64 protein-coding genes (2 of these 64 running past the window's edge) are annotated in these 56,654 nt (G+C 50.9%); 12 read left to right on the top strand and 52 right to left on the bottom strand.

Annotated features, from left to right (window positions below; translation table 11 throughout):
* Window positions 1–719, bottom strand: partial view of an alanine dehydrogenase gene (gene ald / locus I8J30_RS16920; RefSeq protein ID WP_091220509.1) — the 5' portion only. It extends 424 nt beyond the left edge of the window; 719 of the gene's 1,143 nt are visible here — the first part of the coding sequence; it begins with the start codon at window positions 717–719; its stop codon lies beyond the left edge, outside the window.
* A 207-nt stretch (window positions 720–926) separates the two neighbouring features.
* On the opposite strand from ald, the gene I8J30_RS16915 reads away from it, so the two are divergent.
* Window positions 927–2,219 carry a S8 family peptidase gene (locus tag I8J30_RS16915; RefSeq protein WP_210659682.1) on the top strand — a complete coding sequence of 431 codons (1,293 nt, stop codon included), beginning with the start codon at window positions 927–929 and terminating at the stop codon, window positions 2,217–2,219.
* Window positions 2,220–2,314: 95 nt separating this feature from the next.
* Here I8J30_RS16915 and fur read toward each other — a convergent pair whose 3' ends face one another.
* The 4 genes from fur to I8J30_RS16895 all read right to left on the bottom strand — a co-directional run bounded on the left by fur (window position 2,315) and on the right by I8J30_RS16895 (window position 5,382).
* Window positions 2,315–2,779 carry a ferric iron uptake transcriptional regulator gene (fur, locus tag I8J30_RS16910; protein WP_090976842.1) on the bottom strand — a complete coding sequence of 155 codons (465 nt, stop codon included), beginning with the start codon at window positions 2,777–2,779 and terminating at the stop codon, window positions 2,315–2,317.
* 99 nt (window positions 2,780–2,878) lie between these two features.
* Window positions 2,879–3,523, bottom strand: coding sequence for a stage II sporulation protein M (gene spoIIM, locus I8J30_RS16905; RefSeq protein ID WP_210659680.1), 645 nt, complete (start codon window positions 3,521–3,523; stop codon window positions 2,879–2,881).
* Between the two features lie 72 nt (window positions 3,524–3,595).
* The gene (locus I8J30_RS16900) at window positions 3,596–4,822 is read right to left on the bottom strand and encodes an endonuclease Q family protein (protein WP_338044878.1); all 1,227 of its coding nucleotides are present in this window, start codon (window positions 4,820–4,822) and stop codon (window positions 3,596–3,598) included.
* A gap of 2 nt (window positions 4,823–4,824) precedes the next feature.
* On the bottom strand, window positions 4,825–5,382 hold the full coding sequence (locus I8J30_RS16895; RefSeq protein ID WP_210659668.1) for an NUDIX hydrolase: 558 nt from the start codon (window positions 5,380–5,382) through the stop codon (window positions 4,825–4,827).
* A 102-nt stretch (window positions 5,383–5,484) separates the two neighbouring features.
* Between I8J30_RS16895 and mciZ the strand changes: the two genes are divergently transcribed.
* Entirely contained in the window at window positions 5,485–5,649 is a 165-nt protein-coding gene (gene mciZ / locus I8J30_RS34235; protein WP_091219173.1) for a Z-ring formation inhibitor MciZ, read from the top strand.
* Window positions 5,650–5,740: 91 nt separating this feature from the next.
* Here the strand turns inward: mciZ and I8J30_RS16885 are convergent, their stop codons facing one another.
* The 6 genes from I8J30_RS16885 to lpdA form a co-directional block, all read right to left on the bottom strand.
* Window positions 5,741–6,874 carry a M20/M25/M40 family metallo-hydrolase gene (locus I8J30_RS16885; RefSeq protein WP_210659666.1) on the bottom strand — a complete coding sequence of 378 codons (1,134 nt, stop codon included), beginning with the start codon at window positions 6,872–6,874 and terminating at the stop codon, window positions 5,741–5,743.
* 143 nt (window positions 6,875–7,017) lie between these two features.
* Entirely contained in the window at window positions 7,018–7,740 is a 723-nt protein-coding gene (gene lipB / locus I8J30_RS16880) for a lipoyl(octanoyl) transferase LipB (protein WP_210659658.1), read from the bottom strand.
* 17 nt (window positions 7,741–7,757) lie between these two features.
* A complete protein-coding gene (locus I8J30_RS16875) occupies window positions 7,758–9,146 on the bottom strand; it encodes a dihydrolipoamide acetyltransferase family protein (protein ID WP_210659656.1) in 1,389 nt (462 codons plus the stop codon).
* Between the two features lie 39 nt (window positions 9,147–9,185).
* Complete coding sequence (locus tag I8J30_RS16870) at window positions 9,186–10,169, bottom strand: alpha-ketoacid dehydrogenase subunit beta (RefSeq protein WP_210659654.1); 984 nt, start codon at window positions 10,167–10,169, stop codon at window positions 9,186–9,188.
* A 1-nt stretch (window position 10,170) separates the two neighbouring features.
* The gene (locus I8J30_RS16865) at window positions 10,171–11,205 is read right to left on the bottom strand and encodes a thiamine pyrophosphate-dependent dehydrogenase E1 component subunit alpha (protein ID WP_210659652.1); all 1,035 of its coding nucleotides are present in this window, start codon (window positions 11,203–11,205) and stop codon (window positions 10,171–10,173) included.
* Between the two features lie 145 nt (window positions 11,206–11,350).
* Complete coding sequence (lpdA, locus tag I8J30_RS16860; protein ID WP_210659650.1) at window positions 11,351–12,778, bottom strand: dihydrolipoyl dehydrogenase; 1,428 nt, start codon at window positions 12,776–12,778, stop codon at window positions 11,351–11,353.
* A 161-nt stretch (window positions 12,779–12,939) separates the two neighbouring features.
* Between lpdA and I8J30_RS16855 the strand changes: the two genes are divergently transcribed.
* Window positions 12,940–13,233, top strand: a complete 294-nt coding sequence (locus tag I8J30_RS16855) for a DUF2627 domain-containing protein (RefSeq protein WP_210659648.1) — start codon at window positions 12,940–12,942, stop codon at window positions 13,231–13,233.
* 72 nt (window positions 13,234–13,305) lie between these two features.
* Here the strand turns inward: I8J30_RS16855 and clpP are convergent, their stop codons facing one another.
* The 29 genes from clpP to I8J30_RS16710 all read right to left on the bottom strand — a co-directional run bounded on the left by clpP (window position 13,306) and on the right by I8J30_RS16710 (window position 38,044).
* Entirely contained in the window at window positions 13,306–13,878 is a 573-nt protein-coding gene (gene clpP, locus I8J30_RS16850; RefSeq protein ID WP_210659646.1) for an ATP-dependent Clp endopeptidase proteolytic subunit ClpP, read from the bottom strand.
* A gap of 27 nt (window positions 13,879–13,905) precedes the next feature.
* Window positions 13,906–14,586, bottom strand: coding sequence for an RNA polymerase sigma factor (locus tag I8J30_RS16845; RefSeq protein ID WP_210659642.1), 681 nt, complete (start codon window positions 14,584–14,586; stop codon window positions 13,906–13,908).
* Between the two features lie 81 nt (window positions 14,587–14,667).
* Complete coding sequence (locus tag I8J30_RS16840; RefSeq protein WP_240548128.1) at window positions 14,668–15,855, bottom strand: MFS transporter; 1,188 nt, start codon at window positions 15,853–15,855, stop codon at window positions 14,668–14,670.
* A 127-nt stretch (window positions 15,856–15,982) separates the two neighbouring features.
* Window positions 15,983–16,804, bottom strand: coding sequence for a sporulation transcription factor Spo0A (gene spo0A, locus I8J30_RS16835; protein ID WP_210659634.1), 822 nt, complete (start codon window positions 16,802–16,804; stop codon window positions 15,983–15,985).
* A 230-nt stretch (window positions 16,805–17,034) separates the two neighbouring features.
* On the bottom strand, window positions 17,035–18,360 hold the full coding sequence (gene spoIVB / locus I8J30_RS16830) for a SpoIVB peptidase (RefSeq protein ID WP_177245834.1): 1,326 nt from the start codon (window positions 18,358–18,360) through the stop codon (window positions 17,035–17,037).
* A gap of 123 nt (window positions 18,361–18,483) precedes the next feature.
* Window positions 18,484–20,184, bottom strand: a complete 1,701-nt coding sequence (gene recN / locus I8J30_RS16825) for a DNA repair protein RecN (protein WP_210659632.1) — start codon at window positions 20,182–20,184, stop codon at window positions 18,484–18,486.
* A 62-nt stretch (window positions 20,185–20,246) separates the two neighbouring features.
* Window positions 20,247–20,696: a transcriptional regulator AhrC/ArgR gene (gene ahrC / locus I8J30_RS16820; protein ID WP_240548127.1), complete on the bottom strand. Its 450-nt coding sequence runs from the start codon at window positions 20,694–20,696 to the stop codon at window positions 20,247–20,249.
* 61 nt (window positions 20,697–20,757) lie between these two features.
* Window positions 20,758–21,219, bottom strand: coding sequence for a hypothetical protein (locus I8J30_RS16815; RefSeq protein WP_091219210.1), 462 nt, complete (start codon window positions 21,217–21,219; stop codon window positions 20,758–20,760).
* 229 nt (window positions 21,220–21,448) lie between these two features.
* Window positions 21,449–22,282 (bottom strand): TlyA family RNA methyltransferase, encoded by an 834-nt coding sequence (locus tag I8J30_RS16810; RefSeq protein ID WP_210659630.1) that lies wholly within the window; start codon window positions 22,280–22,282, stop codon window positions 21,449–21,451.
* A gap of 17 nt (window positions 22,283–22,299) precedes the next feature.
* Entirely contained in the window at window positions 22,300–24,201 is a 1,902-nt protein-coding gene (gene dxs / locus I8J30_RS16805; RefSeq protein ID WP_210659628.1) for a 1-deoxy-D-xylulose-5-phosphate synthase, read from the bottom strand.
* Between the two features lie 104 nt (window positions 24,202–24,305).
* Window positions 24,306–25,217, bottom strand: a complete 912-nt coding sequence (locus I8J30_RS16800) for a polyprenyl synthetase family protein (protein ID WP_420831232.1) — start codon at window positions 25,215–25,217, stop codon at window positions 24,306–24,308.
* A 2-nt stretch (window positions 25,218–25,219) separates the two neighbouring features.
* Window positions 25,220–25,477 (bottom strand): exodeoxyribonuclease VII small subunit, encoded by a 258-nt coding sequence (gene xseB / locus I8J30_RS16795; protein ID WP_210659620.1) that lies wholly within the window; start codon window positions 25,475–25,477, stop codon window positions 25,220–25,222.
* 3 nt (window positions 25,478–25,480) lie between these two features.
* Entirely contained in the window at window positions 25,481–26,833 is a 1,353-nt protein-coding gene (gene xseA / locus I8J30_RS16790; RefSeq protein ID WP_210659618.1) for an exodeoxyribonuclease VII large subunit, read from the bottom strand.
* An 11-nt stretch (window positions 26,834–26,844) separates the two neighbouring features.
* Window positions 26,845–27,705 (bottom strand): bifunctional methylenetetrahydrofolate dehydrogenase/methenyltetrahydrofolate cyclohydrolase FolD, encoded by an 861-nt coding sequence (gene folD / locus I8J30_RS16785; RefSeq protein WP_210659616.1) that lies wholly within the window; start codon window positions 27,703–27,705, stop codon window positions 26,845–26,847.
* A 127-nt stretch (window positions 27,706–27,832) separates the two neighbouring features.
* Window positions 27,833–28,285, bottom strand: a complete 453-nt coding sequence (gene nusB / locus I8J30_RS16780; protein ID WP_091219227.1) for a transcription antitermination factor NusB — start codon at window positions 28,283–28,285, stop codon at window positions 27,833–27,835.
* Between the two features lie 106 nt (window positions 28,286–28,391).
* Window positions 28,392–28,622, bottom strand: a complete 231-nt coding sequence (locus tag I8J30_RS16775) for a DUF2273 domain-containing protein (protein WP_420831231.1) — start codon at window positions 28,620–28,622, stop codon at window positions 28,392–28,394.
* Window positions 28,623–28,633: 11 nt separating this feature from the next.
* Window positions 28,634–29,197 carry an alkaline shock response membrane anchor protein AmaP gene (gene amaP / locus I8J30_RS16770; RefSeq protein WP_210659613.1) on the bottom strand — a complete coding sequence of 188 codons (564 nt, stop codon included), beginning with the start codon at window positions 29,195–29,197 and terminating at the stop codon, window positions 28,634–28,636.
* A 100-nt stretch (window positions 29,198–29,297) separates the two neighbouring features.
* A complete protein-coding gene (locus tag I8J30_RS16765) occupies window positions 29,298–29,705 on the bottom strand; it encodes an Asp23/Gls24 family envelope stress response protein (RefSeq protein ID WP_091219235.1) in 408 nt (135 codons plus the stop codon).
* A 138-nt stretch (window positions 29,706–29,843) separates the two neighbouring features.
* Window positions 29,844–31,202, bottom strand: coding sequence for an acetyl-CoA carboxylase biotin carboxylase subunit (gene accC / locus I8J30_RS16760; protein WP_210659611.1), 1,359 nt, complete (start codon window positions 31,200–31,202; stop codon window positions 29,844–29,846).
* A 55-nt stretch (window positions 31,203–31,257) separates the two neighbouring features.
* The gene (gene accB, locus I8J30_RS16755; protein ID WP_210659608.1) at window positions 31,258–31,755 is read right to left on the bottom strand and encodes an acetyl-CoA carboxylase biotin carboxyl carrier protein; all 498 of its coding nucleotides are present in this window, start codon (window positions 31,753–31,755) and stop codon (window positions 31,258–31,260) included.
* Window positions 31,756–32,031: 276 nt separating this feature from the next.
* Entirely contained in the window at window positions 32,032–32,739 is a 708-nt protein-coding gene (locus I8J30_RS16750; protein ID WP_210659606.1) for a SpoIIIAH-like family protein, read from the bottom strand.
* A gap of 36 nt (window positions 32,740–32,775) precedes the next feature.
* Window positions 32,776–33,411, bottom strand: a complete 636-nt coding sequence (gene spoIIIAG / locus I8J30_RS16745) for a stage III sporulation protein AG (RefSeq protein WP_091219244.1) — start codon at window positions 33,409–33,411, stop codon at window positions 32,776–32,778.
* A gap of 18 nt (window positions 33,412–33,429) precedes the next feature.
* On the bottom strand, window positions 33,430–34,152 hold the full coding sequence (gene spoIIIAF / locus I8J30_RS16740; protein ID WP_210659604.1) for a stage III sporulation protein AF: 723 nt from the start codon (window positions 34,150–34,152) through the stop codon (window positions 33,430–33,432).
* Window positions 34,153–34,175: 23 nt separating this feature from the next.
* Window positions 34,176–35,456 carry a stage III sporulation protein AE gene (gene spoIIIAE, locus I8J30_RS16735; protein WP_210659601.1) on the bottom strand — a complete coding sequence of 427 codons (1,281 nt, stop codon included), beginning with the start codon at window positions 35,454–35,456 and terminating at the stop codon, window positions 34,176–34,178.
* A gap of 6 nt (window positions 35,457–35,462) precedes the next feature.
* Window positions 35,463–35,858: a stage III sporulation protein AD gene (gene spoIIIAD / locus I8J30_RS16730; RefSeq protein WP_091219247.1), complete on the bottom strand. Its 396-nt coding sequence runs from the start codon at window positions 35,856–35,858 to the stop codon at window positions 35,463–35,465.
* Window positions 35,859–35,888: 30 nt separating this feature from the next.
* Window positions 35,889–36,092 carry a stage III sporulation protein AC gene (gene spoIIIAC / locus I8J30_RS16725; RefSeq protein ID WP_090976915.1) on the bottom strand — a complete coding sequence of 68 codons (204 nt, stop codon included), beginning with the start codon at window positions 36,090–36,092 and terminating at the stop codon, window positions 35,889–35,891.
* Between the two features lie 15 nt (window positions 36,093–36,107).
* Window positions 36,108–36,626: a stage III sporulation protein SpoIIIAB gene (spoIIIAB, locus tag I8J30_RS16720; RefSeq protein ID WP_210659600.1), complete on the bottom strand. Its 519-nt coding sequence runs from the start codon at window positions 36,624–36,626 to the stop codon at window positions 36,108–36,110.
* A complete protein-coding gene (gene spoIIIAA / locus I8J30_RS16715) occupies window positions 36,619–37,629 on the bottom strand; it encodes a stage III sporulation protein AA (RefSeq protein WP_210659597.1) in 1,011 nt (336 codons plus the stop codon). The genes spoIIIAB and spoIIIAA overlap by 8 nt, the downstream gene beginning before the upstream one ends.
* A 148-nt stretch (window positions 37,630–37,777) precedes the next feature.
* The gene (locus I8J30_RS16710; RefSeq protein ID WP_210659596.1) at window positions 37,778–38,044 is read right to left on the bottom strand and encodes a YqhV family protein; all 267 of its coding nucleotides are present in this window, start codon (window positions 38,042–38,044) and stop codon (window positions 37,778–37,780) included.
* A 204-nt stretch (window positions 38,045–38,248) separates the two neighbouring features.
* Between I8J30_RS16710 and comA the strand changes: the two genes are divergently transcribed.
* The 3 genes from comA to I8J30_RS16695 all read left to right on the top strand — a co-directional run bounded on the left by comA (window position 38,249) and on the right by I8J30_RS16695 (window position 40,398).
* Window positions 38,249–39,088 (top strand): phosphosulfolactate synthase, encoded by an 840-nt coding sequence (comA, locus tag I8J30_RS16705; RefSeq protein ID WP_210659594.1) that lies wholly within the window; start codon window positions 38,249–38,251, stop codon window positions 39,086–39,088.
* Between the two features lie 29 nt (window positions 39,089–39,117).
* Entirely contained in the window at window positions 39,118–39,828 is a 711-nt protein-coding gene (locus tag I8J30_RS16700; protein ID WP_210659591.1) for a 2-phosphosulfolactate phosphatase, read from the top strand.
* 108 nt (window positions 39,829–39,936) lie between these two features.
* Window positions 39,937–40,398: a DUF441 domain-containing protein gene (locus tag I8J30_RS16695; RefSeq protein ID WP_091219260.1), complete on the top strand. Its 462-nt coding sequence runs from the start codon at window positions 39,937–39,939 to the stop codon at window positions 40,396–40,398.
* 79 nt (window positions 40,399–40,477) lie between these two features.
* Here I8J30_RS16695 and I8J30_RS16690 read toward each other — a convergent pair whose 3' ends face one another.
* The 5 genes from I8J30_RS16690 to I8J30_RS16670 all read right to left on the bottom strand — a co-directional run bounded on the left by I8J30_RS16690 (window position 40,478) and on the right by I8J30_RS16670 (window position 44,675).
* The gene (locus tag I8J30_RS16690) at window positions 40,478–41,731 is read right to left on the bottom strand and encodes an aspartate kinase (RefSeq protein WP_210659589.1); all 1,254 of its coding nucleotides are present in this window, start codon (window positions 41,729–41,731) and stop codon (window positions 40,478–40,480) included.
* Window positions 41,732–41,869: 138 nt separating this feature from the next.
* Window positions 41,870–42,436, bottom strand: coding sequence for an elongation factor P (efp, locus tag I8J30_RS16685; RefSeq protein WP_090976934.1), 567 nt, complete (start codon window positions 42,434–42,436; stop codon window positions 41,870–41,872).
* A gap of 95 nt (window positions 42,437–42,531) precedes the next feature.
* Window positions 42,532–43,608 (bottom strand): M24 family metallopeptidase, encoded by a 1,077-nt coding sequence (locus I8J30_RS16680; RefSeq protein ID WP_210659588.1) that lies wholly within the window; start codon window positions 43,606–43,608, stop codon window positions 42,532–42,534.
* A 4-nt stretch (window positions 43,609–43,612) separates the two neighbouring features.
* Window positions 43,613–44,065 (bottom strand): type II 3-dehydroquinate dehydratase, encoded by a 453-nt coding sequence (gene aroQ / locus I8J30_RS16675; protein ID WP_091219267.1) that lies wholly within the window; start codon window positions 44,063–44,065, stop codon window positions 43,613–43,615.
* 85 nt (window positions 44,066–44,150) lie between these two features.
* Window positions 44,151–44,675, bottom strand: a complete 525-nt coding sequence (locus I8J30_RS16670) for a YqhR family membrane protein (protein WP_210659586.1) — start codon at window positions 44,673–44,675, stop codon at window positions 44,151–44,153.
* A gap of 202 nt (window positions 44,676–44,877) precedes the next feature.
* On the opposite strand from I8J30_RS16670, the gene I8J30_RS16665 reads away from it, so the two are divergent.
* Complete coding sequence (locus tag I8J30_RS16665) at window positions 44,878–45,831, top strand: DUF1385 domain-containing protein (RefSeq protein ID WP_091219272.1); 954 nt, start codon at window positions 44,878–44,880, stop codon at window positions 45,829–45,831.
* A 32-nt stretch (window positions 45,832–45,863) separates the two neighbouring features.
* On the top strand, window positions 45,864–46,163 hold the full coding sequence (locus I8J30_RS16660; RefSeq protein ID WP_091219275.1) for a hypothetical protein: 300 nt from the start codon (window positions 45,864–45,866) through the stop codon (window positions 46,161–46,163).
* Window positions 46,164–46,235: 72 nt separating this feature from the next.
* On the opposite strand, the gene mntR is transcribed toward I8J30_RS16660, so the two are convergent.
* The gene (gene mntR / locus I8J30_RS16655; protein WP_091219278.1) at window positions 46,236–46,658 is read right to left on the bottom strand and encodes a transcriptional regulator MntR; all 423 of its coding nucleotides are present in this window, start codon (window positions 46,656–46,658) and stop codon (window positions 46,236–46,238) included.
* Between the two features lie 183 nt (window positions 46,659–46,841).
* Here mntR and splB point away from each other — a divergent pair, with 183 nt between their 5' ends.
* Window positions 46,842–47,915, top strand: coding sequence for a spore photoproduct lyase (gene splB, locus I8J30_RS16650; protein WP_210659584.1), 1,074 nt, complete (start codon window positions 46,842–46,844; stop codon window positions 47,913–47,915).
* 175 nt (window positions 47,916–48,090) lie between these two features.
* On the opposite strand, the gene I8J30_RS16645 is transcribed toward splB, so the two are convergent.
* The 6 genes from I8J30_RS16645 to yidD form a co-directional block, all read right to left on the bottom strand.
* Window positions 48,091–48,804: a cytochrome c biogenesis CcdA family protein gene (locus I8J30_RS16645; RefSeq protein WP_210659582.1), complete on the bottom strand. Its 714-nt coding sequence runs from the start codon at window positions 48,802–48,804 to the stop codon at window positions 48,091–48,093.
* Between the two features lie 19 nt (window positions 48,805–48,823).
* Window positions 48,824–49,630, bottom strand: a complete 807-nt coding sequence (locus tag I8J30_RS16640) for a metal ABC transporter permease (RefSeq protein WP_091219284.1) — start codon at window positions 49,628–49,630, stop codon at window positions 48,824–48,826.
* Entirely contained in the window at window positions 49,631–50,431 is an 801-nt protein-coding gene (locus I8J30_RS16635; RefSeq protein WP_210659580.1) for a metal ABC transporter ATP-binding protein, read from the bottom strand.
* Between the two features lie 16 nt (window positions 50,432–50,447).
* Window positions 50,448–51,404, bottom strand: a complete 957-nt coding sequence (locus I8J30_RS16630; RefSeq protein WP_210659570.1) for a metal ABC transporter solute-binding protein, Zn/Mn family — start codon at window positions 51,402–51,404, stop codon at window positions 50,448–50,450.
* A 122-nt stretch (window positions 51,405–51,526) separates the two neighbouring features.
* Window positions 51,527–53,533, bottom strand: coding sequence for a methionine--tRNA ligase (gene metG / locus I8J30_RS16625; RefSeq protein ID WP_210659568.1), 2,007 nt, complete (start codon window positions 53,531–53,533; stop codon window positions 51,527–51,529).
* Between the two features lie 376 nt (window positions 53,534–53,909).
* A complete protein-coding gene (yidD, locus tag I8J30_RS16620; RefSeq protein ID WP_210659565.1) occupies window positions 53,910–54,185 on the bottom strand; it encodes a membrane protein insertion efficiency factor YidD in 276 nt (91 codons plus the stop codon).
* A gap of 241 nt (window positions 54,186–54,426) precedes the next feature.
* Between yidD and I8J30_RS16615 the strand changes: the two genes are divergently transcribed.
* The 3 genes in view from I8J30_RS16615 to I8J30_RS16605 are tightly spaced (at most 30 nt apart) and all read left to right on the top strand, a layout consistent with a single transcriptional unit that may run on beyond the window.
* A complete protein-coding gene (locus tag I8J30_RS16615; protein WP_091219297.1) occupies window positions 54,427–55,422 on the top strand; it encodes a Gfo/Idh/MocA family protein in 996 nt (331 codons plus the stop codon).
* Between the two features lie 30 nt (window positions 55,423–55,452).
* On the top strand, window positions 55,453–56,430 hold the full coding sequence (locus I8J30_RS16610) for an AraC family transcriptional regulator (protein WP_240548126.1): 978 nt from the start codon (window positions 55,453–55,455) through the stop codon (window positions 56,428–56,430).
* Window positions 56,427–56,654, top strand: partial view of a Gfo/Idh/MocA family protein gene (locus I8J30_RS16605; protein WP_210659564.1) — the 5' portion only. Its footprint extends 861 nt past the window's final position; 228 of the gene's 1,089 nt are visible here — the first part of the coding sequence; it begins with the start codon at window positions 56,427–56,429; its stop codon lies beyond the right edge, outside the window. Before I8J30_RS16610 ends, I8J30_RS16605 begins: the two co-directional genes overlap by 4 nt.

The following is a 56,654-nucleotide window of genomic DNA, read 5'->3' as shown; positions in this document are numbered from 1 at the left end:
AGCACGGCTCCGATCAAGAGGTCTGCTTTCTTCACTGCGCTCGCAATGTTGTAGGGATTCGACATTAATGTGCGAATGCGGCCTTCGAACACCTCGTCGATATAACGCATCCGATCGGCGCTCCGCTCCAGGATAACGACACTGGCCCCCATTCCAAGGGCAATCCGAGCAGCATTCGTACCGACAATGCCGCCACCGAGGATGATTACTTCGGCAGGCGGAACGCCGGGTACGCCGCCAAGCAATATGCCGCGTCCGCCGTAGAAGGCTTCCAGAAATTGCGAGCCGACTTGCACCGCCATTCTGCCAGCTACCTCGCTCATCGGTGTGAGCAGCGGCAAGCTGCCATTTGGCATTTGAATCGTTTCATAAGCAACCCCTGAGACATCCTTCTCAATCAGCGCTTTGGTCAGATCGGGCGCTGCGGCTAAATGAAGATACGTGAACAGCAGCAGCCCTTCGCGGAAATAACCGAATTCCTCCGGCAACGGCTCTTTCACCTTCATAATCATTTCCGCTTTAGCCCATACATCCTTGGCCGTCGGCAAGATGGCCGCGCCTTCCGCTACATAGGCTTCATCCGTAAAGCTGCTTCCTTCACCGGCACCGCTTTCGACCACGACCTCATGTCCGGCAGCCTTCAACATTCCCGCTCCTGCAGGGGTTAGCGCAACTCGATACTCGCTTGCTTTGATTTCTTTCGGCACGCCGATAATCATATGCATCTCCCTCTCCGTCTCCTTGATTCTTCATATGCAGGCAGAGGACGGGTTGACAGTCCTCCCTGATACTTTCTCTCGCGGAACGGAAAATATGTACCAGCGTATCAGCATCTACCCATGCCCTTGTACGAATGTCTCCATACACTGGAGTATTGGTTCCTGCACCGATTGGAAGTTCAGTCTATCGTTAAAGGAGGAGCATCTTTGCCAAATGTTGAACGGCTGCTGCTCAGCTGCTCAAAAGGCAGATCATCAGGTCATACTACGCGTAAATTAATCGGATTCAAATCGCAATCGCAATATACGCAATGTCTCAAAGAGCTTGCCAAATACGGCATCCGACCGGTTAAGAGCATTCGCCGCAACCGCGTTATCTGCTGTCATGTCGACAGCCGCCGTACCCAGCAGCTGCAATCGCTTGCCCAGCATCCGAATGTCAGCTACGTCGAGCCCGATTTCAAGCTCCATGCACATGGTTTTCAGGTGCATCCCAAGGCGAAGAACGCGAAGGTTCGCATCCATGCAAAAGCTTCTCTCTACTCGAGAAAAAACTTGCGAACGCGCGGTGCAGGCAAAGGAAAGCTGCACTCGGATTCGTCCTCAAGCAGTGTAGGCTGGAATCTCTCGCAAATTGAAGCGAATAAAGTATGGTCAGCCACGAAAGGCAAAGGCGCAGGAATCGCCATTATCGATACAGGTATTGCCAAGCATTCCGACCTTCGCATATGCGGAGGCGTCAATACGATGGGGGGTTCATCCTACATTGACGATAATGGCCATGGTACGCATGTGGCAGGCATCGCGGCGGCAGTCGGCGCCAATGGCATGCTGCAGGGCGTAGCTCCTCGTGCCAGGTTATACGCCGTCAAGGCATTGGATGCAAACGGCGCCGGTTATGTATCCGATATTATCAAAGGCATCGACTGGTGCATCTCCAAGAAGATCCCCATCATCAATATGAGTCTCGGACTGGAAGGCGAAACAAGCAGCGCGCTCAAGGAAGCGGTACAGCGGGCAAGACAGAGCGGCATAATTGTCGTCGCCTCGGCAGGAAACAGCGGAACAAGCACCGGCCGTATCGATCAGCCTGCCCGGTATTCAACGGCAATTGCGGTTGCCGCTTCAACACGTAAAGGGAAGGTCGCGAATTATAGCAGCCGCGGCTACGGCATCGATGTCACCGCCCCGGGCAGCTATATTAAATCGACGTCACTCGGCGGCGGCTACCAAGTGTTATCCGGCACGAGCATGTCCAGTCCTCATGTGGCAGGCGGCGTTGCGCTATTGAAGTCGCTTGATCCTTCGCTTGGTCCTACGGCGATCACGAAGCGGCTTCGTGCTTCAGCCAAACGAATTTCGAACTACTCCTATAAAGCACAAGGTTATGGGATTATGCAGCTTGGAGGGGCAACCTCTTCTTCCTCCTCCGAGCAATCGACTGAGGCGGCATCGCGCAAATCCAAATCCGGTCATAAGTCCAGTAGGAAGAGATCCTAATAGAGCCGACAAAGTAACCATAGAAACGCGCACAAAAAACTCCCTTTAACAGTGTTGCTCAGCACGAGCGCTGAGAACACTGCAGAAGGGAGTGTTTAGTTTTCGACCTTAAGTGCATCGTTCTTCGCTTTGCAATTGACGCATATTCCTTGAAAATCAAGGCGATGGTCCAGAACCGTAAAACCATATTCCCGCTCAAGTCGCTCTTCGAGCGGCCCAAGCCAATCTTCCAATATTTCACTCATGGTTCCGCATTGCACGCAGATGAGGTGATGATGATGATGTTTGTTGTTGTCTGCCCGCAAGTCGTACCGCGCAACGCCATCCCCAAAATTCATCTTCTCCACGACATGCAGCTCGCTCAGCAGCTCCAATGTCCGATATACGGTTGCTAATCCAATCTCCGGCGCGATGTCCTTGACGAGCATGAACACGTCCTCCGCGCTAAGATGATCCTCTTCATTCTCCAGAAGCACGCGAACTGTAGCTTCTCGCTGCGGGGTCAGCTTGTACCCCTGCGACTGCAGTTGCTGCTTAATCTTATCAATCCGGGATTCCATGGCTTCCCCCCTCATACCTGACTTGTGCCATAATCACGGAATCGGTTTGCTCTTATTATAGGTGCACATATCGAACAAAGTCAATTTTTTTTAGAATCATTACAATCCAGCGCTGACTCCTACGATCAGCGGAGCGGCCCATTTCAGCAGCAGCGGAGTCACATAACACTCGATCGCAGCAGCACCGAGAATGATGACCAACATCATGGCAGCGCTTGATGTGAAGGCTGCCAGTGGCTGGCTTAGAGTTCCGAAACGGCCCAAGAGACGGTTCTTAACTACATAGAGGCCGAAGGAAATAGCCGACACGCTTATGATAAGAAATGCCGGAACTGCCAATAAGTTTGGCGGTGCAACAGAAGCAAGCGAGAAGATCAGCCCCTTCCACGCAAATTGCCTCACCAACGTGCCGATCGCGAAACCGACCAACACGCCTTTCAGAAAATCAAGCGCCAGCACGAGCGGCATCCCCACGACTGTGAGGCCGAGCACCCAGATAAGCAGCAGCCATTTGGCATGAAACCAGGCACGGTCCCAGAACGTATCTCCGCCGCTCTGTAAGACCCCTTCTTGGATATGATGGATGAATTGCTCTACATCCCCGGCCAAATTTTGCTGCTGATCCAGTGTCAGCGCATTAACGAGCAGCGCGCCGAACACGACCCCTACGACAAATAAAACAGACACGAATACATAAAGCGTCAGCTGATCCTTCATATTCGGCTGGAGCGCAGTTGTTCGCATGGCATATCCCCCTAAACCCAGATGGTTCAGTGTATGTCCAAGCCGCCGCTGCTATGACGGTCTGCAGGCAGCTTACGACTTTCGGCTCACAGCAACTTTGCCGTAGTTGCCACCGCCGCCGGCTTGCAGCTTTAGTGAGCCGGTGCGAGCGTCTGCGATAACAGCAGCCGCCGATTCGCCCGCAATCTCAGCAATTGCCTCCGTTGGTGCGTCATGAAGAATGTTCATTTCCGTGCCAAACTGATCCAGCAGCTTGGTCAATGTCTTCGGACCGATTCCCGGGATAAATTCCAGCGGTACTTGATAGATGTACCGCGGGCGATCTCGCGGCACAACAGGCTCACTTCGACCCGCTTTGGCCCCGAGCTCCATAATGCGGTCCAATACCCCGCGGACTTGCTTGAGGCTCCCGCATTGCAAGCAGCGCTCGGCATCCTGCGTATCCCCGGCGAGCGAACCGCAATTCACGCAGTACGTGCGATGGTACTTGCCGAGTACCGGATTTAATCCGTAATTGGCTGTAATTGCCCGCCCTCCAGCTCCTTCAAGCGCAAGCTTCAGCTCCTGAAAGGATGACTCTTGAAGGGATAGCTCATTATATTCGCGGCCGATCTTCGATAAGGAATGCGCGTCTGAATTCGTCAGGAATGGGAGGGTATCGAGCTCGGGTATGAACCCTGCCATCTCGCTGTCTGAGCTTAATCCGAGCTCGACGGCATCGACAAGGTTCGGAACGAGCGTATCTTGAAGCTGATCGGAGCAGCTGCCGAACAAGCTCTTATGCGGCGTGAATATATGGGCCGGGATGAACAGTCCGCCTCGTCCCTTCACTTCCGCTTGCAGCTCGCGGGATGGCACATATAAGCGCTGCGAGCTGAGCTGGACATTGCGCATCGAGCGGGACATCCACTTCGTGAACGACTGCATTTCCGCAAAGTCCGGCAGATAGATCAGATGATGGGCCGTGCCGAAGCCGGCATCGCGAACCTCGATTTCTGCTCCAAGCAGAATGGTCGTATCTCTGTAGCGAATACCGCCGCCGCTGATTTGGTTCATCTCCCCGGAATCAAGCAAGGACTCGATATCGCGCTGTACGCCGGGCGAATGGCAGTCGATCACTCCGAGCAAACCGATGCCTTTGCGAACCGCGGCCTCATACGCAATGTTGCGGAAGGTTAGATCCTTACTCCCGCTGATCTTAACCGGCTCGCCACGCTCCGTCCGCCCAATATGCAGATGAAGATCGGCAAACACGCGGCCCGTTTTCCCTTGTACGGCCGTCGCTTCCACGGTCGTCACTTTCAGATCTCTCCCGTAAGTCTGTAGATATGCCATGCATAAACGGCCAGAATCGTCTTCGCGTCGCTGATTCGCTCTTCTTTCATATACTGCTGCGCTTGCTCGAACGTAATCGCTTCTACCGCGAGAAACTCATCCTCATCCGGCGCGCTTTCGCCTTTGACAAGATCCTCTGCGAGATAGACATACAGCTTCTCGTCGGCGAATCCAGGTGAAGTATAGAACGCGCTTAGCGGGCGAAGCTTCCCGGCGCGATACCCGGTTTCTTCTTCAAGCTCACGTGCTGCCGCAACCATCGGATCTTCGCCGGCATCCAGCTTGCCTGCCGGAATTTCGATTTGGAATTTCTCCATGGGCTTGCGATACTGCTCAACAACGAGCATTTTATCATCGATCAGAGCCAATACGGCTGCCGCACCCGGATGTCTGACAATTTCGCGCGTGGCTGTTTTGCCATCGGGCAGCTCTATCGTATCAACCTGCAGCGAAATGATTTTTCCATCGAAAATCGGTTCGGTCTTGACTGTTTTCTCGCGGAATTGATCGGTTTTCTCTAACATCCCTCATCGGCTCCTTTAAATGGCGATTCCCTAATTCGGTAGGCATATGTTCTCTAACTCTCTCATATCTATCTATCAGTATAGCAAAAGGGGAGATCGTTCATGAAACAATACACGGTAAAAAGTTCAATGACGCTTGTCGGCAAAGCCTGGGAAATCCGTCATCAGTTGAAGCTGCTTGCCAAAGCGAGCACGAAAACAAGCCCGCTTAGCGGCAGCGGCAAATCCGGCCGCACACTTGGAGAGTATTTGCAATCGACTCGTTGATAATCGACAACCTTGCATGTTCAAACAATAGAAAGGGTTGCCGCCGTAGATCCATCTACAGCGGCAACCCTTATTCGTATAGGCAAAGCTGTTATTCCGTCAGCTCTGCAGCCTGTTCGATAATCGCAACAACCAGCTCCGCTGTTTTCACTAAATCCTCTGCCTTGATTTGCTCGTTCGTCGTATGGATATGCTCATAGCCGATCGCCAAGTTCACGGTTGGAACGCCATGTCCGTTGAACACATTCGCATCGCTTCCGCCGCCGGAGTGAAACAGCTTCGGCGTTCTGCCGATTTTCTCAATCGCAGCCTTCGCCAGCTCCACGACCGGATCTCCATCGGTGAAATTGAAGGCCGGATAAATGAGCTTGCTTTCAAACTCCGCTTTTGCACCGAACTCGGCCGCAACCGCCAGAACGGTTTCGCGCATCGATTCAACCTGCTTGTCGAGTTTGTCCTGTACAATGCTGCGCGCTTCCGCGTCCAGCTTCACGAAATCACAGACGATATTCGTTGCGCCGCCGCCTTCGAAACGTCCGATGTTCGCCGTTGTTTCGTGATCGATTCTACCCAGCGACATGCGGGAAATCGCTTTACCCGCCACTTGAATGGCACTGATGCCATCCTCCGGATTAACGCCGGCATGTGCCGATTTACCGTGAATTTTGATCGTGATCTTCGCTTGCGACGGAGCAGCAACGGCAATATCGCCGATCGGCCCGTTGGAATCCAGCGCGTAACCGAATTTCGCTTTCAGCCTTTTGCTGTCGATCGCTGATGCACCTACAAGGCCGCTTTCTTCTCCAACCGTGATAACCAGCTGAATCGGACCATGAGGACGATTCTGTTCCTTAATGACACGGATCGCTTCGAACATCGCTGCAAGTCCGGCCTTATCGTCTGCTCCGAGAATCGTCGTTCCGTCACTTCTTATGTAGCCGTCTGCGTCAAGATGCGGTTTGATTCCTTTACCCGGCACGACCGTATCCATATGGGAGGTAAAGAAAATCGTCGGTGCCTTCTCGCTGCCGTTTGCTTCAAGCATCGCGAATAAATTGCCTGCACCGTGACCGGTAACGCTTGCCGCATCGTCTTCTTCCACAGAGAAGCCGAGTTCTTTCAGCTTTCCTGTAAGTACATCGCAAATCTCACGTTCATATTTCGTTTCGCTGTCCACCTGGACAAGCGCCATAAATTCATCGATAATTCGTTGGTTATTAATCATCGGCTTTCCTCCGTTCATTGATTTCGTTACAATAGACTCATACTTGTACATCTCACTTATGAAAGGAGCATGCTCTCGTGCGTCCCAACCGATTGATGAAAATGTTCATCTGGCTGCTCATTGCCTCCATGCTGATCTCCACTTTACTGATTGGCGTCGGCTGGATCTTCGAATAGTCCGGTTTCTACAATTGCTTCGCAGCCAAATTGCTTACAGAAATGCGGCAGCAGCTCGCGAGCCGCTTGCTCCACACTTAAGTTAATGCCTGTTACATCAGCAAAGGAAGTAACCGCATATTCCTGGATGCCGCAAGGAATGATGCCGCGAAATCCATCCTGCGCAATGCCTGCTTTAATATTAAGCGCGAAGCCATGGCTCGTCACGAATCCGCGTCGAGTCCTGGCTTTATTAAATTTCACGCCGATAGCCGCAATTTTGGCATCGCCAACCCAAACCCCCGTATACTCCGACTTTCGATTCGTTTCGATCCCGTACCCTGCCAGCCAGTCCATAATAGCCTGCTCCAGCTGTCGCAAGTAACCGTGAAGATCAAGGCCCGCTCCATCCAGGTAAAGCAGCGGATACCCTACAAGCTGACCCGGTCCATGATACGTAATATCCCCGCCGCGATCAATTTGAAACACGCCGATGCCGCGCGCTGCTAATTCTTCTTCGGAATAAAGCAGATGTTCGGGATGTTTCTGCGAACCGATCGTATAGGTCGGGGGATGCTGAAGAAGGAGCAGCGTTTCACGTCGCTCCTCCTTGTCGATTTGTTTCACGTATGCCTTCTGTAAATCCCATGCTTCGGCATAACCGAGCATGGGCGTATAGTGAACATCGATCGCTTTCACGTTCGTTGTCATAACATGTAAGCCCCGTTTCAATACAGCTTCGTATCCAGATTGAAGCTTTCCAAATTTTCTTTCACCCGCTGCAAGAAACGGCCGCAAATGACGCCATCCAGGATCCGATGATCCAGCGACAAACAAATATTGGCCATCGAACGAACTGCGATCATATCGTTAATGACGACAGGACGCTTCACGATGGATTCACAAGTGACGATCGCCGCTTGCGGGTAGTTGATGATTGGGTAGGACAGGATCGAACCGAACGAGCCCGTATTATTGACGGTGAACGTTCCGCCTTCCATATCGGCCAGCGTCAGCTTGCCTTCGCGGGTTTTGCGAGCCAGATCCTCAATTTCCCTTGCGAGGCCGGCAATATTTTTCTGATCGGCATTCTTAATGACCGGTACTTTAACCGCATCCTCCGTACCCACCGCAAGACCGATATGAATATCGCGCTTCACGATGATTTTGTCGACGGCCCATACCGAGTTCATGATCGGGAAATCCTTGATCGCATTTACGACGGCTTTCACCCAGAATGCGAGATAAGTAAGGTTGACGCCTTCACGCTTCTTGAAATCATCTTTCAGCTTGTTGCGCAACGAGACGAGGTTCGTCACATCCACTTCCATCATCATCCATGCATGCGGAATTTCAGTGACGCTTTGGCGCATGTTACGTGCGATCGCATTGCGAACAGGGGTAACATCGATAAAATATTCGCTTCTGCCCGGCATTTGCTGCCCTTCCACTTCAACGCCGGGAATACGAGGCGTCTCCGATAAATGAAGGCCGGAGGATCGAACCTGCTCCCCGCCGCTCTTATTCGACTGTTGCGTTTGCTGCGCACTGCCAAGATGCCCGGCTGCTGTACCGGCAGTTCTTGTTCCGCGTCCGGATTCCACATACGCCAGCACGTCTTTGCGAGTGATCCGTCCTCCAAGACCTGTTCCTTCAATCGCAGACAGGTTCACATTATGTTCTGCTGCAAGCGACTGAACCGCAGGGGAGTAGCGATGACGCATAGAGTCATCGCTGCCTGCTACAGCTGCCGCACCTTGCGCGCGAACAGCTGCACGATCATTGTTTCGGGCAGGAGCACCGGAAGCTGCCGGGGTACTTGCGCTGCCTGCGTTAGGCGAAGCATTCGGCGCAGCAGTACCCGCTCCCTCTTCATCAATTTCGATGAGGCAAAGCGGCGTACCGACAGGTACCGTTTCACCTGCACCGACTAATATTCGAATCAGCGTCCCTTGAATGGTCGCGGGTAGTTCTGCATTTACTTTGTCTGTAAGAATTTCACAGATCGGCTCATACATCTCGATTGAATCGCCAGGCTGCTTGAGCCATTTATCAATCGTTGCGGAGACAAGCGATTCTGCGAGTTGTGGCATGACGACTTCCGTCACTTTCTTCATTCCGACCACTCCTAAATGTTTTGCGAAGCGACTTCGATTTTAGAATAATGCCAGCTTCTTCATCGCTTCTTTCACTTTATCTTTATTCAGCATAAAGAATTTCTCGCCCGGTGGATTAATCGGCATTGCCGGAACGTCCGGACCACATAGTCGCATAATCGGAGCATCCAGCTCATACAGCATCTCTTCTGCTATAATAGCCGATACTTCTGCACCAATGCCTCCGAATTTGTTGTCTTCATGAATGATGAGCACTTTTCCGGTACGGCGGGCAGCTTCCAGAACGCCTTCTTTGTCCAGCGGCTGAAGTGTACGCAAGTCGAGCACATGGGTAGAAACGCCTTCTTCTGCAAGTTCCTCCGCTGCTTCGAGCACGAAGTGAAGCGGCAGACTGTAGCTGATAACCGTAATGTCGTCGCCTTCGCGAAGGACATTGGACTCTCCGATCGGAACGATGTAATCGCCTTCTGGAACATCGCCGGTTACAAGCTTGTAGCATTTCTTGTTTTCAAAATAAATAACCGGGTCCGGATCGCGAACGGCTGCTTTCAGAAGCCCTTTCGCATCGTAAGCCGTGTAAGGCGCTACGATTTTAAGACCCGGTGTCCCGAAGAAGACCGATTCCGGACATTGCGAATGGTACAATCCGCCGAAGATACCGCCGCCGATCGGCGCACGGATAACAAGCGGGCATGTCCAGTCATTATTGGAGCGATAACGGATCTTGGCCGCTTCGCTAATAATTTGATTCGTAGCCGGGAACATGAAGTCTGAATATTGCATTTCGGCGATAGGCTTCATGCCGTACATCGCCGCACCGATGGCAGCGCCGACGATGGCAGACTCCGCCAACGGCGTATCCAGCACGCGCTCTTCGCCAAACTGGCCGATAAGCCCTTTCGTCGTCGTAAACACGCCGCCTTTATGTCCTACGTCCTCGCCGAGCACGAAAACATCTTCATCGCGTTCCATTTCCTCTTTCATGGCCAAGCGGATCGCATCGATATAGTCCATTTTCGGCATGTTAGCGTCCCCCTTCGCCATGATGATCATCGGCGTAAACATGTTTCAATATATCTTCAGGTTCCGGGAATGCTGCTTGATCTCCGAAGGAGGTCGCATCATCCAGAGCCGCTTTAATCTGCTGCATCAAGGCCGCGTCGCGCTCTTCATCCCAAATTCCGCTGTCAATCAGATACTGCTTGAACTTCGGCAAGCCGTCTTTGTCGCGATGCGAATCGACTTCTTCCTTCGTCCTGTAAGCTAGGTCCTCATCCGATGTGGAATGCGGCGATAAGCGGTACATCACTGCCTCAACCAATGTCGGTCCCTCGCCGTTTGCTGCGCGCTCGCGCGCTTCTTTGACGACGCGGTACACTTCAAGCGGGTCGTTGCCATCTACGCTATAGCCAGGGAAACCGTATCCAATGGCACGATCAGCGATTTTACCGCCGATTTGCTTATGAATCGGTACCGAAATTGCATATTGATTGTTTTCGCACATGAAAATAACCGGCAGTTTATGCACTCCGGCAAAGTTGGCACCTTCGTGGAAATCTCCTTGATTGCTGGAGCCGTCGCCGAAGGTAACAAAGGATACGAAATTCTTCTTCTTCATCTTGGCAGCCAGTGCAAAACCGACTGCATGGGGCACTTGCGTTGTAACAGGGCTGGAGCCCGTTACAATACGAAGACGCTTCGCACCGAAGTGTCCCGGCATTTGGCGACCGCCGCTGTTCGGGTCAGCCGCTTTGGAGAATAGGGAAAGCATGAGCTCGCGCAATGTCATACCTACTGCAAGCACAAATGCGTAGTCGCGATAATAAGGCAAATAATAATCTTGATTCCGATCGAGCGCGAAAGCTGCACCAACCTGTGCGGCCTCTTGACCGATACCGGATACGTGGAACTTGATTTTGCCTGCCCGTTGAAGCAGCAGACAGCGCTCATCATACCGACGAGCGGTTGTCATTAACGTGTACATTTCAATGGCTTGATCGTCCGTTAGCCCAAGCGCAGCATGTTTGGTTTGCTGCACGGCAGATTCGGATTGTGTCATGAGGGATGCCCTCCTTTTAGCTGCTATTATAACCAGGTACTAAGACTTGCCTATACCCATTATAACCGACTTTTACCGAAAAAGAAATGCTCCGTCCACTGCTGTGAAGGTGTTGTTGCTTACTATATAAAGATGCAGCAACGACCTAAAATGCCAATGAATTACCATGAACTGCCAGCATTGCTTCGCCCAGCACTTCAGAGAGCGTTGGATGCGGGTGAATGACTTGTCCCACTTCCCATGGGGTCGCATTCAGCAGCATAGCGAGCGACGCTTCGGACAACAAATCCGTTGCATGAGGACCGATCAGATGAACGCCAAGCACATCATTCGTTTTCGCATCCGCAATGACTTTCGCGAAACCATCCGTTTCTCCAAGCACATGCGCCTTGCCAATCGCTTGGAAAGGGACTTTGCCGACTTTGATATCATGCCCTTGTTTGCGAGCTTCGTCTTCCGTCAGTCCGATGGAAGCCAGCTCCGGCTTGGAATAGATCGCTCTAGGCACTCGCGAGTGATCGGGCGCCTGTTCTTTACCGCCAAGCATATGGTCTACGGCAACAATTCCTTCATGGGCTGCCGCATGTGCCAGCTGCAAGCCGCCGTTCACATCGCCAATCGCATAAATATGAGGCTCATTCGTTTGAAAATATCCATTGACGCGGATAACACCTTTCTCCACGCGAACGTCTGTGTTCTCGAGACCGATCTCCTCGACGTTCGCTTGGCGGCCAACAGAAACAAGGAGCCGCTCCGCGTTCAAGATCACCGGGCCATCTGCCGTATCTGCTGTAATGGAGGCTTGTCCGTCATTATAGGTATACGTATCTAGCTTCAATTGAATACCTGTCAATATCCGTACGCCTCTGCGGCGTAATTGCTTCGCAAGCTCGGCAGATGCTTCCGCATCTTCACCAGGCAGCAGTCGCGATGCCGCTTCAATCAAGGTCACCTCTACTCCGAAGTCGATGAGCATCGATGCCCACTCTACGCCGATAACGCCCCCGCCAACGATCAAGATGGATTCCGGAAGCTCGTCCATCGTCAGCGCTTCATCGCTTGACATGATTTCGCCTTGTTTCGGTTCCAGACCCGGCAGCGAACGCGGACGCGATCCCGTTGCAATGATCAGATTCGTTGGAACGATGGTTTCCATTTCGCCATCCGGGAGCTCGACCGCTACACTTCCGCTCTTCGGCGAGAAGATGGAAGGCCCGATTACTCTGCCGCTGCCCTGCATGACCGTGATGTTATGCTTACGCATCAAGTACTGGAGCCCTTTGTACAGACCCTCAACCGTATTCTCTTTGCGACGTTGTACTTTAGGAAAGTCGAGCGAGATGGCTCCCTCAGCCACATGAATCCCATATGTATCGGCCTTGCGCATCGTGGCGTATACTTCTGCACTGCGGAGCAGCGCTTTACTCGGTATACAGCCTTTATGTAAGCAAGTTCCGCCAAGCTTCTCTCTTTCCACCACGATCACTTTCTTCCCTGCTTGTGCCGCTTTGATCGCAGCTGTATATCCTGCAATGCCTCCGCCGATGATGGCCAAATCGCATTGAATCGTCATTCTTGTTGCTCCTCTCCAGATCGTAAAGCCGTTTCATGTCTATTGTACCTTTTTTCAAAGCTCCTTGAAACTGCCACAAGCGATGAAATGGACAGCCTTCGCTGAAAAAGGTATGATTAAAGCATTATTGTCGTTGTTTCTGTACAGGAGGATTTATTCGCATGAAGCAAGTTACTATTCGTTTTATTGCCGTTTTGCTGCTCGTTATTCCGGGAATTGCCGCAACCTATGGATTTCTTCTCATGAAGGATGCAATCTTTCATTATTTCTCATCCTTCGGCAATGATGCCGCTGTCCATAATTTCGAATGGTGGACCTTTATTCTTGGCATGGTGCTGTTCCTGCTTGGCGTCGGTTTTATCGGAGGATGGACCTTCTTCCGCGACCGCAAACGCAATTATGTTTCCTCCCGCTTTCGTGAGAAGCGGCCTCGTCCGCCTCGGCCGGGCGTTTAATTGTTGAAAATAGCTGGAAGACAACGTAAAAAGGCGAGCACTCCGCTGATGGAGATGCTCGCCCTTTTGTGTTTATAGAATCTTATCCACAATCCCGTAAGCCACCGCTTCTTCGGCACTCATAAAGCGATCTCTGTCCGAATCTCGTTCGATCTGATCCTTCGACTGCCCCGTATGCAGCGCAAGCAAGGCATTGATTTTCTCACGCGTCTTCAAGATCCAGCTGGCATGAATCTGAATATCCGAAGCCTGCCCTCTTGCACCGCCAAGCGGCTGATGAATCATCACTTCACTGTGCGGAAGAACGTATCGTTTTCCTTTGGCTCCGCCAGCTAACAGAATTGCGCCGAAACTCGCCGCAAAACCTGTACAAATCGTCGAAACCTCCGGTTTAATAAACTGCATCGTATCGAAAATCGAGAAACCCGCCGTTACCGAGCCGCCTGGGCTGTTTATATACAGCTGAATGTCTTTATCGGGATCATCTGCAGCGAGGAAGAGCAGTTGAGCAACGACCGCATTGGCCATTTGATCTTCAATTTCACCGCTTACCATGACGATACGGTCTTTGAGCAGCCTTGAATAAATATCGTAGCTGCGCTCTCCCCGATTCGTCGATTCCACAATATAGGGCACTAAACTCATAGACGGAAACCTCCTCATTCGCTGCCGTTAGGCTGCATACATCATGCTGACGGATGAGCGGTTGCCTTGTGACGCATGAAGCTTACCAATTGCCTGTACCGGATCCATAAGCTGCTCCTGCACGTTAGCAAGTACGACTAACGCCTGAGCGTCGCCTGCGCGAACGGCATGAACATAAGCATAAAGCTGACTATCTTCCACTTTGCGCTCCGCCAGCTTCGAGATTTGCGCAAGATCCGATTGCTGTTTGAGCTTTGCAATAGCCGCTCTTGCTCTATGAAGCGCCGCTTTCACAGCTCCTTCAGACATCTTAAGCTTAGCAGCTACATCGTGGCCTTTATAGCCGAACACCTCTTTGAGCAGAAAGACTGTTCGCTGCAGCGGCGATAAATGATAAATCAACAGTCGAAGCGCATATTCAAGCTCATTCGATTCACCGAACAAACGGTCCAGCACCGCTTCTTGCCTCTCCAGCACGCGTCTGGCTCGTTTCATACGCCGTGCTTGATCGACCGAGATGTTCTTGGCGATACGCAGCAAGTAAGCAGTCGGATTAGGATGTACAAGCGCGCCGTTCATGACCGGCAGCGCCCGCAAACAAGTTTCCTGAACCAGATCCTCTGCATCCCATGTGGAGCGAGTAAGCGAAAGGCAGTAGCGATAGAGGGTAATCCGCATTTCATCAACCGTTGGTTGTATTGTCATCATGGCACCTCCTCATCTGTCAGCGTAGATTCATATCGTAAACGAATGAAGGGATCGAAAGGATACGGCTGAGTTGAAAAATTATCAATGGGATTGCAGTTTCTGATGCCGCGCTTCGCGTGTAAAGAGTCCTATAAGCGCAAACAGCGTAAATGCGCTGCCGAGCATGATAAACATACTATTCGTTGATACATATTGTATGCCGAAACCGCTAATGCCGGGACCGAGCAAGCTGCCGATGCTGAAATGAATGGATGCCGTTACATTCGCGGATGGCAGCAATTCACGAGGCAGCAAGTCCGCCGCGTAAGCAAGACCTAACGAGAAGAATGAGCCGATAAATCCACCAATCATCGCAAGCAAAATGAATAATACGAGCACATTATCTCCTGCCAACGGAACGGCCAGAAACATCAAACCGGCGATTCCTGCACATCCCATCAGCACAGGCTTCCTGCCGATCCGGTCACTAAGCATACCGAGCGGGAACATGAGCAGCAAGCTGCCCACGCCCAGAGCCGGGAGCAGCAGCGAGATGGATGCCTGACTTAGATGGATGCGCAGTCCGTAGAGCGGAAAATTACTGTTCATCGTCGCTTCCATCAACCCGTAGAGAATTGCGGGCAGCAGCGCAAACCAGGCGATGCGATATACTCTAGCGTATCGGTTCGAAGATGAACTGGCAAGCTTTGCCGAATGCTCCGGATATTCCGGATGCAGCGTTCTGACGAACAGCAGAATGGCGACGAATAAGACCGTATTTAAACAGAAAGGAACCCAGTCCCCAATAGACAATAAATTAATACCGGTCGGTCCTAAGCTAAACCCGATTCCATAAGCCATCCCATAAAGTGAAATATAACGGCCTCGGCTCTCTGCAGGACTGCTGCTTACGATCCACAGCTGCGTGCAATAATGAAGGGCACTGTCACCGACACCAACGATTATGCGAAGAACGAACCATACCCATATCGAAGTGAGAAAAGGAAACAACAACGTGCCTAGTGCTGCGAGAATAATACCAATAATAATGCCTTTCTTATACCCCATGCTGCGGATCGGTTTCTCGATAAAGAACATTGTACTGAACGTACCGATGTATAAGGCCATCGAATTTATCCCGTTTACATCCGATGATACCCCTTGCCGATCCAGCAAGATGGACAACAGCGGCAAAATCAATCCTTGATTGAAACCTGAGACAAGTGTGACTGAAAGTAAAATAAAAAGACGCTTCCGCGAAGGAGCAGCAGTTAATTCTATAGGTGACAAAACAATCCTCCTGAATGTACTTCTCTGACATGTTTAAACGCTAATCAAGAAAAAAGCCACATTCGCAGCTTGCACGAAAGTGGCGCTTATCATGTATTCATAATCACTACCATCATTTCGGGTGCTCTCAGGAAACCTTATGCTCGATCCGCAGCTTGTCGGCTACCATTGCGATAAACTCGCTGTTTGTCGGCTTTGATTTACTGATATTGATTGTATAGCCGAACAAATGACTGATGCTGTCAATATTGCCGCGCGTCCATGCCACTTCAATCGCATGACGGATAGCACGTTCAACACGCGAAGGCGTCGTCTTGAACTTCTCGGCAATCGCAGGATAAAGCGTTTTTGTAATCGCGCCAAGGATTTCAATATTGTTGTACACCATCGTAATGGCTTCACGCAAATATTGATACCCTTTAATGTGAGCAGGCACACCGATTTCATGAATGATGCTCGTAATGTTTGCGTCCAAGTTTTTACCTTTTGCAATCGGTACTACATTGGATTTATTCGAAATGGATGAAGAAGATGATGACGAAGAATAGGATGATGAAATCACGGTCGGATTACCAACCAGCTGACGAATGCGGTTCGCGAGTATTTCCATGTCAAATGGCTTCAATATGTAGTACGATGCGCCCAGCTGTACAGCCTTTTGAGTAATATTCTCTTGTCCAAATGCAGTCAGCATGATGATTTTCGGCATTTGTGGCAAATTCATTTCACGAAGCCGTTCCAATACGCCGAGTCCATCAAGATGCGGCATAATAATATCCAAAATCAGAACGTCTGGCACTTCCCGCGTTTCTTCCAATAAGCGAAGCACTTCCTCGCCGTTATAGGCGACACCGGTAACGACCATATCGTTTTGTTCAGAAATATACTCGGACAACAAATTTGTAAATTCCCGATTGTCATCAGCCAACAACACTTCAATTCTTTGCAAGGTATAGTCCTCCTTAGACTAGTAATTCACTCTATTGTAGTTAACGCTTAAAAGCCCTCTGTGCATCTCTTGCTTGTCTAACTAACATTTTCGACATGGGGAATGAAATTCCTTCTGTCGAATAATATTTTTCTTTATTATTAATTTGATCTGATTTATAATGGATAATTTACTACAACATTTATCAGAATTCGCAGTAATTCGACAAAAAAACAAAAATCTTAAGGTGGCTAAGCCGCCTTAAGATTTAAGCTCGCTGGTTTGAGGAGAACACCGGCATCCTGCAGCATCCATTCGATAAAACATCCATAGCCGGATGTCGGATCATTCACAAATACATGAGTAACGGCGCCGATTAGCTTGCCATCTTGAATGATTGGACTGCCGCTCATCCCCTGCACGATACCACCTGTTTGATCCAGTAAACGCTTGTCCGTAATTTTGATAACCATTCCTTTGGTTGCCGGGGACTGCTGTTTGGTGACATGAACGATTTCCACATTAAATCGCTCTACCTTCTGACCATTCACGACAGTGAGCAGCTGCGCCGGCCCTTCCTTCACTTCTTCCGCGAATGCAACAGGAAGCGACTGCTGATTGTAGCTATGTGACGGCAGCTCCTTCATTTTGCCGAAGATGCCAAACGACGTATTGCGCTCTATATTGCCAAGCACTTTACTTTCTTTAATGAAATGTGCTCTTTTCTCTCCGGGTTCGCCATTTTGGCTTTTGTTGATGGACGTCACATTGGACTGCAAAATCTGACCTTCACCAACCTCAATCGGAGTTTGGGTGTCCATATCCGTAATAACATGTCCCAAAGCACCGTAAACGCCTTGATCCGGCGCATAGAAAGTCAACGTTCCGACACCTGCAGCAGAATCCCGGATGTACAGTCCTAACCGCCAAGCGCGGTCCTCCGAGTCAAATACCGGTGCAAGCTTTGTTTCAAATAACCGTGTACCGCGTTTTACCGTGAGCTGAAGCGATTGCTTCGCATCACCCGCTTCTTCAGCCATCTGGGCTACTTTATGCACCTCGTTAATGTACTTGCCATTAATTCGGATAATAAGATCGCCTAGCTGCAAATTTGCTTGCTCACCCGGTGATACCCGAGCGCCTTTAGCATCCGTGACCTGATGATGACCCACAACCATAATGCCGGCTGATTTCACTTTGACGCCGATGGTTTGTCCACCGGGAATGACACGTAAATCAGGAACAACATTCACTTTGACGGTCTTAAACGGAATTTTTCCAAATAATTTCAATTTCATCGTAGTTTTTCCGCTGTGTGACGACTGAATGGAGAGCGGTTTGTTCAAATTAATGGACAGTGAACGGTCAGATGAACCGTTGACTTGCAGCATTTGCGGATCAACGGTAACTTGAGCATGTACAGGCATACCATAGTCTAATTGCTTCAACTGGCCGGAGAACAAACGAACTTCGTTCGGAAATGCGGCGAAATGTTGAATTGGAGAGGATAGACCAAGCATGCAAACGATGATAACGAGAAGTAAACCCAGCCACCGCTTCCGCTGATTGGCATTCAATGACTTCACGCTCCCTGTTGCAAAATCGCTTGACGAGAAAGGTGGTTCGCCATTTGCGTACCTTTAAGGTATCCCTGCCCCAACAGTTTTATGTCGCCAAAAACATTCCCTGATTGCCTTCCATTACGCCCCCTTTTGTCTATCTGCCAAGTCAAGCATTTCTTGTGCATGATGGCGGGTTTTTTCCGTCACTTCCACGCCGCCCAGCATTCGGGCAAGTTCCTCAATGCGCGTCGACGAGCCAAGCTCTGTGACCATAGTTGAAGTCCGTTCTGCAACGATCGTTTTCTTGATTTCATAATGATGATCAGCCATGCAAGCAACCTGAGGCAAATGAGTGATGGAGAACACCTGGCAATGCGTTGACAATCTCGACATCTTCTCGGCAATGGCTTGAGCAGCACGGCCGCTTACCCCTGTGTCCACCTCGTCAAATATGAGAACAGGTACTTCATCTATAGCGGCAAAGATTGTTTTGAGTGCGAGCATAATACGCGACATCTCACCGCCGGAGGCGATCTTGCTGATTGGCTTCAACGGCTCGCCAGGGTTCGGTGCGATTAGGAATGCCGCTTCATCAATGCCGTTTGCATGCAGCTTGTATGTCTCACCATCTTTACTTTGCTGCAGCTGAACATGGAAGGTCGTACGTTCCATTTGAAGCTGGCGCAGCTCGCTCTCGATCGCTCCCGAGAGCTTGTCGGCGGCTTTCTTGCGATGTAAAGACAGCGTATTGCCAAGCGCAACAGCTTCTGCGAACAAACGGGACTGCTCCGCTTTCAAGCGTGCCAAATGCTCGTCACGATTCTCGATTTTATCGGCTTCCGATTTGATTCCGCTCAAATAGGACAGAATATCAGGGATTGTTTCCCCGTACTTCCGTTTCAGACTGTGAATTAAATCAAGACGATCTTCAATATAAGTTAATCGCTCCGGATCGGATTCAACGGAATCACGATAATCTCTAAGCTGGAATGCCGCATCCTCAAGCTGATAAAAGGCGGATTGCAGCTGCTCCAGAAGCGGCTCCAAGATAACCGGGTCATACTCGCGAATGTCGGATACTCGGCTGACCGCACGACTGATTGCATCCAACCCTTTGCTGCCATGCAGCAGCGCATACGCCTCCGAGGCTGAATCTCTGCGTTTGACCGCATACATGAGCTTCTGTTTCTCTTCCGCCAAAGCTTCATCTTCTCCGGCCTTCAATCGAGCTGATGCGATCTCCTCGATTTGGAAACGGAATAAGTCCAGCATCTGCATATTCTGACGCGAAGTATCCTCCAGCTCTTTAAGCTGTATGCGGGCTTTCTCATATTCTCTGTAAACGGCCCGGTAGGCATTCAAAGTTTCAGCTACTTTTTCACCAGCATATAAATCCAGCCATTCCAAATGCTTCTCGGTACGAAGCAGAGACTGGTGCTCATGCTGACCGTGGATATTGACTAAGCATTCCCCGGTTTCACGAAGCATCGATAAGGTTACGATATGTCCATTGACGCGGCTGATGCTTTTTCCTTGGGAGGAGAGCTCCCGTCTAATGACGAGTCCTTCTTCAGGCGAAGCTTGAATGCCGAATGTTTTCAGCGTGTACCAGACCGGATGCGAGGCCGGAAGCTCGAACATAGCTTCGATTTCAGCCTTGTCGCAGCCATATCTGACCATGTCTGATGCGCCTCTTCCGCCCACTACAAGGCTAAGCGCATCAATCAGGATGGATTTCCCCGCTCCGGTTTCACCCGTTAATACATGAAACCCATCGTGGAATTTCACCGAAACATACTCAATAACAGCCAGATTACGTATAGACAGCTCGCTTAGCATAGTTGCTCTCCTCCTTAAAGATTCTCCGCGCCCCATTGGAAATACTTGCAAGCACTAGTTCATTAATTCATTAAACCAAGCAGTCGTTCTACAATCTCCGCGCTCTGCGGTTTCGTCCGGCAAATCAACAGAATGGTATCATCACCGCAGATCGTCCCCATCACCTCAGGCCATTCCATGTTGTCAATCATGGCTCCGATCGCGTTTGCCGTACCCGGCAAACATTTCATGACGACCAGATTATCCGTGTAATCGATATGAAGAAAGTGATCGGACAACGTCCGCTTCAGCTTATGAATGGAATTGGATCTTGTCTCCTGCGGCAGTGAGTATTTGTAGCGTCCATCCTCGATGGGAACCTTGATCAGCTGCATTTCCTTAATATCCCTCGATATGGTCGCTTGCGTGACCTGTAAGCCTTCTGAACGCAATGTATCGACCAGCTCGTCCTGCGTCTCTACGATTTGGCTTGTAATCAGCTCACGTATCTTCATTTGTCGGACACTTTTCATAATTTCCTCCTGTTGGATCAAGTTCTTGAAGAATCGACTTCAATCTTGAGCCATTCATTTGTTAGGAACCGAATCGAAATGTGATGGTGCGAATGGTTAGTTCCTTGTGATCTACAAACAGAACTCCTTCGCACTCAGGCAACAGCAGCGCGTAGACAAGCAATCGGTCTCGAACACCGCTGCCTGTCCAATCAATCGGCATCCGTTCACGCGCTGTTTTTACAATATAATGTTTGCCATCTTTCTCTGCAAATAAATCGATAAATAATCGGCTGTGCAATATAGTCCCGTCTAAGTCGATCGTTATGGGAACTCGGTACTTTCCATGCGTGACCTCATAACCTGCTTTCTCCAGGAACTGCACGTTGATATCATCATCGTGCACATCTTCGGCATCGCTTAGAAGAAGCTTCGTATTCATTCCGGGCGGTTCATGCAGCCAGCGGTAGAACATTCGATAAAGCCAGAACAAGATCAACCCGCCCGCGACGACCATAACCAGCCAGTCCCCGTAGTTTCCCATCAGGATCCCCTCCAGCATCATGATAAGGCATACCTTATTCATTTCGCTTTGCCGGGAGGTTTTCCTCTAACAAGATAACTGCGTCTGTCAGAGGTTCGGTCCAATACCGAACGTTTGTTTGGTTTCGTTCCTAGTGTACCAAATAATGTCCATCCTGCAAAGAGGGCCGCCTAAAAAAAATAAAAAGCCTCTCATCACGGCCGCAGCCATGAAGAAAAGCTTTCATTCGTTACCCTTTACTCTCTTGAGAGAACGTTCCTGCAGCTTCTTTCACGACAGCCGCAATAGCTTCTTCGCCGGGTGGCTCCGATTGACTGCCCGGTTCCCAACGCCAATAAGCCAAAAATTCAATATTGCCTTCCCCGCCGGTAATCGGTGAGAAAGTGAGCTGCTCCAGCACATACCCCTCCGAAGCTGCCATACTGAGCACTTGCTCAAGCACTTCTCGGTGTACAGCAGATTCGCGCACGACGCCGGTTTTAGGCACCTTCTCGCGGCCTGCCTCGAATTGCGGTTTAATCAGCGCTACAACTCCCGCGCCTTGCTTAAGCAGCGTGCCAAGCGTTGGCAGAATCAGCTTCAGCGAGATGAAGGAGACGTCAATTGTCGCAAAAGTCGGCTGCGGGCCTTTTAAATCTTCCGGCACCGTGTATCTGAAGTTGGTACGCTCCATTACATTGACGCGTTCATCCTGCCGCAGGGACCAATCCAATTGATTGTAGCCAACATCGACAGCATACACATAAGCGGCCCCGTTCTGAAGGGCACAATCCGTGAAGCCGCCGGTGGAAGCGCCGATATCCAGCATGACAGCGCCACTCAGTTCCAGCTGGAACTTCTTGATAGCCTTCTCAAGCTTCAACCCTCCGCGGCTCACATAGGGATGCAGCGCTCCTTTAACAACGATGGACGCCGTTCTGGATACCTTCATGCCGCTCTTCTCGATGCGCTCGCCGTCGACGATGACGAGCCCTGCCATCAGTGCGGCCTTCGCCTTCACCCGGCTGTCATAGAAGCCTTGTTCCACTAACAAAATATCAATTCGTTCTTTCGCAATCGTCATCGGTTTCTCCCGCTCTTCTACACTTGGCCGGTTACGCGCTGCTTACGTAGTCGCGGCAGCAACGTCTTCAGTTCAACTGCCACATGTTCCGCGGTAAGGCCGACTTCCTGCCGCTGTTCTTTAATCGTTCCATGCTCCACGAAGACATCCGGTACGCCCATAATGCGAACCGAAATATTATGTTCGTTATGCAGGGAGTAGAATTCCAGCACTGCACTGCCAAGACCGCCTTGAACGGAACCTTCCTCCAAGACAAGCATATTCAAGCCTTCTTTTGCAATTTGCAGCAGCATCGCTTCGTCCATCGGTTTGATGAATCGTGCGTTAACCACGCGAACGTTCAGTCCTTCGCGTTTCAACAGCTCAGCGGCTTCTTCAGCCACCTGAAGCATCGGTCCGATGGCTGCGATTACAGCTGAATCGCCTTCACGCACGGTTTCCCAAGTGCCAAACGGAATCGGCTTCATTTCTTTCTCGATCTGCACGCCAAGTCCGTTTATTCGTGGGTACCGGATCGCGATTGGCCCTTCGTTATAATCGATCGCTGTCTTCATCATACGGCGCAGTTCATTCTCATCCTTAGGCATCATCAGCACCATGTTCGGGATGTGGCGCAGGAAAGGAATATCGTATACCCCTTGATGGGTCTCGCCATCCGGCCCAACGAAACCTGCACGATCAATCGCAAATACGACATTTGTATTTTGACGGCAAATATCATGCACGACTTGGTCGTACGCACGCTGCAGGAACGTGGAATAAACCGCATAAACCGGTTTCAGTCCTTCCAATGCCATCGCGGCGCACATCGTTGCCGCATGCTGCTCTGCAATCCCTACATCGATCATACGATTCGGATATTTAGCAGCGAATTTAATTAACCCGGAACCTCCGGGCATCGCAGGCGTTACCGCAACAATTCGGTTATCTTCATCAGCCAGGTCCATCAATGCATCACTGAATACTTCCGTGTACATAGGCGGCCCCACAGCTTTGAGCACTTGACCGGACTCGATTTTGTACGGAGTGATGCCATGCCATTTATGGGAATCGGCTTCCGCCGGCGAATAGCCTTTGCCTTTAGTCGTAATAACGTGCACCAGAACCGGCCCCGGTACGTGGCTCGCCTGTTCGAGCAGCTCCGTCAATTGCTCCAAGTCGTGACCGTCGACCGGCCCGAAATAGGTGAAACCAAACTGTTCAAACAAAATACCGCTCATGAGCAAGTACTTCACGCTGTCCTTCAAGCGCTCCGCAGTCTTAGCCAGCTTGCCGCCGATCGCCGGGATTTTGTTCAGCAGTTGATTCAATTCTTCTTTCGCCTTCTGATAATGGCGATCTGTCCGGATCTTACCGAGGTAATGATGTAAAGCACCGACATTCGGCGCAATCGACATTTCGTTGTCATTCAGAATAACCATCAAATTCTTCTTCTCATGTCCGATATGGTTGAGCGCTTCCAACGCCATACCGCCGGTTAACGCGCCATCGCCGATAATCGCGACAACCTTGTTCTTCTCGCCTTTCAAATCGCGCGCGAGCGCCATTCCCATTGCGGCAGACAGCGATGTGCTGCTATGTCCCGCTTCCCATACATCGTGCGGGCTTTCGGAGCGTTTGACGAAACCGCAAAGCCCCTTATATTTACGAAGTGTATCGAATTGGTCCATACGACCCGTTAAAATTTTATGAACGTATGATTGATGGCCTACGTCAAAAAGAAACTTATCCTTCGGGCTGTCGAATAAATAATGCAGCGCCAAAGTAAGCTCGACGACGCCTAAATTCGGCGCAAGATGTCCTCCCGTCTCCGAAAGCTTCTCGATGAGAAAAGCACGAATTTCAGCTGCGAGCTGCTCTAATTGTGCAACTGAGAGAGATTTCAAATCCTTAGGGTCATGAATATGTTCCAGTAACACGGTATTTCCTCGCTTTCCCGGTGGGCAATCCCCGTTGTCCAACGAACTCCAAATGTGGCTAAATTATAACATAGAACGATGCAAAAATCCCAAATCTCGCTATATTAATGATCTCTGCGCATTAAATAATCAGCAATTGCGAGCAAATAATCAGGCGTTGCAAGCTTCGCTTCAGCAAGTGCTTGCTTCGCATCTTGGGTCAGCCGCTCTACGAGTGCAAGGCTTTCATCCATCCCAATCAGATAAGGATATGTCACCTTCTGCTGCTCCACATCGCTTTGGACCGGCTTGCCGAGCTTCGACTCGTCACCGATCAAATCGAGAATATCGTCCTGAATCTGAAACGCTAAACCAAGCTTTCGAGCAAATTGCTGGAGCGATTCCAGCTGCTGCTGACTGGCTCCCCCGATTCGAGCACCGGCCAGCACAGAAAATACGATCAAATCGCTCGTTTTGTGCAGATGAATGTACTCGAGCTCTTCAAGCGAAGTAACGCCTTGCTCGCCCAGTATATCAGCCACTTGCCCTCCGACCATCCCGGCCGCACCAGCGAGTTTAGCCAGGTCCGCCACAATCGCAAGCGTCGTCTCCGGCGATGCACCAAGCGCAGAAGCCTGCGTCACGGCGTAGAATGCATGTGTGAGCAAACCGTCACCGGCCAGAATAGCCATTGCTTCACCGAATACTTTATGATTCGTTAGTTTGCCTCGACGATAATCATCATTATCCATCGCAGGCAAATCGTCATGAACGAGCGAATACGTATGAATCATCTCAATCGCGCAAGCAATAGGCATCGCTTGTTTACGAGCGTTTGGATCTTGATTAACCGCCTCAGCAGCCGTAAGCACGAGAATCGGGCGAAGACGCTTGCCGCCCGCTTCCAGGGAATACATCATGGACTCCCGAAGCTTGGGCGGAATATCCCATCCGAGCGGCAAAGATGACTGCAGCGCCTCTTCGATTTCCAGAACGGAGCGTGTTAAATAATCTGCAGTAGAAACCGAAGTTTTCACTGTTATTCCCCTCTATCTTCGTTTGCTTGCGCAAACGGTTTTTTATGTAAGCCGCTTTCGGTTTCAATCAGAACCTCGATCTTACGCTCTACTTGTTCGAGCTTCGAGCCGCACAATGAAGACAGCTTCATGCCTTCTTGAAAAAGCTCGATTGCCGTTTCCAGAGGAACATCGCCGCTCTCCAGTTTACTGACGATGGACTCCAACCGTTCCATCGCCGCTTCAAAGCTCATCGCTTCTTGCTCTTTAGCTGCTGCCATCTGCTAGGCCTCCCCTTTCATTCCCCAAACCTGACATTCCAGTTGACCATCGGCCACCTTTACGTGGAGCAAATCGCCAAGCTGCACATCGGAAATGGATTTAATGAGCCTTTGATCCTTATCATCGTAAACCAAACTATATCCCCGTGACATGACTTTTAGGGGACTAAGCGCATCCAACTGACGAATGGAACCCAGAAGCTGTACACGCCGCGCCTTCAACCCCTGCTGCATGGTCGAATCTAACCGAGCGTTCAGACGTTCCAGTTGCTTGGCTGCAAGCGCAGCTTGAGCCCCGGGATGAACACGAGTCAGTGCACGATTAAGCGCTGCGTACTGCTCTCGATGTTTCTCCGCGAAACGAATCGTTCTCGCCTTTAATCTCTCCTCCGTACGGTCAAGCCGTTCGGCATGCTGGAGCAGATACTTGCGCGGGTTCAAGAAAAGCGGTGATCTGCGCAGTCGAGCAAGCCGATCCTTCCGATTCTGCAGCGTCATTCGGAGATTCTGTACGAGTCTTGATTCCACTTGCGCGAGTCTCGTCTTCATCTCTTGCATGCTCGTAACAGCCAGCTCAGCTGCTGCCGTAGGCGTTGCCGCACGAAGATCCGCCACAAAATCGGCGATCGTAAAGTCCGTCTCGTGACCGACAGCGGATATAATCGGGATAGCTGACTTCGCAATGCTTCTCGCTACGGCCTCTTCATTAAAGGCCCAAAGCTCTTCCAAAGAGCCTCCGCCCCGGCCAATTATTAATACGTCGACTTCGGCTAATCGGTTCATTGTTTCTATTGCCTTTACGATTGAAGGTGCTGCGCCTGTCCCTTGGACCAGCACGGGAAAAAGCAGCACCGGCACAGTAGGGTGACGGCGCTGCAGCGTAATGATTATATCTCTAACGGCAGCGCCGGTTGGCGAAGTAATAATCCCGATCGCTTTCGGGAAACGGGGAATCGGCCTTTTTCTCGCCCCATCAAAAAGCCCCTCATCTTGAAGCTTCCGTTTCAACTGCTCATAAGCAAGATAAAGACTGCCGATTCCATCAGGCTGCATAGCTGTACAATAAAATTGATAATTGCCATCTCGTTCATAGACGGAAATATTGCCGCGTGCCAGCACCTTGGCACCTTCCTTCGGGATGAACGGAAGTTTCTGATTATAGGAGGCAAACATAATGCATTTCAGCCGACTGTCTTTGTCCTTCAGCGTGAAATACATATGTCCGCTGGAATGATGCGTAAAATTTGATATTTCCCCGCGCAGCCAAACATCGCTGAGCAGCTCGTCCGACTCCAGCTTCATCCCGATATAGCGGTTTATTTCTTTAATCGAAAGTATACGCGCCGGTTCAGCCATCTTCGGATTACTCACTCCTTAATTGCGTGTTGTTGTTTTGCCGCTTTAAGTGTGTTCTGCATCAGCATCGTAATCGTCATCGGTCCAACACCGCCCGGAACCGGGGTAATATAACCCGCTGTATCCAGAACATCATCATAATCAACATCGCCGGCAAGTTTGCCGTCTGGGAGACGGTTAATGCCGACATCGATTACAATCGCGCCCGGCTTAACGAATTGGCGGCCGATCGCTTTGGCTTTCCCGATCGCAACCACAAGAATATCGGCAGTACGTGCGATTTCTTCCATGTTCGCCGTTCTGGAATGACAGATTGTGACCGTCGCATGCTCTCTAAGCAGCAGCATGGATACAGGCTTGCCGACGATATTACTGCGGCCGATGACGACGGCATGTTTACCTGCGATTGTTAGGCCAGTCCGCTTAATCATCTCAATGACGCCAGCCGGTGTGCACGGCAGCAGGCTCTCATCGCCAATAACGAGATTACCTACGCTTTCGGGATGGAAACCGTCCACATCTTTAGCGGTGCTGATTGCGTCAATGACAGCCTTCTCATCAATATGCTTAGGCAGCGGCAGCTGCACGAGGATTCCATGAATGTTTGTTTGATTGTTTAACTTATCGATGAGGGACAGCAGCTCTTCTTGGGATGTCGCTGTATCCAGTCTATGTACTTCCGAATAGAAGCCGAGCTGTTGGCAGGCTTTCTCTTTGCTTCCCACATACACCTTGGAAGCCGGATCTTCACCAACGAGAACTACCGCCAGACCCGGTTTAATGTCTCTTTCGGCTAGCTTCGCGGCAGCTTCACTAATCTCCAAACGAATTGCATCTGAAATCACTTTTCCCTCGATACGTTGTGCAGTCATGCAATCACTCCCATTTCTGTCTTTAATAATTAATTTTCGTAAGCCCCTTAAATCCCTCATGTTGGAGGGCTCTAAGGGGCTCGTACTACTCGTTATTAAACTAAGCGACTGCATGGCGTAACGCCGCTTATGCCTTCGGCTTAAGCTCGTCCAACGCTTGAAGCAGACGTCCCAGAACACCATTGACAAATTTACCGGATTCATCGGTTCCGAAATGCTTCGCAAGCTCGATCGCTTCATTGATAATCGCCTTAGGCGGTACATCATCGCGGAACACCAGCTCGTAACAAGCCAGACGCAATATTTGACGGTCAACGCGCGATAAACGATCTACCTGCCAGCCCGTTAAATAATGCTGCAGCATGTCGTCGATCGCTGTCTTGCGTTCAATGACACCTTGAACCATTTCACGGACATACTCATCAATCCGTTCCACATCCGCCGCATCGGCTTCAATCTCATTCTCGTCATTCACTTCGCTAACCAGCATATCCACAGCTGACGATGCCGTAGCCTCTTCATTCATTTCCATTTGGTACAAGCTCTGTACCACAATCTCCCGCGCTAACCTACGTTTCATGGGGCCTCCTGACAATTTCGCTCAGATTCGATCTACAAAATATGATCTCCTCCCTGCCCCGAACATTCATCATGCCATTGTCCGGGGTACGGAGGAGACCACAGTACTATTTGAACGGCCGCCATCTCTCCATCAGCCATTCGGTTACCCGATGCCACGGAATAATAGGGCCGCTTTGCTCGTCTTTCATTTTCCCGATCGTATAACCGACCCAAAGCAGCAGGCCGAAAAACAACATATCCCAAAATCCAACGATAAAATAAAGGAGTCCGAGAATGATACCTACAGACACACCGGCGATCCGTCCACCATAGGTTGTCCAGATTTCCTTCCACATCGGCATCACCCCTATTCTACGCGACTTTTGAAGTTCGCGGTTTGGATGATGTTAGCTACAAATACGGACACGCCTGCTACAGGAATACCTGTAATCTCTTCCACATGGGATTTGACAGCACGCTGTATTTCTTCCGTTAATGTCGGAATAGAGCTTTCACCATCTGCAATGGCGCGAAGCGAAACTTCGATCCCCGCTTCGCTGATTCTGATCCGCGCCTTTAAATCTTTGACACCCTTCTGACGGCTCGCTGCCTTAAGCGCCAAGTTCTCCACCGTTTCCAGCGAAATTCGAATATCGCCGAATTCCGTACGCTGGTCGATTGAAGGTGCCGAAGCATTGCTGCGACGAAGCGATAGGTAAAGGAAACGAAGACTGATTAATAAAACAATCGTGGAAACAATAATAACCGTCGCTTGCAGCCAGCGATAATCGCCGCTGTACAAATTATGTACCAAATTGTTCAGCCATTCTTCCGGAAACCAGTATACGCCTGCACTAAACGCGATAACGGCTACAGCGCCAATCGCGATGCTGTATAGAAACAGCAGAAGCTTGTCCAACACTCTTATCAACGAGAGTTCCTCCTCGGGGCGGACTAGATAAAACCCCCTAGCGACGAGCGGCAAGCCCAACCACTAGGGGGTATGTCGTCATTCATTCACGCTTGATCCGTTATTTGACTCGTACTTGGATCTCTTCTTCTTCCGGCTTCTCAACCGTTTTGAAATGAACGTCATGAATATGAACATTCACTTCAACGACATGCAAGCCCGTCATCATTTCGATGGAACGTTTGACATTGTTCTGGATGTCTGCCGCAATTTCCGGAATCCTGTGACCATATTCTACAATGATGGACACATCGACTGCCGCTTCACGTTGGCCTACCTCAACCTTAACGCCCTTGGACAAATTTTTACGGCCCAATAGCTCAGCGATGCCTCCGGCAAATCCGCCGCTCATGCCTGCCACGCCACGAACCTCAATTGTCGCAAGTCCTGCAATCACTTCAATGACTTCGGGTGCGATTTGAATAGTGCCCATGTCTGTTTTCTCATAGTCCGCTGCCAGCGTACTCATGGTTATCCTACACCTCCCGTAAAGTAGCTTGCCACCGATCAAAAACCGATAGCTTATCCGCTTCTTATTCCTATACTATAGCATTCTGAGGGAAATATGACAAACCGTTGCGGATGAGTTTACCGCCGTTAAAGACGATTATTCCTCCGGATTGTTGACGTCATTTTCCTCTAAGAACTTGATGTCGAAATTTCCTTTGAGAAACTTTGGATGATTAAGCAGCTTCATGTGGAACGGAATCGTCGTGCGAATCCCGTCGATGGCAAACTCAGCGAGTGCTCGTTTCATCCTTGCAATCGCATCCTCACGCGTGGCTCCCCATACGATCAGCTTCGCGATCATAGAGTCGTAATGAGGCGAAATGGTGTACCCGGGATATGCGCCGCTGTCTACGCGAACGCCCAAGCCGCCCGGCGGCAAGTAGAACTGAATTTGACCCGGGGAAGGCATAAAGCCGCGTTCCGAATCTTCCGCATTGATCCGACATTCGATCGACCAACCGTTGATCTTCAGTTCTTCTTGTTTGATCGACAACGGATTGCCTTCCGCAACGGAAATCATCTCTTTAATCAAATCTACGCCGGTAATCATTTCCGTTACCGGATGCTCAACTTGAATCCGAGTGTTCATCTCCATGAAGTAGAAATTACCATCCGGTCCAAGCAGGAACTCGAGCGTTCCCGCACCTGAATATTGCACAGCCAGCGCCGCGCGTACTGCCGCTTGACCCATGCGCTCGCGCATGGCGGGACTCAGCACCGGACAAGGAGCTTCTTCAACGAGCTTCTGACGACGACGCTGCACCGAACAATCACGTTCAAACAAGTGAACCGCATTGCCGTGTTTATCGGCCATAATTTGAATTTCGACGTGCTTCATGCCCGTCAAATATTTCTCCAGATATACGCCTGCATTGCCGAAGGCTTTCTGCGCTTCGTTCTGCGCAGTCGAGATTTGGGAAATAAGCGTGTCCTCATCCTCTGCGATCCGGATGCCTTTGCCGCCGCCGCCCGCAGTCGCTTTAATAATAACCGGATAACCGATTTCGCGCGCGACGCGAATCGCATCATCCATATCCTCGACAAGTCCGTCGGAGCCCGGAATAATCGGCACATCCGCTTCCTTCATCGTTTTCTTCGCTACTGCTTTATCGCCCATCTTGCTGATGGCTTGTGGAGAAGGACCGATAAACGTCACGTTGCAGGACTCACAAATTTCAGCGAAATCCGCATTCTCCGCCAAGAAACCATAGCCGGGATGAATGGCATCGCAGTCCGTTAAGGTTGCAACGCTCATAATATTGGTTAAATTGAGATAGCTGTCTTTGGAAGCAACGGGACCGATGCAATAAGCCTCGTCCGCCAAACGGACATGCAGCGATTCACGGTCTGCCTCGGAATAGACGGCAACGGTTTGAATGCCCAGCTCGCGGCAAGCGCGAATAATTCGAACGGCAATTTCTCCCCGGTTGGCAATCAAAATTTTATTGAATTTCACGGTAAAAGCTCCTCTCGTGCGCATTGGATCTAGGTGTCACCTTAGCTTTGTTCTGCTATTCCGGTTTAACCAAGAACAATGGCTGCCCGAACTCGACAAGCTGGCCATTCTCAACAAGGATATCCACGATCTCGCCGCGAACTTCCGCTTCCAGCTCATTCATCAGCTTCATCGCTTCAAGGATGCAAACGATCGATTTCTCGTTGATGCGGTCGCCTACGTTAACGAACGGACCTTTCTCAGGCGACGACGCGCGGTAGAACGTACCGACCATCGGAGAAACGATTTGGTGATAATTCTCTTCTTTGGCTGCCGGAGCTTGCGGAGCTGCTGCTGCCGGAGCACCGCCGGGCGTACCTTGGGCCGGTTGAACTTGCGGCTGGTAAGACTGCGTATATGTAGGAACGAGAGACGCAGCTTGGACATTCACCACTTCCGCTTTGCCGGGCTTGCGGATCATCAGGCGGGCGCCATCGTTTTCAATTTCAAGTTCGTGTACGGAAGTCCCATCAACCAGCTTGATCAATTCTTTAATCTCGCTCAGCTTAAACATCGTTTCACTCCTATAAGTTTTTGCGCCTCATGCAAGAAGACGCTGCGTGATTGCGTTGCTGCCTGCTGCTCTAGCTCTACTGCATGCATCAGCCTGCTTCTACTGTGCGAGGCCGTGAGTACCGCACCCTGCAAAAAGGTGACATTTACCAAACCTGCACATACCGAAACCATTATAGCACAAACCTTGCGGAACACGAACCCATTTTTTATACATCGTTGATGGGAAAAAGCCCCATTGCCACTGATTTTGGCATCGGGGCCTTCCTTATTTGCCTTACTTGACGTACTGAATGGTAACTTGCTCCGGCGAAACGCCGAGCTCCGTAATGACCATTGTAAGGATGCTGTCCGCTTGGCTTTTCTCTAATTTGTCGCTCTGTACAACGACTTTGTAGCGATCTCCGTCCGGATAAACAGCGGCGTTGCTGAACTGCTTCACCAGTTCTTCCTCAAGCCCTGTAATCTTAGAGCTCTTGTCTTCAAGCAGGTTCAACTGTTCGACAGCCGAACCGGCTGCTTTGTCATCTTGCTTCGTATCAGAGATGGTGCCATACAGCTTATTATACTCATCGTATAATTTCTGATCACGTTTCTCCTGCATTTGGCTGAATACGCTGGCACTGAAACCGCCTGCTTCTTCGAGTTGACGAAGCACCTCTTCGTCTTCCTGATTCGCAGCTGCCGTTGCCGCCGGATCGGTTGCCGTTCCTTGCTCCTGCGCGGCATTCGAAGTTGAATCCGTTGCATTCGAATCCGTTGCATTCGCGCTTGTTCCGTCAGTTACGTCCGTAACCGTAATTCCCTCATCGTTCGCCGTCGTGCCGGATGCTTCCGTCGCATCCCCCTTCACCTGTTCTTGCTGCGTGCCGTCAGTTGCCACCTGCGATGGGTTCACATCTTCCGTAAACAAGTAGTAGGCCGATAAAATGACCATCAAGCTTAGCATGGATACCAGCCAAATCGTTTGCCTTTTGTTGTTCATGAACGAACAGCCTCCCTTTTCATTGTCCAATTGGTATTATTGATGCTTGCGTGGAACGACCGAAATGCGGTTAATCGCGACATTGAGCCCTTTCTCCACCGCGTCTATAATTAAACGTCTGACCACTCCGTTCTCCGCGCCCTTAGCCACGATGAGCACCCCGCGGACCTTCGGCTGGATACGTTTGACGATAATCGGAGCCGTATCCCCATTTGTGTTGTAAAGCACTACTTTGCCTTCCTTGGTAATGGAAGTAATGTTGCGCTTCCCGCCGTTCTTATCGATTTCGTTCGTGATTTGCTGGGATTCCTTCTCATCGATATGAACCGTAACCTCTTCCGTTGAATCAATGGTCACGAAGACATCGACCAATCCGACACCGACGATTTTCTCTAAAATATCTTTGAGCCTCGCCTCAAGCGGCTGCTCGATGCCGTCAAAGGAAGAATGCTCGGATGAGTTATTACCGAGGAAAACTTCTTCGGTCGGCGGCGTCCCGGAAGCAGCTTGGTCTGCGGTTGGCACCTTCTGATAGGACAGAAAAGAGTTGACCACCATAAGCCCTATTCCGATTAAGCCGATAATGAGCAGCCAGCGCAGCGTCTTCACCCGCTTAGGTCCGCCTTGCCCCTTGCCGATGGTTGACTCCAACCCGCTCAGCCAATTGGCCAACGTCGTTCTCCCCTTTCATTAGTAAGCCGCATCCGGAGCTGCATTCTGTACGTTTACTTCAATTAATCGCGGAGCCACGCCCCAGCCTAATCGAAGGACCTCTTTCACCGCATCGGTCACCGCGCCGGGCGCTTCCTTCTCCGCCGTTTCCGAGTCGGATGCTGATTGATTACTGCCTTGTGAAGCAGCTTCCGGCTGCACGGTAACCTCGACGGCTTCGACCTCACTGACGCTTTTCGTTTGGTCGGACTTCTCCGCCTCGGCTGCTGCCTGCGCTTCAGGGGGCAGGAGCGATACGGTAACGCCGGCAATTTGAGCGGATTGACCGTCTTTATTCATTTCGAGCTTAACGTGGACAGCTGCCGCATGAAGCCCCGCGTTCTCTGCAAGTCCCGCTTTCATCGCTTCCTCCAGCTTCTGCTCGGTTAATGCGGTTGCAGCTGACTGCTGCTTTCGCTGCAGGTCCTTTGCATTTTGCTGGATATCTTCAAGTGTCGGCATGTGGAATTGCTCGGACTTCGTGTTATGGACCCAATTCTCTACCTGCGCATCAAGCTTGGCGTTAAAATCACCTTGCAGCAGCCTGATGACCGGAGTCAGAATCGTCAACAGTATGATCAAGCCCGCTACAAGTCTGACATACCGCTGCATCGCTTTGTTTGGGAGCAGCAGATCGATAAAGCCCGCCAGCAGCACCACCGCGATGATTTGCTGCAGCCACACCGCCAGCCAGTTCATCATGCTGAATTCCACCGCCTAACTTTTTACCGAATCATGATTGCAGCGTTGCCTGCTGTAAGGACAATGGTGATGGCCAGGAAGAACATGAGTCCGACAGCGGCAAGTGCGGCAAACACATAAATCAGCGTTTTGCCTATGGTTTGCAGACAGCTCACGATGGGACTATCGCCGAGCGGCTGCATGATTGCTGCGGATACGTTGTAGATGAGCGCAAGTGTAATGATTTTGATCGCGGGAAACGCGCATAGGAACAATATGATCACCACGCCTGCAAGGCCAATGGCATTCTTCACCAGCAGCGAAGCTGACATAACCGTATCCGCCGCATCCGAGAAGGTTCGTCCAATGACGGGAACGAAATTACCCGTAATAAACTTCGCGGTTCGCATCGTCACCCCGTCGGTTACCGAACCGGTAGCCCCCTGCACGGAGATGACCCCAAGAAACACCGTCAGCATGACGCCGAGCAAACCGACGCTGAAATTGCGCAGCACATTCGCCAGCTGAGTCACTTTGAACTTATCAGACACCGCACTCGCGATATGCAGGACAGCCGAGAAGAAGAGCAGCGGGAATACGAATGTGTAGATGACTGTGCCGACCGCATTAATCATAAAGATGATCAGCGGGTGAAGCACCGAAACCGTTACAACGCTGCCCATTGTGGCGAGAAGCGTCAGCAGCAGCGGCACCATGGCAAGCATGAACTGGATCATCCCGGTTATGGCATCTTTCGCGTAGCCGATGGCGACATTAAAGCTGTTCACCGCCAGGACGATCATGACCATGTAGGTGATGCTGTAGGCTACTTTGCTGACTGCATTGCGTTCGAATGCGGTTTGCATCGTCTCGAGCATCATGCTGAATACGGTTAGAATGACGATCGTGACCAGCAGCTTGCCGTTATACAAAATTTCGTGCAGGACATACTTGAGCAGCCCCGCAAGCACCGTTGTCAGCTTCAGTCCTTCGCCGCCGGGCATAATCATTTCGGCGAAGCTCGGCACATTGTTATCCGGGAAGAAGCCCCCGTATTCAGACATCAGCTTGTTCCAATACTTCTCTACGTCTTCTGTATTGATCTCCTTGACCTGATCACCGGCCAGATTCTTATTGACCGAAGATGCATTGTCGTTTGGAGAGGGGTCGTCCGCTTCCGGTGCAGCCGTTGATTCGACTGAGGCAGCCATGTTCTGAATGCTCGATTGTGCATCCGCAAATGCAGCAATCGGCAGAATCGTCAGCAGCCCCAGCAAGAGCACTGCTTGCAGCACCGCGAAGCGGATGGTCCAGTGCCGCCGCATAATGCTTCAACTCCCCACCGGCAGAAGGCCGAGTACTGTTTCTACGATGACGCTGATGATTGGGACGGCCAGCACAAGAATGAGTATTTTACCGGCGAATTCTATCTTCGAAGCGATGCTTTCCTGCCCGGCGTCCCGTACAATTTGAGAACCGAACTCCGCAATGTAGGCAATTCCGATGATTTTCAGAATCGTCTTCAAGTAGATGGACGGTATGCCGGATCGATCCGCCAGCTGCTCCAGCACCGTGATGACCGCTTCGATTTTGCCGATGACAAACAAGAAAATGAAGAGCCCCGTAAAGGCTGCCAGCAAGAAACCGAACATCGGCTTCTGTTCGCGTACGACGAGGACGAGCACCGTCGCGACTAAACCGAGCCCGACGATTTGGATGATTTCCAAGTTGCGTTCACCCGCCTTGCCCCAGTAGCGTCATTGAAACAGGAAGATCGTTTTGATTTCTTGAAACAGATCGTTCAAGAGGCTCACGACCATAAAAAGGACGACGACAAAGCCGATCAGCGTGACCCAGTGCGCCATATCTTCTTTGCCCATCTGCTTGAGTACGGTATGGATCATCGCCGTGATAATGCCGATTCCGGCAATTTGAAAGATGGCGCTCACATCAATGTTCATTCTTCCGGCACCCCGCTACAAAATCAAAATGACGACTAGCGCGGCTGTGAGAACTCCGAGGCTCTTCCACATTTTCGAAAACCGCGCACTATCGTGCCGTGCCGCTTCTTCCTCCGACTGCAGCTGCTGCATCGCCAGCTTCAGGTTCTTGATCTGATCTTCCCTGTCGCTGATTCCAAGCGCAGAGCCGAGTCGAATCAATGCCGCCTGCTCCGGCTGCCGCATCGCCGTATGCGGCCAATACGCATTCGCTGCCCCTTCCCAGCTTTCGCGGAAGGTCAGCTCGCCTGTCTGCTCCAGCCGCCTGTTGACATCAAGGAGCAACGATGCGACCGGTTCAGGCAAGTAAGCTGCGCAGCGGCTGATAGCCTCCGGAAGCGGCGTGTACCCATAGCCGATTTCGGTCTCAAGCCGTTGTAAGGCGTAGATCAGCTGCCTGATCTGGATCGGCCGCGCGGCATAGCGCGACGCCTGGAGGAAGCCGATCATGGTGCCGGCAAACAAAATTAACGCAGCGCCGATAAGCTCAACCATGGCGATCGCCTCCCTTCCATGCAGTCGGCTCTCTTGCCGCCGGCGCTCTGCCGGCGGCCGCGGCCGGGAGCACGCGGCTCATCAGGCTTCCGCCATTGCGCCGAAGCTCCACGCATTGCTGGAATGCCCCGGCAGCGAGCAATCTGCCCAGCACCGGCCGGCCTCTCGCATCCTCCAGGTCCTTGGCATGCGCGGTCGCGATGACCGTAACGCCGGCATGGCTCGCGTCCAGAATGGCATCGCCATCCTCTTCGCGGCCGATTTCATCGACGATCATAATCTCCGGAGACATCGAGCGAAGCATCATCATCATCCCCTCCGCTTTCGGACAAGCATCCATCACATCGGTTCGAGGGCCGACATTAAAGGTGGGAACCCCTCTGACACAAGCGGCGATTTCCGACCGTTCATCCACGATGCCGACCTTGCGTCCGGGCCAGTCCATCGCGGATGGATGACCCCAAGCGCCGCTGCTGACCGCTCTTGCCAGATCTCGGACCAGTGTCGTCTTGCCTTGCTGAGGCGGCGCGATCACGAGCGTGGACTGCAAGGAACGCCTCTGATGGTCCAGCAGCTTCGGCAGCAGCGATGCGGCGGCGCCAATGACTTCTCTGGCTATCCGTACATTGAACGCAGCAATATCACGGATGCCGCGAACTTGTCCATGCTCCAGCACCGTGCGCCCAGCCAGTCCAATTCGATGGCCGCCGGCTACCGTGATGTAGCCGCGGCGCAGTTCTTCTTCCATCGCGTAGAGCGAGTGATTCGTTACGCGTTCGAGCAGCTTGCGGCATGTCTCCGGAGAAGGCTTGTACGCATTCTCCGGATTCGGCAGCAGCACGCCTTGCGCGGAGACGAACCAGAAGGCCAGTCCGGTGCTAATTTCAAGCGGCCTGTTCTCCCGGATCCGAATCTCTTCCACGGCATCCTTCAGCCGATCCGGTATTCGTCCGAGCACCTCTGTAAGCTCGGAAGGCAGCAAATGCTGCACTTTTTTGAGCATCCGGCATCCCTCCCGGCTCTTCGTTTCTGCTAGATTGCTAGAGTAAGTGTGAGTGATTGTCCATCTTTGTATCCCATTCTATTCCGCAAAGCCGCGCAATATGACTAGATTCCCCGCTTCGCAACCCTCTGCGGAAGACTTCTTTGGCTCATTTCTTGAGCACGCCGATCAGAATACAAGCGACGCCGCAAACGATCCAAAGCATTTTGCCAAACGATAATTTATCCGAGAGACCTACGAGTCCGATCATGGTCGTTGAAATCAGCACGAATGGCCCTACAAGCGCAAGTGACGAATTGACAACGAGCGCCTTGTCGATTTGATTCAGTCGCAGCATCAGCAGTGCGGCCATTATCTCCAGCGAGCCGGAGAACATGCGGATCGATGCCATACTAAGCACGATTTTGTTAAGCATCTCTATCGCCTCTTTCCCTAGTGAACATGAGCGCGCAGCACGTATTGCTAGAACGCCCGGCTCTTCTACAGCCTATGCAGGCCTGTCTCTCTTTCATTCTCACAACTTTGGCGAATACGAGTGCGAGGCACTTTCCCCCTTCGCACACGCTCTGGGCTCCCTGCATATATTGCTGTGGAAAAGAAACGATTGCGAGGAGATATCATGAGATCTATATCACAGGCTTCTTGGCCTTCAGCTTTAAACGATCCAAGCGGCCGGCGTGAGGTCGCCCAGAATGCGCACCGGACTACCGGACGCGGCAAAACCATGGTTATTGACAAAGGACTCGGACGTCATGCGTTCTCAGATCTGCTCGAAACAGCAGCTGGTTACATCGATTGCATTAAACTGGGCTTTGGTACGGCTCCCCTCTATCCAACCGATCTGCTCTTGAGCAAAATCGAGCTGGCGAAACGATGCGGACTTACGATCATGCCCGGCGGAACGCTGCTTGAGACGGCCGTCCAACAGGAAGTCGTGCCTTCTTTCTTCCGCACGGTGTGCCGACTCGGATTTAACGGAATCGAGGTTTCGGACGGCACCATCGAACTCAGCCGAAAGCTCCGAACGGATCTCATTAAAGAAGGGCTTAGCAATGGTCTGAATGTCGTCACCGAATACGGCAAGAAACTGTCCGGTTCCCTTGTGGATGCCAATGAATTAGTTGTAACGGCCGAGGCAGACTGGCAGGCAGGTGCCGCCCTAGTCACGATTGAAGCAAGAGAATCGGGGATGAATGTTGGTCTGTTCGATCGGAACGGCGAATGCTCCCAAAGTGTGCTGGAAGCTGTCAGCCATTCTCTGGGCGATATTTCTCGCATCATGTGGGAAACCCCCTTGAAGCAGCAGCAGGTTCTGCTCCTGCAAACGTTCGGCTCGGAAGTGAATTTAGGCAATATTCAACCTTCGGAAGTGTTGGCGCTGGAAACGATGCGCCGGGGACTCCGCTCGGATACGTTCCATTTCGGCGCTCGCGTTGAGCCGTTTATTTATATGATTTAAGGAAGCTTGGGAAGGATGTTGTTTCACGTATGCATATCGAAGTCATTTCCAACGTCAACGAAGCGCAATCCGAACGATTCACGCACCGGACGGCTATCGTCATTGATGTGCTGCGCGCGACGAGTACGATCGTTGCCGCGTTGGAAGCCGGAGCAGCCGGCATTGTGCCTGTCGAAACCGTCCTGGAAGCGAGGGCGCTGCAAACTGGGGGGAATCTGATCGCAGGCGAACGTTTCTGCCGCAAAATTCCCGGCTTTGATCTGGGAAACTCCCCGGAGGAATTCACAGCCGACAACGTACTCGGCCGTCGAATTGTATTAACGACAACGAATGGCACGCGCGCCATTCATAAAGCGATGCGAGCCGATCATGTGCTCGTTGGTTCCCTCAATAATGCGGCAGCCTGTGCGCGTACGGCGCTGGAGCTGCGCCGCGATATTGTGCTGCTGTGCGCCGGAAGCCATGATGAATTCGCACTTGAGGACGGCTTATGCGCCGGCTTGCTTATAAGCGAGCTGCAGCAGCTCAGCCCTTCTCCGCTTGAAATGAATGATATCGGCTCCGCTATGCTCGGACTCTACAAGAGCGCCGGTACTGCGATTCATGAGATGCTGCAGTCCAGCACGACAGGTAAACGGCTGAACAAGAATGGAAGCGGACGGGATATTGAGCGCTGCAGTCAAGTGAACATAAGCGGGATCGTTCCGAGAATGCAAGGGGATATGCTCGTACAGAGCTGAGCGAGGCTAAACTGACATAACCGGGAGGCTTGTTCCATACAATGGGGTATGGGCGCCTGCGCGTGAGGCGCGAAGGCGGTGACATACGGATTGAAGGAGTCCACAAGCATGAGCGGGGAAGTCGTTCTTGTTCTTCTGATTGTAATCGGCTTAATCGGCCGTTCGCCGATTATCTCTACGGCAGCCTGCGTGCTGCTGATCGTCAAGCTCGTCCATCTGGAGCGTTTCCTCCCAACGATCGAACGCAGAGGACTTGAGCTTGGCTTGTTATTTCTGACGTTCAGCGTGCTTGTCCCGTTCGCGTCCGAGCGAATCAGCTCCAAGGACATGATGAATGTCATTACCTCCTGGCCCGGCATACTGGCTCTGACCGGCGGCGCGATCGCCACCTATGTCAACGGCAAAGGCCTCGAAATGCTAAAATTCGACCCTCAGCTTATCGTAGGCTTAGTGGTGGGATCCATCATTGGCATCGTATTTCTGCGCGGTATTCCGGTTGGCCCGCTTATGGCAGCCGGGATTACGGCGATCTTGTTTAAACTGTTCAGCTTCATTGCCGATCGGTTCTAAGCAAGATGACCGGCACGGCAGCAAAAAGGACAGCAACGCTCAATGGCGCTGCTGTCCTTTGTTCTATCTGCCTATACACTTAGCGTCTGTCTTGTGGACCGCCAACAAATACTTGATCAGCCGTGTCAAGTCCGTAAGCGGTATGAAGCGCACGGATCACATCATGTACCGTATCGGCTGCAATAACAACCGACAAACGAATTTCGGAAGTGGAAACCAGCTTAATGCTGATGCCCAGCTCGTAAATCGCCGCGAACATTTTCGCTGCAACACCAGGGTTGCTGACCATGCCCGCGCCAACGATGGAAACTTTAACGAGATCCACTTCGGAGTTGACTTCACGGTATGGCACTTCATTGCGAATGCCCTCAACGACTGCGATTGCTTTATCTTTATCGTTCAGGGAAACCGTGAACGCAAAGTCTGCTTTACCGTCTTGGGTGCCGCTTTGAACGATAATATCAACGTCGATGCCGTTAGAAGCAAGCGCGCCGAACACTTTTGCAAGTACGCCCGGAATATCTTCTACACCCAGAATACTGATTCGTGCTACGTTTTTGTCATAGGCGATGCCGCGAACGACCATCCCTTGTTCCATGACCGCTTCCTCCTTCACACTCGTGCCTTCATTTTGCGTAAAGCTAGAACGAACTACAAGACGTACATTATAATTTTTGGCATATTCCACTGCTCGCGGATGAAGGACGGCTGCGCCTAAGTTCGCAAGCTCGAGCATTTCGTCGTACGAAATCTCATCCAATTTACGAGCGCACTTCACTACGCGCGGATCTGTCGAATAGATACCGTCAACATCCGTGTAAATTTCACAGACATCCGCTTTAATGGCAGCAGCCAGTGCTACGGCCGTCGTATCGGAGCCGCCGCGGCCCAGTGTCGTGATCTCGCCTTCAGAAGTGGAGCCCTGGAAACCTGCAACAATTACCGTGTACCCATTGTCTAATGCGGCAAAAATTCGATCCGGCTTAATATCCGTAATCCGTGCCTTCGCATGAACCGCTTCTGTCTCGATTCCTGCTTGCCAACCTGTGAATGACATCGCCTTGTGCCCAATTGCATCAATGGCCATCGAAAGCAGCGCAACCGATATTTGTTCGCCTACCGTCAGCAGCATATCCATTTCACGTGCGGGCGGGTTCGCGTTTAGCAGCTTGGATTGATCGATTAGATCGTCGGTTGTATCTCCCATAGCGGAGACGACTACTACAACCTTATGACCGGCTTCCTTATAATCGGCGATTCGCCTTGCAACCCGTTGCATCCGCTCTGTTGAGCCGACGGAGCTGCCGCCGAACTTCATTACTATCAACGACACTTCTGATCCACTCCCAACGCAGTTCTAAGTGTAAATTCTAAAGTTCTTCATAAAACAAGATTATAGCATATATACGTAAGTTTGAATATGACAAAAAAGCCGTTCGGCGCGATGTCCGGACGGCTTTGCAACTGCTTCTTATTGCTCTTTAGCACGGGAAATGTATTTGCCGTCGCGTGTATCGATCAGCAGTACATCGCCTTCGTTAATGAAGAGCGGAACTTGAACGTTAAGGCCTGTTTCACAAGTCGCGTTCTTCGTAGCGCCTTGTGCCGTGTTGCCTTTAACGCCTGGCTCTGTTTCCGTTACTTTCAGGTCAACCGTGTTCGGCAATTGGATACCGATGATTTCTGTATTGTAGCTGGAGATGTTAACGGTCATGTTTTCTTTCAGGAAGTTAATTTCCCATTCCAGTTGCTTTTTATCAAGCGTGAATTGGTCATACGTTTCGTTATCCATAAAAGAATATTCGGAACCCGAGTTGTACAGGTATTGTACGGCACGGTTCTCGATGTTGGCTTTACCGATGTTCTCGCCTGCGCGGAACGTTCTTTCGACAGTGTTGCCGTTTCTGAGGTTCTTCAGCTTCGAGCGAACGAACGCTGCGCCTTTACCTGGTTTAACGTGTTGAAAATCAATAACGGTGAAGATATCGCCTTCTACCTCAACGGTTAGGCCTGTTTTAAAATCATTAACTGAAATCACTGCAATTCCTCCTGTACTGTAATAGGGAGTTTGATGGAATCAAACGCTCTCTTTGATTGGAATAGGGAGTTTAACGCACCCTGTTTTTATAAAACTCACGCCAAAGTGAAGAATGTCTTCGGGGATGAGGTTAATAACGCATTTCCATCAGCGGTGATGACGATATCGTCTTCGATCCGAACGCCGCCGAAACCCGGAATGTAAATGCCCGGCTCCACCGTAACGGTCATACCCGGTTCAAGAACGGTCGTTCCGCCCACCGACAAACGCGGCGACTCGTGAATTTCCATGCCAAAGCCGTGACCCGTTCCATGTCCGAATTTGTCGCCGTAGCCATGGCGCGTAATAATGTCGCGCGCCAGCGCATCTGCTTCGCGTCCGGTCATGCCCGGTTTGATGCCTGCCAATGCGGCAAGCTGAGCTTCCAATACAATGTCATAAATCTCGCGATGACGGTCTGAAGGTTTCCCCACCACGATCGTTCTCGTAAGGTCAGAGCAATAACCGTTATATAAAGCGCCAAAATCAAGCTTCACAAACTCATTATTGCCAATTACACGGTCACTTGCAACACCATGCGGCAAAGCGGAACGTTCTCCTGATGCTACAATGGTATCGAATGAGGACGATGTCGCGCCTCTGCTGCGCATAAACATCTCCATCTCAAGCGCAACTTCGCGTTCGCGCAGACCCGGCTTGATAAAGCCAAGAATATGATTGAACGTGTCATCGGCAAGCGCGCAGGATTCACGAATGACGGCAAGCTCTGCTTCATCCTTGAACAATCGCAAATCTTCGATGACGCCGGAAGCCGGAGTCAATTCGATTGCGGCGCCAAGCGCTTCTTTCCAAGCGGTATAGCTGCTGAATACGACGTGATCCTGTTCGAAAGCAAGCGTGCGAACTCCCGCGGAAGCGGCCAGATCCTTCACCGTATCCATCCACTTCGGTCCATGCTCGACAACCGTAAAGTCCGGCGCTTGCTCCGGAGCCTGTGTCATATAACGGAAATCCGTCAACAGCCAACTGTCTGAAGCTGTGATGAGCAGCACGCCCGATGAGCCTGTAAATCCACTTATGTACCGACGGTTAACGGCACTCGTTACGAGAATCGCATCCGCCTGCAAAGCAGGGAGCTTATCACGTAAACCGGCTAAACGTTTAGATGTCATGGAATCACCCTTTTTCATTATGCTGCTGTAAATGTTGAAGCAGTGCGTTCAAGCCAAGCACATAGCTCTGTGCGCCAAAACCGGCGATTTGTCCGACGGCAACAGGCGCAATGACCGAAACATGGCGGAAAGCTTCGCGTTTATGAATATTCGAGATATGTACCTCTACTACAGGCAAGCCTACACTGCTGATCGCATCGCGAATCGCATAGCTGTAATGGGTAAAGGCACCCGGATTCATAACAATTCCATCCGCTTGGCCATAGGCTTCATGAATGCGATCAATGATCGCTCCCTCATGATTCGACTGAAAGAACGAAACTTCCGCTCCCAGCGAATCTGCGGTTTCCTTCACTAACGATTCGATCGCCTGAAGCGACATCGAACCGTAAACACCGGGTTCCCGGATGCCGAGCATGTTTAGATTCGGCCCATTAAGTACAAGTATTCTGGTCATGGAGAGTCCTCCCGGCGCATAGATCATTAGCCATTCTATCACAAAGACCCACCTTTTGAGAAGTGCTCTCCAGACCCGGATATAGCTAGAGTGCGCCAGCCGGTTCTCTTGACGCCTCGTCGGTAAATTCGAAGGCGATCGTGTAGCCGATAAACAAGCCCCATAGCGTGAAGAAACAGCCTTCTGTAAATAACGTGTCGTAACCGATTTTATTGACGGGATCCATCATCTGCATTACGGGGCCGATCGTCATAAACAGCAGGAGCCACCAGACTAAGCCGTAGAATACTCCCGCCCATGGTCCCCCCAGCCTCCCCAGCAGCACCTTATAGATGAAAGTCGCGATTATCGAAAACACGGTAAATGCCACAATTCCGGCGAAATGCCCCCAGCCCGACTTCAAGAAGGATTGCTGGAGGAAGGGCTCCAAGAGAAATCCGGGCATTACCTTTGTAAAGTGAATCGCGTACAGCAGCCAATGCAGCAAGCCCCAAATGACGCCGGCAAAAAAGCCTAGTTTCAGGCAATAGCCAAACGGATTGGTATGCGGCTTACCGTTGTAATCGCTTGGACTGTTATGCTTTCTGCGTTCTGTAGTTACTTTCCGCATCTGACATGCGCCTCCTGCAATTGGATTGATCTAGATAGTGATTGGCGTTAGTATGCGCAATCGTTTCTGCCGCAAATCGGAACATCCAGCAATTCAGGGAATCGATGCTACTCGCAATCAGCACGGGAATCAAGTACAATAAGGAGAGGATTCGAAATTATTCATAGACGCAAATGTCAAACTAAAGGATGGTGATTCGCCCTTGTCTCAAAGCACGCAAAATATTTATGGCGGACAAGCCGTCATTGAAGGAGTTATGTTTGCAGGAAGACACGCAAATGTGACTGCGGTTCGTCGGAAGAATAATGAAATCATTTTCTATGAGGTACCGCGCACGACAAAACCTTGGATTCAGAAGCTCAAAAAAATACCGCTGCTCCGCGGCGTGGTCGCTATTCTCGAATCGAGCGCCAAAGGATCGCAGCATTTAAATTTCTCGATGGAATCGTACGCGGAAGATGAGCTGGACGAAGCTAAAGACGGCGACAAACCAAGTGCAACCAAGGAGAAGAGCGGCTGGAGCCTGAGCATGATTGTCGGGGTTGCGATTGCGGGGATTCTATCCTTCGTATTCGGTAAGCTGATTTTCACCCTTGTACCTGCACTTATCGAACAGTTGCTCTTCGAACAAGCTTTCGAGAATATAATAGTACACAACCTGATTGAAGGTTTTATCAAAATCTTACTGCTGCTCTCTTATTTATATTTCATCTCGCTCACCCCGATCATTAAACGGTTGTTCCAGTATCACGGCGCTGAGCATAAAGTAATAAGCGCTTACGAAGCCGGAGCGGAGCTCACGGTTTCCAATGTACAACGATTCACACGCTTGCATTACCGCTGCGGAAGCAGTTTCATCGTGTTCTCCGTATTGGTCGGCGTGATCGTATATTCGTTCTTTCATTGGGATTCCTTATGGGAACGGATTTATCTTCGCATCCTGTTGTTGCCGGTAGTCCTCGGCGCATCTTACGAAGCGCTTCGTTTCACCAACGCGCTGCGTGATTTGCCCGTACTTCGTTTCCTTGGTTACCCAGGGCTGTGGCTTCAGAAGCTAACGACGAAAGAGCCTACGGACGAGCAAGTGGCGGTATCCATCGCTTCCTTCAATCGTATGCTGGAGCTGGACGGCCAGGTAGCCAAAACTCAAGCCTAATAGTCAAGATATGGGAAGGAAGGGTGAAGGTCATGCCTCGTAAAATGAGCCTTCTGTCAGTCATCATCCTAGCGCTTGTCGTCATCGGTATCATTAGCCAAACGATAAGTAATCCCTACCAGCTAATCATTCCGATCGCCGTATTCGGTGCTATCTACCTGCTCTACAAATTCCCTCCGGGCGCCGCTGCAAGAGCGAAAGCCAAGCCGCGTTACAAGACCGGAGCGCGAAAGGACCAGCAGCAGGCAAGCAAGAGTAAAACTCGTAAGAATATGCCGTTTCGCGTGATCGAAGGCGGCAAGGATGATGACAATTTACCTAAATATCACTAAGCTGCACCAACTATAAGGGGCATCCCCAAGCGCCATGATCATCATGACGGCTTGGAGATGCCCCTTTTGTTTCTACTCGTTATTCAAATCCGCGTGTACGGCCTTGAAATCTTCCATGCGCGAAGGATCCCGACGGAAAAATTCCACAAGCGTTTCGATGCAGGTGATCGAATCCCAGCTCAAGTGATGCTCGATCCCTTCCACATCTTTATAAATGTTCTCGTCTTGCACCCCTATAATCGTCAGGAACGTTTCGAGCAAATGATGCCGCTCCACGAGACGTTTGCCCATTTTCTTCCCTTTATTGGTCAGCACTAGGCCCCGGTACTTCTCATAAATCAGATAGCTGTCTTTATCCAGCTTCTGAATCATTTTCGTAACTGACGAAGGATGCACCTCAAGTCCCTCCGCAATATCGGAGACACGCGCGTATCCTTTTTCATCAATTAATTTATAAATCCGTTCTAAATAATCCTCCATACTCGGAGTAGGCATTCCACTTTCCTCCATTCACCGTCATCCCGTACGTTAGGACCATCCTCGCATTACTCTTAGTATCATACACCGCCCGCCATAGACGCCGCAACCTGTCGCACTTAACTTTCCATGTTTGCTTTGTGACGGATTTCATCAAACTAACAGTACTTTTCGTTCGAATCCTAAGGAGGTGTATTCCACTTGAGTACAACTGTGCTTGATCGACCGCCCGCGAACACAAGAGCGGTTCACGAGTCCTTTATTCCGGAACTTGTTTATTTCGAACCTGCCGCGCTTGACTACCCTAAAGGTCAACGCATATTGGAATGGGTGAAGTCCATCGGCATTCCGTACAAAATGACGACTTCTCATAACCGCATTACCAATTTACCCGGTGAAACCGAACTGGAGCAGTATAAAATTGCAAAAAGAACCCTCGTCGTCGGCATCCGTAAAACGTTGAAATTCGATACGTCCAAGCCATCGGCTGAATACGCCATTCCCATCGCCACCGGCTGCATGGGTCACTGCCATTATTGTTACCTTCAAACGACGCTTGGCGCCAAACCATATATCCGCATCTACGTGAATACCGATGATATCATGCAAGCCGCCAAAGCTTATATCGATGAACGCATTCCGGAAATTACGAGGTTCGAAGCCGCTTGTACCTCCGATCCGGTTGGCCTTGAGCCGATTTCGGGCAGCTTGCGTGAGCTCATAACGTTCATGGCCGGACAAGAGTATGGCAGGCTTCGTTTCGTCACGAAATATCACTATGTCGATTCCCTGCTCGATATTAAACATAACAATCATACCCGCATTCGTTTCAGCGTCAATGCCAATTATGTAATCAAGAACTTTGAGCCTAACACTTCTCGATTTGAACAGCGCATTGAAGCTGCAGCCAAAATCGCCCGAGCCGGTTATCCGCTCGGCTTCATCATTGCGCCGATTATCTGGCACGACGGCTGGCAAGAGGGTTATGCGGAACTCCTCTCTTCCCTTGCCGCCGCCCTTCCGAAGGATGCCTCGTCGAATTTGACCTTCGAGCTCATTCAGCATCGCTTCACGAAAACAGCGAAGAACGTTATCGAGAAACGATACCCCAAGACTAAGCTTGAAATGGACATCGAGAAGCGCAAATACAAATGGGGCCGGTGGGGACAAGGCAAATATGTATATCCCGATGAACAAGCAGAAGCGCTCCGCATGTTTATCTCGGAGCGCATCTTTGAACATTTTGAAGATGCTAAGATTGAGTATTTCACTTGATGGTTTAAACGGGAAGCTTCAGAACGAAGGGATGTGCCTGCGGCCGCTGTTGATAGGGGGTTATTCCGGATTAGGTTTTAAGGTGATATCCCCCTATCAAAGGCGGCACGTAAACTCTCCGGTCACAATCCCTTCTTATCTTACGTCCCGTGAAAAACGGTAACTTAAAGTACTCCTAGAACTTCAGCCAATCCGGCGTGATGGTGTTCAGCCAGATCGTGATCTTCGTCATCCGGTCGGTGAAGAGCAGCACGCCCATAAGCAGCATGACGGCGCCGCCTATTTTCATCATGATGGCGGAATACCGTACGATCCATCTTGTTGAGCCGATGAAGAAGGCCAGTACGAAGAATGGGATCGCAAACCCGAGCGCGTATGCGGTCGTGAGCTGGAACCACGTTCCCGGCTCGGAAGCAGCCATTAACAGGATACTGGCCAGAATCGGACCTGTACATGGCGACCAGCCTGCGGAGAAGCCGATACCGAAGATGAAGGATGCAAAGTAACCGGAACGGTTGGTTTTGAGCGGTATTTTCATTTCGCGCAGCAATAATTTCGGCTGAATCAGTCCCATTAAGATAAGGCCCATCAGAATGATAAGGACGGCAGAGAGCTGTCGAATAAGCGTTTGATACTCGGAGAACAGTTCCGCGAATGCATTGGTGCCATAACCCAGCGTGTAATAAACGACCGAAAAACCTAAGATGAAGAAGAACGTATGGGACATCGTGCGAATCCGGACTTCCTTGCCGGGATGCTCGTTCTTCAAATCGCTTACGGATACACCGGTTATATAGGATAAATACGACGGGTATAGCGGCAGGCAGCACGGAGAAATAAAGGAAGCGATCCCTGCTCCGAACGCAGCCCAAATCGATACGTCAGACATATGTACAACACCTCCATCTTCATCCTGCGCTGAATTTCCGTCTGATGGAAAGAAGCAGCAATAGCATAACAATAAGCAGCATAACGATCGTACCGCCCGGTGCCAGGTTCCATACGCCTGCAACCAGCAACCCGATTGTAACGGCAAGCTCTGCGATGACGACAACCGTGACTACGGATTGCCGGAAACTTCTGGCGATGATTAAGCTGCAAGCCGCCGGAATGGTAAGCAGCGCGGACACGAGCAATGCACCGACGATCTTGATTGAAACGCTGATAACGAGTGCCGTGAGCACACTGATCATGAAATTGAAATAACGTGTCGGCAAACCGCTTACAGCTGCAGCATCTTCGTCGAAGGTGAGCAGAAACAATTCTTTTGCGTGAAGTGCAACAGCGAGCAATACTATGACGGTTACGACTCCGATTAATATGAGATCCACGGAATCAAGCGTATAAATACTGCCGAACAAATATCCGCTTACACTGACGTTAAAGCCTTTGCCCATTGTAAAAAGCAAAGATGCAAGCGCTACTCCGCCCGACATAATGATGGCGATCGACAGCTCCGCATAGGTCTTGTACGCTTTGCGCAGCTTCTCAATGGCGAACGTGGCGGCAAGCGCGAATAGGAGTCCCATCGCAACAGGGTATACACCGATCAGAAAACCCAGTGCAACCCCCGCTATCGATACATGCGCTAACGTATCCCCGATCATGGAGAGCCTTCGCAAGACAAGAAAAAGGCCCATAAGCGGGGCCGTGATACCAATGAGTACGCCCCCGATCAGCGCCCTCTGAAAAAATTCACTCGTTACGATATCCACCTAAACGCCTACTTTCCCTCTCTCCATGGAATGACGCAGCTCTCGCAAGCTGTGCGTCAAATTCGTTTCCACGCAATCCTCCAGATCGTGAGAATGCTTCACATAAAACTTGATTTTGCCGCATTGCTGCTTCGGCTGCTGACCTAAATAAGAACGGATCATCTCCATATCATGCGAAACCATCAGGAACGTAATGTTATGGTGCTGATGCATATGTTTGATCAGGTGGAAGAACCCTTCCTGTGTCTCGGAATCGATACCGACCGTCGGTTCGTCCAGGATGAGCAATGCGGGATTGTTGATGAGTGCGCGTGCCAGAAAAGCACGCTGTTGTTGGCCGCCGGACAGCTGCCCGATTCGTTTGCCGGCCAAATCCTCGATCTTCATCGCATGTAAGGCTTCATCGCACTTGAGGCTGTCCGCCTTCGATACCCGTTTAAACAACTTATTGCGGCTGTATAACCCGGATAACACGACCTCCCGCACGGTAGCCGGGAAGAGCGGATTAAATGAATTCTTTTGCGGTACATAGCCGATTCGGTTCCAATCTCTAAACTGCCCGATAGGCTCACCGAACAGCTTGATCGTCCCGCTTGTCGGTTTCATCAAACCTACAATCATTCGCAGCAATGTCGTCTTCCCTGCTCCGTTGGAGCCGATTAACCCCACGAAGTCCCGCTCCTGGATCGAAAAACAGACATCGTCGATGACCGGTTTTTGCTCATAGGCAAACGAGACATCGTTTAACTCTATGATCGGCTGATGGCACACAAATGGTTGTTGTTGCTGCTTTGTCTGCATCCTTGTTTCCTTCTTTCTATTGTAAGGCTTGAACTAGATTTTGCAAATTTGCCTTCATTAGAGAGAAATAATCTTCTCCCTTGGCTTCCTGCTCCGGCGTAAGCCCTTCAAGCGGGTTCAGCACCATCGTGCTGACGTTAGCTTCTCTGGCAAGCGTCTTTGCCAATTCATCGGATACCAGCTCTTCAAAGAAGATATATTTGATGCCATTGTCCTTTACATACTTCGCGATGCGAAGCAAATCCTGTGCTTTCGGCTCTGCATCAGGGGACAACCCCATTATAGCCACTTGTTTCAGTCCGTAATCACGGGCCAAATATCCAAACGCCTGGTGCGATGTCACAATATCCTTGCGTGGAGCTGCATTCAGCGCCTTCGTGTACGAGTCATCCAGCTCCGTTAGCTTCGTTTGCAGCTTAGCATAGTTGGCTTCGTAATCACTCTTGTGCGACTGGTCTGCTGCAACAAATTGATCCAATACGGTCTTCGCCATAATGAGCATGGATTTGGGGCTAACCCATGTATGAGGATCGACATGATGACTATGTTCATCATCATCGTGATCGTCATCGTGCCCCTCCGGATTGCCTGAGATTTTCACAATATCCTTGCTCGCTTCTACGGTCATTAACTTCGTATCGCTCGGCAACCCTTGCAAGAAATCATCGACCCAGCCTTCCAAACCTGCACCGTTATACAGAAACAGTTGTGCCTTCGACGCCGTATCCAAGTCACGGCTCTTCGGGCTCCAATCATGCGGCTCTACGCCGGCCGGTATCATATTAATGACATTCGCGCCGCTTCCCCCGATTTGCTCCGCGAGGAAGTAAAGCGGGTAGAAACTTGTTACAACATTCAGCTTGCCCTCGACCAGCTTGCCTTGCGATGCGGAACCGCAGCCGGCGAGTATAAAAACAAGAAATGCCAGCGTAATCGCTGACAGCGCCATCGGACGGAATAATTTCAAAACCATGAGTTCTGTGCACCTCAACCTCTCATAATCGTAAACATTACAATTTGATTATATAGACGCCTATATGCCCTGTCAACAAGCAACCGCCGGAGCATAGCGCTCCGGCGGTCCATCGTTCATGCTTATTTCACAATTGCACCGTTAGGCATATCATCAGGCACGGTTGCCAATGTCAATTGATCGCCGTGCGAAGCGGCAAGAATCATGCCTTGCGACATTTCGCCGCGCAGCTTAACCGGCTTCAGGTTGGTTACGCAAATGACTTTGCGTCCTACAAGCTGCTCCGGCGTGTAGAATTTGGCGATTCCGGAAACAACTTGGCGTTTCTCGAAACCTAGGTCCAGCTGCAGCTTCAGAAGTTTATCCGCCTTCGGAATCGGCTCGGCAGCCAATACTTGCGCGACTCGCAGCTCTACCTTGGCAAACTCATCAATGGCAATTTCTTCTTTCGCTGCCGGTGCTTCTGTCTCCACTAGAGCTGCCGGAGCTGCCACAGTTTCAGCTGCCGCCGGCTCTGAGGCAGCTTCCGCAGATGCAGTACCGCCGCCCATAGAGATGGCGATAAACGAAGTCTCCTCCGCTACGTCGAGGCGCGGGAAGATCGGATCGCCCTTCGCTACTTTCGTGCCGCCCGGGAATTGGCCGAATTGCTTCGTGCTGTTCCAATCGGTCAGCGCACCCTCTGTAAGTCCAAGCTGCGCGCGGATCTTAAGCGGCGCATTTGTCAGGAACGGCTGCAGCAGAATGGAGATGATACGGAGCGATTCTGCCAAGTGATGCATAACAGAAGCAAGCTCTCCGCGTTTCTCTTCGTTCTTAGCGAGTGTCCATGGCTGCGTTTCATCAATATATTTGTTCGTGCGGCTGACAAGCTGCCAAATCGCGGTAAGGGCCACGGAGAACTCCATGCGCTCCATTGCCGCTTCAACCTGCTCTGCCGTGCCAACCGCAAGTGTAGACAATGTTTCATCGAACGGCGTTACGGTACCGTCGTAAGCCGGAACGTTACCGCCGAAATATTTATCAATCATCGCTATAGTCCGGTTCAACAGGTTGCCGAGATCATTCGCAAGGTCAAAGTTGATCCGTTCCACGAAGTTCTCGGGTGTGAACGTACCATCCGCACCGAACGGCACTTCGCGAAGCAAGTAATAACGAAGCGCGTCGAGGCCATAACGGTCGATCAAGGTTACCGGATCAACGACATTGCCTTTGGACTTGGACATTTTGCCATCCTTTATAAGAAGCCATCCGTGCGCGAAGACTTTCTTCGGAAGAGGCAAATCCAGCGCCATCAGCATAATCGGCCAGTAGATGGTGTGGAACCGCACGATCTCTTTACCGACCAAGTGTACGTCTGCCGGCCAGAACTTGTCGTACCGGCTCTGATTGTCCGAACCATAGCCCAGCGCCGTAATGTAGTTCGACAGCGCATCGATCCAAACATACACGACATGCTTGGGATCGCCTTTTACTTTAACGCCCCAATCGAAGGTCGTACGGGAAACCGCCAAGTCTTCAAGGCCCGGCTTGATGAAGTTGTTGATCATTTCGTTCTTGCGGGATTCCGGCTGAATAAATTCCGGATTCTCTTCGTAGAACTGCAGCAAACGATCCGCGTATTTGCTCATCCGGAAGAAATAACTCTCTTCCTTCACCAGCTCAACCGGCCGGCCGCAATCCGGACAGTTGCCGTTTACCAGCTGACGCTCCAAGAAGAACGATTCACACGGCGTGCAATACAAGCCTTCATAGTTCCCTTTATAGATATCGCCCTGCTGCAGCAGCTGATCGAAGATTTGCTCTACGACCGCTTTATGGCGGTCTTCGGTTGTACGGATGAAATCATCATTCGAAATATCAAGCTTCTTCCACAGTTCTTTAATCGTCACCACGATATCGTCAACAAACTGCTGAGGCGTCTTGCCTTTCTCCTGCGCTTTGCGTTCGATCTTCTGGCCGTGCTCGTCAGTACCCGTCAAATACCAAACGTCATAACCGCGCAGCCGCTTGTAGCGAGCCATCGCATCACCGGCTACCGTCGTATACGCGTGACCGATATGGAGCTTATCGCTCGGATAATAAATGGGTGTCGTAATGTAAAAGGATGGTTTCGTCGTTTCACTCATTGTTTCTCGTCTCCTTGTTCGGGTTAGTCTGAATCATAAACGCAAAAAAAGCTTCCATCCACTATGGGACGAAAGCTTGTCGCTAACGCGGTACCACCCAATTTTCTCTCCCCGACATGCTGCTCCGGAGAAAGCTTCATTAGAACCATCCGCCTGCACGTGCACAGCGATGGCCTTCAAACCGATAACGAGGTCAGTCGCCGCACCCTTACTTCAGCTTCCAATCAGCTGAGCGCTCGAGCACGAATTCTCCCGGACCATTTTCCAAAAGCTGTACCTTGCCGGCTTCCACCTGTCCCGGCTCTCTGGTTAGGTCATCTCTCTTGTACTTATCCGTTCATCGAACATCCTATTGGTAATGCTTCTCTTGCGAAAACTATACCGAATCTTGCGTATCACTGTCAAGGCCGGCAGACGCCTGCCTCTCGCGTTCTTCGCGGGTCTGCGGCACATAATCGATCCCTCCGGGATGAAAGGGGTGACAGCGGCAAATGCGTTTGGCTGCCAGCCAGCTTCCGCGAAGCGGACCATGCTTATCGATTGCTTCCAGCGCGTAGGCGGAACAGGTCGGATAGAAACGGCAGGTTGGCGGCTTGATCGGCGAAATAAACCGGCGGTATACGTGAATCGGTGCTTTTATGATTGCTCGCATGGCCGCTGCCTCCTTTTATTCTATTTTGACCGAATTTCATCTTAACGTCAATTTAACATGTATATATTCCCCTCCCACACTAGCAATGTCGTAATTTTATAGTTAATATGTCATAGTAACGTATTTAACAGCGGTTTCAATTGTGTTAGGGTTAAACCATGTCGCATAATCAGAGCACAAAAAACTGCGATCGCACGACATCTTCACCCAAATTCAAGCACTTAACAGGAGGAATTTCTAGATGATTCGCGTAGGAATGCTTAGCTACTGGCACGTACATGCCTGGGATTACACCAAACAAGTTCAAGAAAATCCAAACACAGAGATCGTAGCTGTATGGGACGAGCTGCCAAACCGCGGTCAAGAAAATGCGGACAAACTGGGCGTACAATTCATCGCTGACCTGGATGAGCTGCTTGCTCGCACAGATATCGACGCTGTAGTTGTAGATACACCGACAAACATGCACCGCGACGTAATGGTGAAAGCTGCGCGCGCCGGCAAACATATTTTCACAGAGAAAGTCATCGCTCCAACGCTTAGCGAAGTAAACGAAATTATCGCAGCTGTTAATGAAGCAGGCGTGAAATTGACCGTTTCCCTTCCGCGCATCAACGATTCTTACACACTTGCTGCACAAGAAGTGCTTAGCCAAGGCCTGCTTGGCGATTTGACTCAAGTGCGCGTTCGCTTGTCCCACAACGGTGCGACAGCCGGCTGGCTTCCTGAGCATTTCTATAACCTGGAGCAATGCGGCGGCGGCGCTCTGATCGATCTGGGCTGCCACCCGGTTTACCTGACTCGTTTGTTCCTCGGCTTGCCTGAGAGCGTTAATGCGACTTTCGGTCACGTTACGGGCAAAGAAGTCGATGACAACACCGTTACGACTTTGCGTTATGCAAACGGCGCATTCGGTATCGCGGAAGCGGGCTTCGTTAACGCGTGCTCCCCATTCTGCTTCGAAATCCATGGAACAGACGGATCGCTGCTATACGGCTTCCCGGACAATGCGGTTCGCGTACGCAGCACGAAATCGGATTCGCCGCAAGAGTGGGTAACGATCGACCAACCGGCTAACCGCATTCCTGCTTTCGATCAATGGGTAGGTCATATCTTGAATGACACAACTGCCGATGAGAACATCGCGCTTGCGATCGACTTGACGAAAATCATGGAAGCTTCCACGATTTCCGAGAACGAGAAACGTTCGGTATCTCTCTCCGAGCTGAAAAACTAACACGATTCCGAAGAAGGAGGTGGCAGCGCCTTGGCTAAACCGTTTACGTACTCCATCATGGCAACTCGCAGTGATGAGATAGATCGGCTGGACATTCAGTTCCGCTGGGGAGGGTATGGCTTTCGCGTACTTCGCTGCCATCTCGCTACCTTCTCTCCGGGCAAAATCGTTCGTTTCCACAAGCATTCGGAATACGAGTTTCATTTTATTCCCCGCGGCAAAGGTACTGTCATTATGGAAGACACGGTCCACCAGCTGCATGAAGGGCTGTTTTATTTAACCGGCCCGAATGTCCTCCATCAGCAAGAAGCGGATGCCCGCGAAGCGATGGATGAGCTGTGCCTGCATATTGATATCGTGCCGATTCCCGAAAGTGATGATGAGGAAAGCTGGGGAGATCCCTGGGAACGCCATGAAGCGGAGAATTGTATTCAAGCGCTTAATAACCTGCCGCTGCGTCCGCATGTCGACCAGTACAATGCAATGTCTTGGTTCCTGTCGGCTTACCGCGCTTGGACGGAAGGACAGCCCGGCGCTTTCTCTTCGATCAAGCAATCGATCATTCAGATCTTGCTTCGCGCATCACGGATGTCGTCGGTTCCTAACGCTACGTTCAAACCGCCGTCAAGGAATATGAATGAGCATCGGTTTCGGATTGCCACGCAGTTTATTCATGATAACTATGCGCAGCCATTAACTCTTCAAGAGGTAGCTGAACGTATTCCGATCAGTGCAAGGCAGCTGCAGCGGATCTTCCGCGAGCAGGGTGAAGAATCTTTCAGTGCGTATTTGGAGAATTACCGGCTCTCTCAAGTATGCTCCGCGATTATTGAAGGTCAGAATCCGATTGAGCATATCGCGCTTGAGCATGGTTTTGCGAGCAGCAATTATTTGTATTATGTCTTTAAGAAGCGGTTCAATATGACGCCGAGACAGTTCCGCATTCAGCATACGTCGGTGAAATCGTCCGGATTGGACGAGAAGTTAAAGGAGATGAATCGAAGTTGACCACTACGAAGCCTATTCGAATTGGAATTATCGGAAGCGGCGGTATCGCACATGCACATGTTCGTCAGTATAAACAGTTACCGGGCGTTGAAATTGTTGCAGTCGCAGATGTCATTCCAGGCAAAGCCAAACAATTTACGGAATCGCTCTCATTGACAGATACGCAAGCTTTTGACAGTCACCGCAGTATGCTGGAATTGGATCTGGACGGAGTCAGCATTTGT

It is taken from the genome of Paenibacillus lignilyticus (genome assembly GCF_017942085.1).
Lineage (GTDB): Bacteria > Bacillota > Bacilli > Paenibacillales > Paenibacillaceae > Paenibacillus_Z > Paenibacillus_Z lignilyticus.
Note: the sequence above shows the minus strand (reverse complement) of the source record. Positions and strands in the feature narration are given on the sequence as shown.

What these genes read in the sequence shown, in the direction of transcription:
- fur (WP_090976842.1), bottom strand. Translation starts at nt 2,779, where the DNA reads ATGGAATCCCGGATTGATAAGATTAAGCAGCAACTGCAGTCGCAGGGG.
- spoIIM (WP_210659680.1), bottom strand. Translation starts at nt 3,523, where the DNA reads ATGCGAACAACTGCGCTCCAGCCGAATATGAAGGATCAGCTGACGCTT.
- I8J30_RS16895 (WP_210659668.1), bottom strand. Translation starts at nt 5,382, where the DNA reads ATGTTAGAGAAAACCGATCAATTCCGCGAGAAAACAGTCAAGACCGAA.
- mciZ (WP_091219173.1), top strand. Translation starts at nt 5,485, where the DNA reads ATGAAACAATACACGGTAAAAAGTTCAATGACGCTTGTCGGCAAAGCC.
- I8J30_RS16885 (WP_210659666.1), bottom strand. Translation starts at nt 6,874, where the DNA reads ATGATTAATAACCAACGAATTATCGATGAATTTATGGCGCTTGTCCAG.
- lipB (WP_210659658.1), bottom strand. Translation starts at nt 7,740, where the DNA reads ATGACAACGAACGTGAAAGCGATCGATGTTCACTATACGCCCATGCTC.
- I8J30_RS16875 (WP_210659656.1), bottom strand. Translation starts at nt 9,146, where the DNA reads ATGAAGAAAGTGACGGAAGTCGTCATGCCACAACTCGCAGAATCGCTT.
- I8J30_RS16870 (WP_210659654.1), bottom strand. Translation starts at nt 10,169, where the DNA reads ATGCCGAAAATGGACTATATCGATGCGATCCGCTTGGCCATGAAAGAG.
- I8J30_RS16865 (WP_210659652.1), bottom strand. Translation starts at nt 11,205, where the DNA reads ATGACACAATCCGAATCTGCCGTGCAGCAAACCAAACATGCTGCGCTT.
- lpdA (WP_210659650.1), bottom strand. Translation starts at nt 12,778, where the DNA reads ATGACGATTCAATGCGATTTGGCCATCATCGGCGGAGGCATTGCAGGA.
- I8J30_RS16855 (WP_210659648.1), top strand. Translation starts at nt 12,940, where the DNA reads ATGAAGCAAGTTACTATTCGTTTTATTGCCGTTTTGCTGCTCGTTATT.
- clpP (WP_210659646.1), bottom strand. Translation starts at nt 13,878, where the DNA reads ATGAGTTTAGTGCCCTATATTGTGGAATCGACGAATCGGGGAGAGCGC.
- I8J30_RS16845 (WP_210659642.1), bottom strand. Translation starts at nt 14,586, where the DNA reads ATGATGACAATACAACCAACGGTTGATGAAATGCGGATTACCCTCTAT.
- recN (WP_210659632.1), bottom strand. Translation starts at nt 20,184, where the DNA reads ATGCTAAGCGAGCTGTCTATACGTAATCTGGCTGTTATTGAGTATGTT.
- ahrC (WP_240548127.1), bottom strand. Translation starts at nt 20,696, where the DNA reads ATGAAAAGTGTCCGACAAATGAAGATACGTGAGCTGATTACAAGCCAA.
- I8J30_RS16815 (WP_091219210.1), bottom strand. Translation starts at nt 21,219, where the DNA reads ATGGGAAACTACGGGGACTGGCTGGTTATGGTCGTCGCGGGCGGGTTG.
- I8J30_RS16810 (WP_210659630.1), bottom strand. Translation starts at nt 22,282, where the DNA reads ATGACGATTGCGAAAGAACGAATTGATATTTTGTTAGTGGAACAAGGC.
- xseB (WP_210659620.1), bottom strand. Translation starts at nt 25,477, where the DNA reads ATGGCAGCAGCTAAAGAGCAAGAAGCGATGAGCTTTGAAGCGGCGATG.
- xseA (WP_210659618.1), bottom strand. Translation starts at nt 26,833, where the DNA reads ATGGCTGAACCGGCGCGTATACTTTCGATTAAAGAAATAAACCGCTAT.
- folD (WP_210659616.1), bottom strand. Translation starts at nt 27,705, where the DNA reads ATGACTGCACAACGTATCGAGGGAAAAGTGATTTCAGATGCAATTCGT.
- nusB (WP_091219227.1), bottom strand. Translation starts at nt 28,285, where the DNA reads ATGAAACGTAGGTTAGCGCGGGAGATTGTGGTACAGAGCTTGTACCAA.
- I8J30_RS16775 (WP_420831231.1), bottom strand. Translation starts at nt 28,622, where the DNA reads ATGTGGAAGGAAATCTGGACAACCTATGGTGGACGGATCGCCGGTGTG.
- I8J30_RS16765 (WP_091219235.1), bottom strand. Translation starts at nt 29,705, where the DNA reads ATGAGTACGCTGGCAGCGGACTATGAGAAAACAGACATGGGCACTATT.
- accB (WP_210659608.1), bottom strand. Translation starts at nt 31,755, where the DNA reads ATGTTTAAGCTGAGCGAGATTAAAGAATTGATCAAGCTGGTTGATGGG.
- I8J30_RS16750 (WP_210659606.1), bottom strand. Translation starts at nt 32,739, where the DNA reads ATGAACAACAAAAGGCAAACGATTTGGCTGGTATCCATGCTAAGCTTG.
- spoIIIAF (WP_210659604.1), bottom strand. Translation starts at nt 34,152, where the DNA reads ATGATGAACTGGCTGGCGGTGTGGCTGCAGCAAATCATCGCGGTGGTG.
- spoIIIAE (WP_210659601.1), bottom strand. Translation starts at nt 35,456, where the DNA reads ATGCGGCGGCACTGGACCATCCGCTTCGCGGTGCTGCAAGCAGTGCTC.
- spoIIIAC (WP_090976915.1), bottom strand. Translation starts at nt 36,092, where the DNA reads ATGAACATTGATGTGAGCGCCATCTTTCAAATTGCCGGAATCGGCATT.
- spoIIIAB (WP_210659600.1), bottom strand. Translation starts at nt 36,626, where the DNA reads ATGGTTGAGCTTATCGGCGCTGCGTTAATTTTGTTTGCCGGCACCATG.
- spoIIIAA (WP_210659597.1), bottom strand. Translation starts at nt 37,629, where the DNA reads ATGCTCAAAAAAGTGCAGCATTTGCTGCCTTCCGAGCTTACAGAGGTG.
- I8J30_RS16710 (WP_210659596.1), bottom strand. Translation starts at nt 38,044, where the DNA reads ATGCTTAACAAAATCGTGCTTAGTATGGCATCGATCCGCATGTTCTCC.
- comA (WP_210659594.1), top strand. Translation starts at nt 38,249, where the DNA reads ATGAGATCTATATCACAGGCTTCTTGGCCTTCAGCTTTAAACGATCCA.
- I8J30_RS16700 (WP_210659591.1), top strand. Translation starts at nt 39,118, where the DNA reads ATGCATATCGAAGTCATTTCCAACGTCAACGAAGCGCAATCCGAACGA.
- I8J30_RS16695 (WP_091219260.1), top strand. Translation starts at nt 39,937, where the DNA reads ATGAGCGGGGAAGTCGTTCTTGTTCTTCTGATTGTAATCGGCTTAATC.
- I8J30_RS16680 (WP_210659588.1), bottom strand. Translation starts at nt 43,608, where the DNA reads ATGACATCTAAACGTTTAGCCGGTTTACGTGATAAGCTCCCTGCTTTG.
- aroQ (WP_091219267.1), bottom strand. Translation starts at nt 44,065, where the DNA reads ATGACCAGAATACTTGTACTTAATGGGCCGAATCTAAACATGCTCGGC.
- I8J30_RS16670 (WP_210659586.1), bottom strand. Translation starts at nt 44,675, where the DNA reads ATGCGGAAAGTAACTACAGAACGCAGAAAGCATAACAGTCCAAGCGAT.
- I8J30_RS16660 (WP_091219275.1), top strand. Translation starts at nt 45,864, where the DNA reads ATGCCTCGTAAAATGAGCCTTCTGTCAGTCATCATCCTAGCGCTTGTC.
- mntR (WP_091219278.1), bottom strand. Translation starts at nt 46,658, where the DNA reads ATGCCTACTCCGAGTATGGAGGATTATTTAGAACGGATTTATAAATTA.
- I8J30_RS16645 (WP_210659582.1), bottom strand. Translation starts at nt 48,804, where the DNA reads ATGTCTGACGTATCGATTTGGGCTGCGTTCGGAGCAGGGATCGCTTCC.
- I8J30_RS16635 (WP_210659580.1), bottom strand. Translation starts at nt 50,431, where the DNA reads ATGCAGACAAAGCAGCAACAACAACCATTTGTGTGCCATCAGCCGATC.
- I8J30_RS16630 (WP_210659570.1), bottom strand. Translation starts at nt 51,404, where the DNA reads ATGGTTTTGAAATTATTCCGTCCGATGGCGCTGTCAGCGATTACGCTG.
- metG (WP_210659568.1), bottom strand. Translation starts at nt 53,533, where the DNA reads ATGAGTGAAACGACGAAACCATCCTTTTACATTACGACACCCATTTAT.
- yidD (WP_210659565.1), bottom strand. Translation starts at nt 54,185, where the DNA reads ATGCGAGCAATCATAAAAGCACCGATTCACGTATACCGCCGGTTTATT.
- I8J30_RS16615 (WP_091219297.1), top strand. Translation starts at nt 54,427, where the DNA reads ATGATTCGCGTAGGAATGCTTAGCTACTGGCACGTACATGCCTGGGAT.